The sequence below is a fragment of the Halomonas saccharevitans genome (assembly GCF_900116405.1).
Lineage (GTDB): Bacteria > Pseudomonadota > Gammaproteobacteria > Pseudomonadales > Halomonadaceae > Halomonas > Halomonas saccharevitans.
The window spans coordinates 1-56,180 of the sequence record NZ_FPAQ01000019.1 but is presented as its reverse complement, the minus strand read 5'-3'; the positions used below and the strand labels follow the sequence as shown (position 1 = coordinate 56,180).

The window sequence follows — 56,180 nt, the reverse complement described above, 5'->3', positions numbered from 1 at the left end:
CACCGAGGCGCTCTCCCAGGTCGATACGGCGACCAGTGGCCTGGAGTACCCGGTGGACTACGCCCGTCTGCGCGAGGTCGTGGAAGTGCCCCGTGGCATGCCTACCCCCCTGGAAGTCAACGAGCCGGAACCGGTGCCCGAGACGCTCTATGACCGCCTGGAGCTGATTGCCACCGAGCCCAGCCTGAACGACGAGGCGACACAAGAGAGCTGACCTCAGCGGCCAGCAAGAACGTCCGGCAGGCGAGGTCCTGTCGGACGCCCACCGAAGAAGAGGCCTTGACCCCAGACGCCCCAGCGCCTCTCTGCGTCATCGCCCAAGGGTCGACCAGCCCCCCCCTGACAGCTCTTCCCCCTGACCTGCCGATCACTCTGCGAGCCGATGCGCTCGTGTCTCACGAAGGCGTATCTGGCCGATGGCCGCCCCACAACGACAAGGGCCTCGCCGTGATGGCGAGGCCCTTGCCTGATGGTTCCGCTACCGCCCTACCGGGCGGTGAAGAACGATCACTTGCGCATGGAACGCTCAAACATGCGGTTCATCTCTTCACGGTTCTGCTGAGACATCTGCAGAGCCGCCTGAGCGTCGCGCTGAGCCTGGTTAGCAGTGTTCTGCGCCTGGGTAGCGATGCTGCGAGCTTCTGCAGCGTCAGCCTGTGCAGACTCGGCGGTCATGCGAACTTCTTCCAGGGCGCCGGAGGACGCACAGCCGGCCAGCACGGCCAGAGAGGCAGCTGCGGCGGTCATCTTCAGGGTAGTCTTCAGAGTCATGGTGTTCTCCTTGAGTCTTCCTTGGTACTGCGTTGATGTTGCCTGAGAATCAGGCTTCCTGCAGATGCAGGACTTCGCACAGCAACATATGCTGCGAAGCACGGGGAGTCAAACGCTGTTCTAAAGTACGTCACGGAAATGCGTCACGGCGCTTATCCCTAGCCTAGAACGCCCCTTGCGCATGTAAAGACTAGCGGATCACGACGCGTGTGCCAATGTCGATCAATGACGACAGGCGCTCGACCTGTGGATCCGTCACCGCCACGCAGCCATCGGTCCAGTGGAAGCGCTGGTGGATCGCGGGATCTCCCTCGCCGAGGCCGTGAACCCCGATGAACCCGCCCAGGACCGTATCCTGGGGCGGATAACCGTGACGACGGTAGTAGGAAAAGTAGTCGTCGTAATCCTGCTGGCTATAGACGCCGGCATTCAATGCCATGCGGGCATGAGTCGGGGTGGGATAGTCCAGGCCAATGAAGATGTGAAACTTGCTCTGCCGGTTGAAGCGATTGACGCGGAACTCGCCCAGCGGCGTGGCCCGATCGCCTCGCTGACGCTGCGGCTTTGCCCCTCCTCGGCCCAGGGAGATCGGCTCGAAGCGCTCCAGGAGCCGATTCCCGTCGTAGACCTTGAGGCTCGCCTCGGCGTCTTCGACCAGCACCCAGCGCTCACCATCGTGGCGGGGCACGATGGCCCGGGCGAGTAGATCATCCATCAGGCTGGCGGACGCGGGGGTGCCGAGCAGCAGCAGCGGCGACCCCAGCGCCAGCAGGCCGAAGCGGCGGCGAGACAAGTGAGTCATCGGGAGCATCTCTGGGTCATTAGGGAAATGAAGAGCATCGATACATTCGGCGTTATACCGCATTGCAGCGGTGCTGTCAGGCGCGGCCGGCGAGGCCCCGAGCAAGCTGTCGCAGAATGGCGCCAGCGGCGCCCGGCACGCATGCCCACGCCGCCAGTAGCGGGGCCCAGAGAACCGGAGCCCTCTCACGCTTGGCCGTAGCCGAAAAGCGACAGAGCTCGTGATGTGGCAACCGCCATCAAGCGGCTCCACGAGGGCACAAGCGGCTTTTCAGTAGTCCTCGAGTCGCTGCATGTCGCGGGCCAGGCGTCGCACCTCGGCCTCATGGCCGCTGGCGAGCGCAGCGAAGAACTCACGCTCCGCCTCGATCGAGGCCTGCTCGATGCGGTGCGCATAGAGGTCCTGCAGGGTGCGATGCATGGTCAGGGCCGTGGCCAGTACATCCTGAACGCTGTCGCAGGCCATGCACTCGGTAAGGCGATCGAGGGTGGGCGCATGGGGAAAATCGGCGGGATCGTCGAACCAGGTCTCAAGGACCTTGCGATGGTCACCGCCCTCATCGAGATAGCGAGTCAGCTCGGTCTGCATCTTGCGCTCATGCTCAGCCAGATACTCCAGGGCCATGCGTACCCGATCGCTGACGTCGCCGGCAGCAAGCCGGTCATAACGCTCGGCCAGCCCCCGATGATAGTCGGCCGCCCAGGCGACCAGCTCCTTGACCCGATGAAAGCGCATGAGAGGCTCCTCCCGGTAATGCCCCGACGCGGGCGAATGGATCCTGCTTCAAGCCTAGCCAAGCCGCCGGCATTACGCTTGATGCAGATCATCCGATATGCGCGCAGCGCCATCGGGGACAGGCGCTGCCATCTCGGAGCGCCGGAACGCCGGGTCGTCGAGCCGCGGGATCAGCCGTAGAGACCCTGGCTGCGCAGGTAGTCGTCGTAGCCGCCGCTGAAGTCGGTGATCCCGGTGCCGCTCATGTCGAGGATACGGGTCGCCAGCGATGAGACGAACTCACGGTCGTGGCTGACGAAAATCAGCGTGCCCGGATAGTTCTCGAGCGCCAGGTTGAGCGCCTCGATGGACTCCATGTCGAGGTGGTTGGTCGGCTCGTCCATCAGCAGCACGTTGGGCTTGGTCAGGGCCAGCTTGCCGAACAGCATGCGCCCCTGCTCGCCGCCGGAGATCACCTTGACCGACTTGGCGATGTCGTCGCTGGAGAACAGCATCCGTCCCAGGGCGCCGCGAACCTCCTGCTCCCCGCCGGTGGTCCACTGCGCCATCCACTCGAACAGATTGGCATCATTGGCGAAGTCGTCGGCGTGGTCCTGGGCGAAGACGCCGACCTCGGCGCTGTCGGTCCAGCGCACCGCGCCGGCATCGGGGTGCAGCTCACCCGCCAGGGTCCTGAGCAGGGTGGTCTTGCCGATGCCGTTGGGGCCGATGATAGCGATGCGCTCGCCGGCCTCCACGGTCATGGAGAGGCGCTCGAAGAGCGGCGCATCGGCGTCGAAGCCCTTGGTGATCGCCTCGACGTTGACGGCATTGCGGTGGATCTTCTTGCCCTGCTCGAAGCGAATGAAGGGGCTGACACGGCTGGAAGGCTTGATGTCCTCGAGCTTGATCTTGTCAATCTGGCGCGCACGCGAGGTGGCCTGCTTGGCCTTGGAGGCGTTGGCCGAGAAGCGGCTGACGAAGGCCTGCAGCTCGGCGATCTGTGCCTTCTTCTTGGCGTTGTCGGCGTGCTGTCGCTCGCGGGCCGCCGTGGCGGCCGTCATGTAGTCGTCGTAGGTGCCGGGGAACAGCGTGATCTCGCCGTAGTCCAGGTCGGCCATGTGCGTGCAGACGCTGTTCAGGAAGTGGCGGTCGTGGGAGATGATGATCATGGTGCTGTCCCGGGCGGTCAGCATACCCTCCAGCCAGCGGATCGTATTGATGTCCAGGTGGTTGGTCGGCTCGTCGAGCAGCAGCACGTCGGGATCGGCGAACAGCGCCTGGGCCAGCAGCACGCGCAGCTTCCAGCCTGGGGCGATCTCGCTCATGGGGCCCGTGTGCTGGTGCAGGGGAATACCCAGGCCCAGCAGCAGCTCGCCGGCGCGGGACTCGGCGGTATAGCCGTCGAGCTCGGCGAAGCGCACTTCCAGGTCGGCCACGGCCATGCCGTCGTCCTCGCTCATCTCCGGCAGCGAGTAGATGCGCTCGCGTTCGGCCGCGACCTGCCACAGCTCGTCGTTGCCCATGATCACGGTGTCGATGACCCGCTCGTCCTCGAAGGCGAACTGATCCTGGCGCAGCTTGCCGAGCCGGGCGCCGGATTCGACCATCACCTGACCTGAAGACGGTTCCAGATCTCCGCCGAGGATCTTCATGAAGGTGGACTTGCCGCAGCCGTTGGCGCCGATCAGGCCGTAGCGGTGGCCGTTACCGAACTTGATGGAGACATTCTCGAACAGCGGCCGGGCGCCGAACTGCATGGTGATATTGGCGGTGGAGATCAATGAAGGGTCCAGGTCTGTGCGTGAAGGGGGCGAGATTGTACCGGTTATCGCCGCCGCTCACATCCTGATCGCGCTCGTTTACAGCAGAAGCCCGCCCTCGATGGGCACGAAGCGGGTGGCCGCGCGAATCAGCGAATCGGCACTTAGCCTCTCCACGCCAACAACCTCCACCGTCACGCCATGGCGCTCGCGCATCCGCTCGACCAGCAGGTCGAAGTCGCCGTCGCCGGAGGCCAGCACGACCCGATCGACGCGCGGCGCGGCCTCCATGGCGTCCAGGGCGATGCCCACGTCCCAGTCACCCTTGGCGGAGCCGTCGCTGCGCTGGATATAGGGCTTGAGCTGCACCGCGAAGCCGATGCCGCGCAGGATGTCCTGGAACTGGCGCTGCTTGGGATCGCCGCGATCGATCGCGTAGGCGTTGGCCACCACCACCTCTCGATCGGCGGCGAAGCGACGCCAGAAGGCGTGGTAGTTGAAGTGCCGACCGAAGGCCTGGCGGGTGGTGTAGTAGACGTTCTGCACGTCGACCAGCAGCGCCACGCGCTCCTTAGAGGCTGGCGGCGCGGCTACCACTCTTCGCTGGTCTCGCGCAGCGCGGCGGTCTCGCGTTTGGCCTCGCGCACGCAGTCGCTGAGCTCCTCGTTCAGGGAGGCGGCACCACCCACGGCGATCAGCCCGGGGTTGCTGGGCCTGCGCCGAGCCACGCCGTCGCTGCCGTGCAGCGCCTCGAATCGAGCGAGCAGCCCGGAGAGCCAGCTATCGGGCCGAGCGGCCAGCTCCCGCAGGCGATGCAGCTCGGCGATGCCGGCCCCCTCGGGGCCGAGCAATTCGCGCCAGTCGTGGCGCTCGAGGTGCGCATGCTCGGTGACCTCGCGCAGCAGCGACTCCAGCGCCAGCTCGAGCAGAGCGAGGCCGCCCTCCTCCGCCGCCATGCGGCGCGCCTCGGCGTGCTCGTCATCGCCTGCGGGCATGTCGAGCAGCAGCTCGGCCTGGTAGAGCAACTGATTGGTGCGGGCTCGCGGGGTCACTTGCGCTTGTCCTCCACGTGCCATTTGCCGCCCTGGAAGGTGGCCTTCCAACCGGTGGCCTTGCCGTCATCGTCGGTCATCACGAACTGCTCCTTCGCCTTGCGCGAGAAGCGAATCTGCGCCGGGCGGCCGTCCGGATCCGCGTCGGGCGCCTCGAGCAGGTAGCGATACTTCTCGGGCAGCTCCTCGGCGTGAGCCTTGAGCTCGATGACCAGCGGCGGTCGGGTCTCGCGGTTCTTGGGGAACTTGCTGGCCGCCAGGAACAGCCCGCTGGCACCGTCGCGCAACACGTAGTGATCCTCGACCTTCTGGCAGGCGAGTTCCGGCATGGGAATGGGATCCATCTTGGGCGGCGCCACCTCGCCGCTTCTGAGCAGCTTGCGGGTGTTCTTGCACTCGCTATTGGTACAGCCGAAGTACTTGCCGAAGCGTCCGGTCTTGAGCTGCATCTCGCTGCCGCACTTGTCGCATTCGATGGTCGGCCCGTCATAGCCCTTGATGCGGAACTTTCCCTGCTCGATGTCGTAGCCGTCGCAGTCCGGGCTGTTGCCGCAAATGTGCAACTTGCGCGTCTCGTCGATCAGGTAGCTATCCATGGCGGTGCCGCACTTCGGGCAGCGGTGCTTGGCGCGCAGCGCGTCGGTCTCGGCGTCCTCGCCGGCATCGGCCGCCACCGCCTCGTCGCCCGGCAGCAGGTCGATGGTGGTCTTGCAGCGCTCCTTGGGCGGCAGATTATAGCCCGAGCAGCCAAGGAAGACCCCGGTAGAGGCGGTGCGGATCTGCATCTTGCGCCCGCAGCTCGGGCAGTCGATGTCGGTGGGCACCGGCTGGTTGGGGCGCATGCCCTCCTCGCTCTCGGCCACGGCGAGCTCCTTGTGGAACTCGGCATAGAAGGCATCGAGCAGCTCTTGCCAGTTGCGCTCGCCCTCGGCCACCTCGTCGAGGCTGTCCTCCATGCGGGCGGTGAAGGAGTAATCCATCAGGTCGGGGAACGACTCCTTGAGCCGCTCGGTGACGATATCGCCGAGCTTCTCGGCATAGAAGCGCCGGTTCTCCAGCTTGACGTAACCGCGGTCCTGGATGGTGGAGATGATCGCGGCATAGGTTGAGGGCCGGCCGATGCCCTTCTTCTCCAGCTCCTTGACCAGGCTGGCCTCGGTATAGCGGGCCGGCGGCTTGGTGAAGTGCTGCTGGGGGTCGAGATGCTCGAGGGTCATGGGCGTTCCCTCGGCGAGGTCCGGCAGGGACTGGTCCTCGTCCTTGCGACCCATCGGCTTCATCACCCGGGTGTAGCCGTCGAACTTCAGCACTCGGCCCTTGGCGCGCAGCTCGAAGCCCTCGACCTCCACGGTCAGGGTGCTGGAGAGGTACTCGGCGGGCGTCATCTGACAGGCCACGAACTGGCGCCAGATCAGCTCATAGAGCCGCTCGGCGTCGCGTTCCATGCCGGCTAGATCGGTGGCCCGACGGGTAACCTCGGAAGGCCGGATCGCCTCGTGAGCCTCCTGGGCGCCCTCCTTGCTGGAGTAGCGGTTGGGCGCCTCGGGCAGATAGCGCGCGCCGAACTCCTCATTGATGAACTCGCGCACGCCCTCTACCGCGTCCCGAGAGAGGTTGGTGGAGTCGGTCCGCATGTAGGTGATGTAGCCAGCCTCGTAGAGGCGCTGAGCCAGGGTCATGGTCTTCTTGACCGAGAAGCCCAGCCGGCCGCTAGCGGCCTGCTGCAGCGTCGATGTGATGAAGGGCGCGTTGGGCTTGGACCGGGTGGGCTTGTCTTCGCGGGCGGTGATCGCAAGGCTCGCCTTGCGCAGCGCCGCGATACGCTCGAGGGTCTCGGCCTCAGAGGTGGGCCGGAAGGCCTTGCCGTCCTGGCGCACCAGCTCGAAGCGCACCGGCGTCGCGTCGTCGCCGTCGACGCGAGGGACCAGGTCGGCGTGAACGTCCCAGAACTCCTCGGGAATGAAGGCGTGGATCTCGCGTTCGCGCTCGGCGATCAGCCTCGTCGCGACCGACTGCACCCGCCCGGCGGAGAGGCCGCGGGCGATCTTGGCCCACAGCAGAGGCGAGAGCATGAAGCCCACCACCCGATCGAGGAAGCGACGCGCCTGTTGGGCCTCGACGCGCGGGATGTTCAGCTCACCGGGGTCCTGGAATGCCTCCTGGATGGCGTTCTTGGTGATCTCATTGAACACCACGCGCCGATAGCGGGTTTCGTCGCCGCCGATGGTCTCGCGCAGGTGCCAGGCGATGGCCTCCCCCTCGCGGTCCAGGTCGGTGGCGAGATAGACCGCATCGGCCTTCTCGGCGAGCTTCTGAAGCTCGGCCACCACCTTCTCCTTGCCCGGCAGGATCTCGTAGTGCGCCTTCCAGCCGTGTTCGGGGTCGAGGCCCATGCGCCGGATCAGCTGGTCGTGGGCCTTGCGCTTGCGATGCTCCGCCTTCTCCTCCGGCGACATCTTGCGAGTTGCCGCCGCCTGCCGAGCGCGCTCCTTGGGGTCCGACGCCGTCTTGCCCGAGCCGCTGGTCGGCAGGTCACGGATGTGCCCCACGCTCGACTTTACGATGTAGTCGTTGCCGAGATACTTGTTGATCGTCTTCGCCTTGGCCGGCGACTCGACGATGACCAGTGACTTGCCCATAGTGCTCCACTGTGCTGATGGCGCCAGCGTGACGGCTCGCGCCAGACGGTATCGACCCGTCCTCTGCGACGGGTGAAAAATGCGCTTACCCTACCCCAGCGATCGGCTTCACGCCAGTCGCCCCCGGCGGGCGGCTCCTTGAACCTAGACCGCCGAGTCACGAGACGACAAGCCCGGAACGTCAGGGTGCCAACGACAACGCCCCCGCCGAGAGGCGGGGGCGTGCGTTTCACGTCACTGGCACGCGGGGCTTAGCCAGCGACGCCGTTCGCGTCTCGGCGGTCGCTCCTGCCGAGCACTTCTAGCCGATCACTTCTTGCCAGAGTTGCGTGACGTGCGGCGACGCGGCGCCGAGCGACTCGTCGGCTTGCGCTTGACGCCGACGTTGGCGTTGGCGTTGGCCGGGTCAGCGACCTTAGGGGCCGACTCCGCTGCATCGACGTCCTGTGCATCAACGCCTCGTGATTCGACCTCCTTTGCTCCGACGGCCTGCGCCTCGACATCCTGTGCCTCGGCTGGCTTTCTCTCGGCACTGTGCGCCTCGGCCGCTGCGCTAGCCGCGGCGACGGGCATCGTCTCCATCAGACGCTCCACCTCGCGGCGGGCGAGCTCACCGGCCGCGGCCTCACGGGCAATGCTGGCCTCGGCGTCGCGCCGCGCCGCCTGCTCTTCCTCGGGGGCGTGATCGATGGCCTGATGAAACAGCGCCTTGATGCGCTCGAACCGCTCTGCCGCATGCTCGCTGAGCTCGCCGCTGGCGGCCAGCACGTGCTCGATATGCGCGAGATGGGCGTCGATCTGCTGGGCCGTCTGCCCCTTGAGCAGGGTCGGAATCGCCTCCAGTGCCGCCTCATGATCCTGCTGGAGCGTAAAAAACTGCTCGCGCACCAGGTGCTTGAAGTCGGCCAGCTCAGAGCCGGGCTCGAGCTCGGCCCGCGAGGCGCGCAGCCGCTTGAAGTTGCGCTCGTCGGTGGCCGGAGCCCCCCCCAGCACGTGGATCACCGAGCGCATGACCGCCTCGTGGCTGCCGCCTTCGGTGATGGCGCGATGGACTTCCTCGCGGCGGCGCTCGATGAAGCGGCGATGCTCCGGCTCGGCGCCCGGGCGACGGCGGTGCACGTGGGCGTCACCGCCCAGCCCCACCATGGCCTGCAGGATCGGCTGGCCGTAAACATCCAGGAAGAAGCGCTCGCTGGCGCTGTCGCGCAGGTCGCGCCAGGCATTCAGGCTGCGCGTGACCTGGTCGGAGACGATGCCCTCAACGGCCCGGAAGACATTGTCCTCGTGCACCGGGTGGCGATCGGCACGCACCTGATCGGCGAGCACCGGCACGGCATTCATCAGCGGGTTGCGATCGGAGAGCAGGCGATAGCCCAGGCGGTTGGGATGCATGCGCCGCATCCACTTGGCCGACTCCGGCGTGGCCACCGCCTGCACCCAGGGCTGCACGAAGAGCCGATAGAAGCCCAGATTGATCTCGGAGACGCGCGCCACGGTGGCGAAGCGAGTGTCGTCCTCGGGGCGGTGCTGGACCTCACGATCGAGCTCATCGATGGTGCGCGGCGTGAACTCGAGCAGGTAGTCACGCTCGATCAGCTCGGCATCCTCACGCTCGGCGGCGGACGAGACCGTGGTCTCGTAGAGGCCGGGCGGCAGCACATCGATATAGTCCATGTTGGCGGTGAACTCGGTATGCTCCTTGCGGGACACGCTGCCGGACACGAAGATGCCCAGGTGCCCGGTGGTGTCATGCACGCAGTAGACGATGGTCTGCTCGTTGGCGATCACGTCATCGACCCCTTCGTAGAGGTCGCGCACCCAGCCGAGTGCCTGGGGCGGCGGCGTGATGTCGTCGCCGCGCGAGCAGAACACCACCACCGGCGAGCGCACGTTGCGCAGGTCGATGCGCCGCCCGTCAGAGGTTACCAGCTGGGCGGTGGAGAGGCGGTTGCCGACGAAGAGGTTATCGACGATGTACTGGATCTCGTCGCCGCCGAGTACCACGTGGCCGCCCCACCAGCGCTCGAACTCGAGGTAGCGTTCGGCCTCGGTGTCGACGTGGGCGTAGAGCCGGTACTGCTTGCTCCACCAGGTATTGGCCGGATTGAGGCGCTCGAAGTTCTGCACCAGCCAGGCGCCGTCGAAGAGCCCGGCTCCCAGGTCGCTGAACAGCGACGTCATCCAGCTGCCCCCGCTCAGGCCGCCGGTGTAGCGCATCGGAGCGCCGCCCCGCTCGCCGCCCCAGTAGGAGAGCGGCGAGCCGGCGATCAGCAGCGGACCGAACAGCTCGGGCTCCAGGGCCGCGGCCATCATGATCTGCCAGCCGGCCTGGCAGTTGCCGACCACCATGGGCTTCTCGGAGGTATCGGGATGGCGCGAGATGATGTGACGCAGGAACTCGACCTCGGCCTCGACCACGTCCTCGACGGTCTGCCCAGGCACGGGGTAAGGCAGAAAGCCGATGAAATAGCAGGGGTGCCCGGCGCGCAGGGCGACGCCGATCTCGCTGTCAGGCTTGAAGCCGCCGATGCCCGGACCGTGGCCTGCGCGGGGGTCTACCACCACGAAGGGTCGCATCTGCAGATCGGTCTCCACGCCCTCGGGCGGCTGGATGCGCAGCAGCTCGTAGTTGACCGGACGAGCCAGCTCGCGACCGTCCATCAGCACCTCGGCGTCGAAGCCCAGCACGTTGGGCTTGGTCTTCTCGATGTGCTCGAGGTACTGGTTGCCCCGCTGGCGCATGACGTCCATGAAGAGCACGCTGCGCTCCATCGTGTCGCGCCAATAGTCGCAGGCCGCGCGTCCGAAACCGAACGGATCCATGAAGGGCAGCGCGTCGGCTGCCGGAGTCGGTATCAGGGGGTTCATTATCAGCTCCAGGGTTGCTCGGTGCTCAAGCCACATCCTCAGGAGGCTCGTGGCACCGATGCATGAAAACGGGCTTTGCTGCAATGCAATATAGCGCATGAAGCCAGTCGCTGCGAGGGGCTCGTGGTTGAACAGGGTCACACCCGGGGCATTCGTCGGACCAGCTTCCGGCATGGCCGGCGGCGATCGAGCGGTGCTAGCATGGCGCCAGACTCCCAGAGACCCACGGCATGGCGCCGGCGGACAGACCGACATGACCACACCCAAGCTGCTCAACCGCCTGACCTTTCGCCAGCTTCAGGTGTTTCGTGCCGTCTATGACCAGCACTCCTATTCTCGTGCGGCCGAGGCGCTGGGGCTGACCCAGCCTGCCGTGAGCGCCCAGATCCGCCAGCTCGAGCAGGCGCTGGGCCAGCCGCTGTTCAAGTATGCCGGTCGCACCCTGCACCTGCTGCCCGCCGCCGACGCGCTGGCCGCCTCGACCCGTTCGATCTTCGGGCAGGTCTCGCGCCTGCAGATGACGCTCTCCGACATGGCCGGGACGCTGAACGGCGAGCTAAACCTCGCCGCGGTCTCCACCGCCCAGTACGTGGTGCCTCACCTGCTGGCTCGCTTTCGTGCCCACTATCCCGACATCGTCGTGCGTCTGCGCGTCTGCAGCCGGCGCCAGGCGCTGGAGCGACTCGCCGAGCGCCGCGACGACCTGGTGATCATGGCCCGGGTCCCCGAGGGCGACGAGCTGACCTTCATGCCGATCCTCGACAGCGAGCTGATCCCCGTGGTCTGGCCGGGACATCCCCTGCTCGATGCCGAGTGCCCCACCCTGGAGGACTTCGCGCGCCACTACGTGCTGATGCGCGAGCCCGGCTCCGGAGTGCGGAGCGCCTTCGAGGAGCTGGCCGCCGAGCAGGACGTGTGGCTGCCCCACGCCATCGAGCTGGGCTCCAACGAGGCGGTCAAGCAGGGCGTGATGGAGCAGCTGGGGGTGGCCGTACTGCCCCGCCTGGCCGTGCGCCTGGAGATCGAGGCGGGATTGCTCTCGCCTCTCGCCCTGCCCGGCTTCCCGCTGCGCCACTCCTGGTGCACGGTACATCCCCGCGATCACTTCCCGACCCCGGTCACCGAACTGTTCCTGCGCTTCGTGCGCGAACACCTCGCCGAGCTCCACGAGCACTTCGCCACGCCTCCGACCCCGCTGCCGAGCCACGGTGTCGACTGCCTGCCGATGACCACCTATTGAGCGCCCGCGCTTGATCGCCACCCCTTGACCCGCCTCTCGCGGGCGTCACCGCACGGCCCACCCGCTGTCCAGAAAGGTGACGGCTGTGGTAGGTTATGGGCCTTTAATCCCCGTATCATTCGACGTGCCAGGCTGACTGGAAACGCCGATCGACGCGCTCCCAAGCGCCGTTCCGGTGAGACAGCCGGCGAGCAGAGAGGCTCACGACTATGAGCGACACCCCCTCCCCACGCGTCTCCAGCGGCGAAAAGTATCGCAACGACCATGGCACGGCCGCCATCAAGGACGGCATGAAGATGCGTCGTGAAGTCGAAGACGGCGGCGTCAGCGGACGCAAGCCAAGCTGGCTGCGCGCGCAGATCCCCGGCGGCGAACGCTTCGAGGCGGTCAAGAAGAACGTGGCCACCCACCGGCTCAGCACCGTGTGCGCCGAGTCGCACTGCCCCAACCAGGGAGAGTGCTGGAGCAACGGCACCGCAACCATCATGCTGATGGGCTCGGTGTGCACCCGCGCCTGCCGCTTCTGCGCCGTGGATACCGGCAACCCCAAGGGCTGGCTGGATGCCGAGGAGCCGCAGAACACCGCCCAGTCGGTGGAGCTGATGGGGCTGCGCTACATCGTGCTGACCTCGGTGGATCGTGACGACCTTCCCGACGGCGGCGCGACCCACTATGCCGACTGCATCCGGGCCATCAAGGCGCGCACCCCCGAGGTGGTCGTCGAGGCGCTGACGCCCGACTTCGACGCCGAGCCCTCGGCGATCGAGCGGGTGGTCGACTCGGGGCTCGAGGTCTTCGCCCAGAACGTCGAGACCGTCGAGCGACTGACCTCGCGGGTGCGCGATCCGCGCGCCGGCTACCGCAAGACCCTCGACGTGCTGGCCCATGCCAAGCGCCATCGCCCCGGCGTCATCACCAAGACCAGCCTGATGCTGGGCCTGGGCGAGACCGAGGAAGAGATACTGGCGACCTTCGATGACCTGCGCGAGATCGGCGTCGACATCGTGACCCTGGGCCAGTACCTGCGCCCCACCCGCAACCACCTGCCGGTGGAGCGCTGGGTCACGCCTGAGGAGTTCGATCGCTACCGCGAGCTGGGCCTGGAGAAGGGCTTCATGGAGGTACCGTCCGGCCCGCTGGTGCGCTCGAGCTATCGCGCCGACCGGGTGTTCGAGAAGAACAACCTCGGCCTGGCCGCCCCCGCTGAGGTGCCGGGCCAGGCGCCGGACCCGAACCGCATCGATGCCGTCAACGTCGGCTGAGCGCCGAGCGCTGGCGAACAACATGATGCCTCTGCCAATTCGGGTATCAACGCAAAGCCCCGCTGAATCAGGGCTATCGCAGATAGTTTGACAGCTCGGTGGCTCGTGGCTGACCTGGCGACTAGCCTGCGAGCGGGGCCGGCCTTCCGGAGGCGCTGTGAACCCCTCCCCGGGCGCTACCGACGCCATCCTTGGCGTCGGACCTCCTCTTCGGCTTGTCCCCAGCGCCTCTTGATTCCGGTTACTGCGATATCCCTGCCCGCTGGATACTTGATGCAGCGGGGCTTGTTCTATCTCCGCACCTGCTGCCCGTCACGGGTCAGCCTGGCGGCTCGGCGCCTGGCTGCTTGGCGCTGATAACTCACGCCCCAGCTCCCGCGCCAGGCACTCGGCCAGGCGCTCGCCTGCCGCCTCGACGTCGGGACAGTCGTCGACCAGGTCGGTCAGTCGCGTCATGGCCATGCCGGCATAGCCGCAGGGGTTGATCCGCGAGAAGGGCGAGAGATCGCCGTCGACGTTGAGCGCCACCCCGTGGAAGCTCGCCCCACGGCGAATCCTGAGACCCAGGGAGGCGATCTTGGCCTCCCCCACGTAGACGCCGGGGGCATCGGGCCGGGCATGGGCCGTCACGCCGTGCTCGGCCAGCAGCACGATCACCGCCTGCTCCAGGGCGCTGACCAGCTCACGCACGCCCAGGCGAGCGCGTCGCACGTCAAGCAGCGGATAGAGCACCACCTGGCCGGGGCCATGGTAGGTCACCTGGCCGCCACGATCGGTGGCGACCACCGGGATGTCACCCGGCATCAGCAGGTGCTCGGGCTTGCCGGCCTGCCCCTGAGTGAACACCGGGTCATGCTCCACCAGCCAGAACTGGTCCGGGGTCTCGCCGTCGCGCTCGTCAGTCAGGGTGCGCATGGCCTGCCAGACCGGGCCATAGGGCCTTCGACCCAGGCGGTGCAGCGCGATCGGCGCCGTGCTGTCGGGTGCCATCACACCACCATGTGCACGCGGCCAGTGGCCTTCAGCTCATCGAAGAGGGCCTTGATCTGCACCTCGCCCGTGGCGCGCAGGGTCAGGCGCACCGACTGGAAACGGCCGTTGCGGCTCGGCACCACCTGGATGCCGGCGGCGTCGAAGCTCGGGTCATGACGGTTGACGATCTGACAGACCGTCGCGGCGAAGTCGTCGGCGGCATCGCCGACGACCTTGATGGGATAGTCGCAGGGGAAGGTGATCTTCGGCGACGTATCGCCCGCCCGGGGGACGGGCTTGCGAAGGTCGCGTAGGGAGTTGTCACTCATGATCGCGTCCGGATGGAGGGTATGCCCCTATTCTACGCAACGCGGCGGCGGCGACCAACCGGACCCGTCGTCACCACGCTCTCCCCGGGGTCGGCTGCCTCAGACGCCAGACAGCAACACGGGCCGGCCCGAGGGGCCGACCCTTGGCTCATCGCCGCGGCGACGAGGACGTCAACGGGCGATACCCGCCCGCAGGCTTACTCGAACCAGCCGCGAGTCAGGTTGGTGAAGAAGCGCTGCACCTGATCGATCAGGCGTTTGAAGAAGCCGCCCTCCTCGATGCTCTCGAGGGCGACCAGCGGCCGCTCGCCGACCACTTCCTCGCCCTGACGCACCTCCATGGTGCCCACCCGGTCGCCGGCGGCGATCGGCGCGGTCAGGTCGGCCTGGATGTCGAGCTTGGCGGTGAGCTCCCCATCACGCGCGCGCGGCACGGTCATGACCACGCTGCTGTCGACGCCGACGCGCAGCTCGTTCTTGTCGCCGCCCCAGACCCGCGGCGTGTTGAGCACGGCCCCGGCGTCGTAGAGGTTGAGGGTCTCGAAGTAGCGAAAGCCGTAGCTCAAGAGCTTCTGGGACTCCTGGGCTCGCGCGTCGCTCGAGGCCGTGCCCATCACCACCGAGATGAGGCGCATGTCGTCGCGCTCGGCGGAGGCGACCAGGCAGTAGCCCGCTTCCTCGGTCCAGCCGGTCTTCAGGCCGTCGACGCTGGCGTCGCGCCACAGCAGACGATTGCGGTTGGCCTGCTCGATGCCGCCGTAGGTGAACTCCTTCTGGCGATACATCCGGTAGTGATCCGGATAGTCGTTGATGATGTGCTGGGAGAGCAGGGCCAGATCGTGGGCCGAGGAGAAGTGATTCTCGTGGGGCAGGCCCGTGGGGTTGACGAAGTTGGTGTCGTGCATGCCCAGGCGCGTCGCGTGCTGGTTCATCAGATCGGCGAAGGGACGCTCGCCGCCGGCCAGGTACTCGGCCATGGCCACGCTGGCGTCGTTACCGGAGACGATGACGATGCCGTGCAGCAGCTCACTGACCGGCACCTGCTCGCCGACCTCGATGAACATCTTCGACCCGCCCGTGCGCCAGGCCTTCTCGCTGATCGGCACCAGCCCGTCCGGGCTGATGTTGCCCTGGTTGAGTTCACGCTCGACCAGGTAGGCGGTCATCAGCTTGGTCAGGCTGGCCGGCGGCAGGCGCTCGCGGGAATTGTGCTCGGCCAGCACCCGGCCGCTGTCGGCATCCATCAGGATCCACGAGCTCGCCGCCAGCTGAGGGGGCGAGGGGATCATGGTTTGCGGCTGGGGCACCGCCTGGGCCGCGGCCTGTGACGCAACCAGCAGCAGGCTGACCAGCAGCATCGGCAGCAGCCGGTGGCGGCGAAGAAATAACGTGAATCTCATGGCAAGGGTTCTCATCGGGTGCATCACAGGGTTATACGCTAGGGAGACGCCGACTCAGTCGGCATCGTCGACGATGAAGGCCTGGGCGAAGCCGGCCCGGCGCAACTGTTCACGAACCGGATCCAGCTGACCCGCGGGATCCAGCGGGCCGACCTGAACGCGGTGAAGGCCCTCGGCGCTGGCTACGCGCACGGGCCCGGCGATTTCCGCCTCGAGCTTGGCCTGCAGCGCCAGAGCCCCGTCTTCAGAGCCCAGGGCAGCCACCTGCAGGAAGACGCCCTCCGCCGGCTCGTCGCGAACGGCCTGGGGCGCATCGCTGTCGCCCGCCGCGGCGGGCGACGCCGCCTCGGTCACGGTGGGATCAGGCTCGGGCTCACCACCGCGCCTGGCGAGCCAGCGCTCCACGTCGATGGCCTCGACCCTTACCCGGCCGGTGCCCTGCTCGAGGATGCCCAGCCGGGCGGCCGCGGCGTAGGAGAGGTCGATCTCACGCTCGCTGTGGAACGGGCCACGATCGTTGACACGAACGATCGTCGAGCGCCCGTTATCGAGGCTGGTGACTCGCACGAAGCTCGGCAGCGGCAGGGAGCGATGAGCGGCGCTCATCTTGTACATGTCGTAGATCTCGCCATTGGAGGTGGCGTAGCCGTGGAACTTCTCGCCGTACCAGGAGGCGCGCCCCTCGCGACGGTAGCCGCTGGCATCCGCCATTACCTCGTAGCGCTTGCCCCATACCTCGTAGGGGGATTTATTGCCGCCCCGGGAACGCGGCTCGCGCTGCGGCACGGCATCGGGCACCTGGGCCACGTCGGGCGGATCCTCGGGATAGGCGTCTCCGGTGAGCGCGTAGCGTTCGCCACCCTGGGAGGACGCCGAGGCCGAGGCGTCAGACCCGGCCGACTGGACGGGAGCGGGCCTCGGGCCGGCACAGCCGACCAGCAGCGACGCCAGACTCAGGATCACCAAGAAGCGTCTCATGAGGTCTCCTCGGGCAGGGTGTCGGCGGCTTCGAGCCAGCCGGCCTTGCGACCGCGCGCCTCGGCGATCGCCTCGGCGAGTTCCGTCACCGCCATGGCATAGAGGTGGCTATGGTTATAGCGAGTGATCACGTAGAAGTTCTGCTCGCCGAGCACGTAGCGCCAGGTGCCCTCCCCGGCCTCCAGCGCCACCGGCAGCAGGCGATGATCGTCGGCCAGCGCGCCCGGCATCTCGAGGCCCGATGCGGCGAGCCTGGCCGCGGGTACCGCCGGCGGTCGCGCGGCGCGATTGAACTCGATGCCCTCGGGCGGCGCAGCGGGCCCCTCGACCGCATGATAGATCGGGGCGTCCGCGCGCCAGCCGTGCTCGGCGAAGTAGTTGCCCACGCTGCCGATGGCATCCACCGGGTTGGTCCAGAGATCGCGCAGGCCGTCATCGTCGAAATCCACCGCATAGGCGCGGTAGCTCGTGGGGATGAACTGCGGATAGCCCATGGCTCCGGCGTAGGAGCCGGTCAGGCTGCCGGGGGCACGCTGCTGCTCGAAGGCGATCTCCAGGAAGGCGGCCAACTCGCCGCGGAAGAATCGCCCACGGCTCGGATGATGGAAGGCCAACGTCGACAGCGAGTCCAGCACGCGATGGCGACCCGTGATCTCGCCGTAGCGGGTCTCGACGCCGAGGATCGCGGCGATGACCTCCGGCGGCACACCGAAGTCGGCCTCGGCCCTCGCAAAGGCATCCGGGTGGGCCGCGATGAAGGCCGCCCCGTTGGCGATGCGCGCCTCGTCGAGGAAGATGGCGCGATACTCGGGCCAGGTCAGTCGATGCTCGGCGGCGCCGCTCATGGCATCGAGCACCGACTGGCGGTACTCGGCCGCTTGCATGGCGGCCTCGAGCCAGTCGCGGTCGATGCCGCGCTCGGCGAGCTCCGCCACCAGCCGGCGCGCCTCGCCGTGTCGCTGAGGATCGAAGTCGGCCGCCGTCGAGCCGGCGGCACTCAGGGCCAGCAGCCCTCCCGCCAGCCAGGCCATCCAGCGTTTTCCCTGTGGTGACGACACCGTCATTGCGGCTCTCCCTGAGTCGTGTCGGCCGCCTAGCGCGGCAGCAGTCGGCGGTGGGCGTTAACGGCCATGAGAATACCGAAACCGGCCATCAAGGTCACGCTGGAGGTGCCGCCGTAGCTGACCAGCGGCAGGGGCACGCCGACCACCGGCAGGATGCCGCTGACCATGCCCACGTTGACGAAGACGTAGATGAAGAAGGTCAGGATGATGCTCCCCGCCACCAGCCGGCCGAAGGTCTCCTGGGCGGCCCCGGCGAGCCACAGCCCGCGTCCGACGATCAGCAGGTAGAGCATCAGGAAGGCCAGCATCCCGACGAGGCCGAACTCCTCGCCCAGCACCGCCACGATGAAGTCGGTATGGCGCTCGGGAAGGAACTCCAGCTGCGACTGAGTGCCCTGCAGCCAGCCCTTGCCCCAGAAGCCGCCGCTGCCGATGGCGGTGGTCGACTGGATGATGTTCCAGCCCGCACCCAGCGGGTCGCTCTCCGGATCGAGGAAGGTCAGCACGCGCTGGCGCTGATAGTCATGGAGGTTGATCCACAAAAGCGGCAGCGCCGCCGCCGCCAGCGCGCCGCAAAATAAGATGAAGCGCCAGGAGAGCCCGGCCAGCACCACCACCAGTATCCCCGCCGTCGCCACCAGCAAGGAGGTGCCGAGATCGGGCTGCCGGGCGATCAGCGCCACCGGAAGGCCGATGATCACCGCGCACACGGCAAGGTCGCGCCAGCGCGGCGGGAGCACCTGACGGCTCAGCCAGGCGGCTACCATCATCGGCATGGCGAGCTTCATCAGCTCCGAGGGCTGGAAGCGGATCACGCCGGGAATCACCAGCCAACGCTGGGCCCCCATGCCCATGTCGCCGATCAGCTCCACGGCCACCAGCATGCCAAGCCCCGCCACGTAGACCAGCGGCGTCCAGCGCAGCAGGGTCGTCGTGGAGAGCTGGGCGAGCCCGACCATCACCACCAGGGCGACGCCGATTCGTTTCGCCTGGGCGGTGACCACCGAGAAGTGCTGACCGCTGGCGCTGTAGAGCACCACCAGACCGGCCAGCATCAGCACCAGCAGCATGCCGAGCAGCCAGGGGTCGAGGTGAATGCGCTCCCATAGGCTGCGGCGCCGCGCGATGCCGCTCAGCGAGGGTTTCACGGGGTGGCTGCGCAGGCCACGCGTCAGTTCGTTCCAGATCATCGCTCAGTCTCCCGCCACGCGATCGTCTTCGCGCTCCAGGGCCTCGCGCACCTCGTCGCTGTCCGGGGCCTCGTCATCGAGCAGCCAGGCATCGGTCATCGCCTTGGCCAAATGCGCGGCGTGGGTGCTGCCGCCGCCGGCATTCTCGACGATCACCGCCACGGCGATCTCGGGCTCCTCCACCGGCGCGAAGGCCATGAACAGGGCATGGTCGCGCAGCCGCTCCTTGAGCTCGTCGGCATTGTATTTCTCGTTCTGGCCCAGGGAGAAGACCTGGGCGGTGCCGGACTTGCCGGCCATCCGGTACTCGAGATCGCCACCGATTCGCCGCGCCGTGCCCTCGCGCCCCGAGACGACCTTCTCCATGCCCGAGTAGACGCTGTCCCACCACGTTTCGTTGCCAAGCTCGATGTCCGCGGGGGTACCCGGCAGGTCGACCGGCACCTCCTGCTCGCCGATGCGTTGGGCCAGGCGCGGCTTGACCCACTCGCCACGGTTGGCCAGCACCGCCGTGGCGGTGGCGAGCTGCAGCGGCGTCACCTGCAGGTAGCCCTGGCCGATGCCTACCGAGAGGGTCTCGCCGGGATACCAGGGCTGATTGAAGCGCCCGCGTTTCCAGGTGCGCGACGGCATCAGGGCGTCGCTCTGCCCCTGAACGTCGTGGGCGACCCGCTGGCCGAAGCCGAAGGCGGTCATGTTCTCGTGGATGCGATCGATCCCGAGCTCATGGGCCAGCGAATAGAAATAGGTGTTGTTGGAGACGGCCAGGGCACGCTCCAGATCGACTCGGCCGTGGCCCCAGCGCAGCCAGTTGCGGTAGCGCCGCGAGTCGTTGGGCAGCTGGAAATAGCCGGGATCGTAGATCACCTCTCCAGGCGTGATCGCGCCCTCCTTGAGGCCGGTAATGGCCATGAACGGCTTGATCGTCGAGCCCGGCGGATAGTGGCCGCGAATGGCGCGATTGTAGAGTGGCAGGTCAAGGTTCTCCTGCAGCGCCCGGTAGGAGGCGACGTCGATGCCGGTGACGAACTGGTTGCTGTCGAAGCCCGGCACCGAGGCCAGGGCGAGAATCTCGCCGGTGGTCGGCGCGATGGCGACGATCGAGCCGCGGCGCCCGTCGAGCAGCTCCACGGCGAGCCTCTGCAGCTCGCTGTCCAGAGTCAGCGTCAGGTCGCGCCCCGGCACCGGGTCGGTGTGGCCAAGCTCGCGCAGCACCCGTCCGCGCGCATTGGTCTCGACCTTGCGCAGCCCCGCCTCGCCGTGCAGCTCGTCCTCGTAGAAGCGCTCCACCCCGCTCTTGCCGATGAAGTGGGTGCCGGCATAATTGCCCGAGTCCAACCCCGCCAGTTCCTCGGCATTGATTCGGCCCACGTAGCCCAGGGCATGCACCATGGTCTCGGCATCGGGATAGTAGCGCAGCAGCTGGGCCTCGACCTCGACGCCGGGCAGGCGGTGACGGTTGACCGCCAGGCGGGCGATCTGCGCCTCGTCGAGGTCGCTCATCAACAGCGCCGGCTGGAAGGGCCGCTGGCGCTGGCGCGAGCGGACCCGAAAGGCCTCGGCCTCCTCCTCGGGCAGCTCCAGCAGCTCGACCAGCAGGGCCAGGGTGGCATCCAGGTCATCGACCCGCTCGCGCACCAGGGTCAGGTTGTAGGTTGGCCGATTCTCGGCCAGCAGCGCGCCGTTGCGATCGTAGATCAGGCCGCGGGTGGGCGGCAGAGGCTCCACCCGCACCCGGTTCTTCTCGGAGCGCGTGCTGTAGACCTCGTGCTGCACCACCTGCAGGTAGAACAGCCGCCCGCCCAGCAGCCCCGTCAGGATCAGCACCACCAGCACGGCCAACAGCGAGCGCATGCGGAACACGCGCAGCTCCTGTTCCGGGTTCTTCAGGGTATCGCGACGGCGACGCATGCTAGGTAATGACCTCGGGATGATGAAGCAAAGAGCCTTCAGCGGTAATCACGAAGAGCCTTCAGCGGTGCTCATAAAAAAGCACCTTCAGCGGTGCCGGCGAGGCACGCCGTCAGCGGTGATAGGGGTGGCCGACCAGCAGGGTCCAGGCGCGATAGAGCTGCTCGGCGAGCAGGATGCGCACCAGCGGGTGAGGCAAGGTCAACGGGGAGAGCGACCAGCGCTGATCAGCGCTGGCCGAGAGCGATGGCTCCAGGCCGTCGGGCCCGCCCACCAGCAGCGCCACGTCGCGTCCCTCGAGGCGCCAGGCGTCGGCTTCGCGGGCCAGCTGCTCGGTGCTCCAGGCCTTACCACCCACCTCGAGGGCCACGAGATGCTCGCTGCCCCTGAGGCGAGCGCGGATGCGCTCGGCCTCTGATGCCATGGCGCGCGCCACGTCGGCATTCTTGCCGCGCTGCCCCGGGGCGATCTCCTCTACTTCCAGGGCGAAATCGCGGGGCAGACGCTTGCGGTACTCTTCGACGCCGCGATTCACCCAGTCGGGCATCTTGGTGCCCACCGCCAGCAGGCGGACCTTCATGAACCCTGCTCGACCCTGGACTCGGCATCGCTCGGCAGATCGGCCCACAGCCGCTCGAGGTCATAGAGCTGGCGCGTTTCGGGAAGCATCACGTGAACCACCAGCTGGCCGAGGTCGACCAGCACCCAGTCGGAGCCGTTTTCGCCCTCGACGCCCAGCGGCGCCAGGCCCTCGTCCTTGGCCGCCTGCAACACCGTCGAGGCCAGCGCCGACACGTGGCGGGTGGAGGTGCCGGTGGCCAGCACCATGCGGTCGGTCACGCTGGTCAGTCGCGCAACATCCAGGACGGCGATGTCCTGGGCCTTGAGGTCCTCCAGTGCGTCGATCACCAGAGTCTTGAGTGCGTCGATATGCATAGCCCTTCGTATCTGCCCTTGGTCAACGAGAAATCGTCACCCTATTGTACCGACTCGACGCGCCGGTGGGCAGCATTCAACTCGCCAGCAATGACGCACGCCATCAAGCGTGCCGATAAAGTCCCCGCGAGAGAATGCGCGCCTCCACCGACTCGGGCAGCAGATAACGAACGCTGCGCCCGGTGGCCAGGCGGCGGCGCACCTCGGTAGCCGAAATAGCCATGCGCGAGGGCAGCCGCAGGCGCAGCAGCTTGCCGGCCGGGTGTGCCATCAGGGCCTCGCCCTGCTCGACCTCGCGCCCGGCCAGCAATTCACGAAGCGCCGCCGGCAGCGCCGCCTCGTGATCCGGGCGATCGATCACCACCACGTGGGCCAGGGCGAAGAGCCGCTCGGGATCGCGCCAGTCGGCCAGGCGTAGGAAGGCATCATGTCCCAGCGCCATGACCAGCCGCGCCTTGTCGCCGACTTCGCCACGCAGCGATGCCAGGGTATCGGCGCTGTAGGAGGGGCCGTCGCGCTCGAGCTCTCGTGGGTCGGCCACCAGCCCCGGCGTATCGGCGATCCCCAGGCGCAGCAGCGCCAGGCGCTCGTCGGGCGAGACCCGCGGCTCGCCGCGCAGCGGCGGCATGGCCGCGGGAATCATGTGCACCCGATCCAGCGCCAGCGCCTCGCGAAGCTCCACGGCGCTGCGCAGATGGCCCAGATGGACCGGGTCGAAGGTGCCCCCCAGCATGGCCAGCCGAGGGGGCGCCGGCGACTCTGGGGAGCGGACCGGCAGGCCCGTCTCGCTCACTGGCGCACCTGGCCGTCGCCGAGCACCACGTACTTGCGGGTGGTCAGCCCCTCGAGCCCCACGGGGCCCCGGGCATGCAGCCGGTCGGTGGAGATGCCGATCTCCGCGCCCAGCCCGTACTCGAAACCGTCGGCGAAGCGGGTGGAGGCGTTGACGATCACCGAGCTGGAGTCCACCTCGGCCAGGAAGCGCCGCGCCAGGGTGTAGTTCTCGGTGACGATGGCATCGGTATGCCGCGAGCTGTAACGCTCGATGTGATCCATCGCGGCATCGATGCCTTCCACCACGCGAATCGCCAGCACCGGCGCCAGGTACTCCGCCTGCCAGTCCGCCTCGCTGGCGGGGGCGATGTCGCCGAGGATCGCCCGGGTGCGCTCGCAGCCGCGCAGCTCGACCCGATGCTCGGCGTAGACGGCGGCCAGCTTCGGCAGCAGGGTCTCGGCCACCGGCGCATCGACCAGCAGGGTCTCCATGGTGTTGCAGGTGCCATAGCGCTGGGTCTTGGCGTTGACCGCGATGGCCAGCGCCTTGTCGAGGTCCGCACTGGCGTCGACATAGACGTGGCAGACGCCGTCGAGGTGCTTGATCACCGGCACTCTGGCCTCGCGGGTGATGCGCTCGATCAGCGACTTGCCGCCGCGCGGAATGATCACGTCGACGTATTCGGGCATGCTGATCAGCCGGCCCACCGCGGCGCGGTCGGTGGTGGCCACCACCTGCACGGCGCCCTCAGGCAGGCCGGCCTGGGCGAGACCGGCACGAATGCAGGCGGCGATGGCGGCATTGGACTCGCGGGCCTCGGAGCCCCCGCGCAGGATGGCCGCGTTACCCGACTTCAGGCACAGGCTCGCCGCCTCCATGGTCACGTTGGGGCGCGACTCGTAGATGATGCCGATGACGCCCAGGGGAACGCGCATCTGGCCGACCTGGATGCCGCTGGGCCGCGAGCGCAGCCCGTCGATCTCGCCGACCGGGTCCGGCAGCGCGGCCACCTGGGAGAGCCCTTCGATCATCGCATCCAGGCGCGCATCATCCAACGCCAGGCGATCGAGCAGGGCCTCGTCAAGGCCGCTCTCGCGGCCCCGGGCCAGGTCACGGGTGTTGGCCGCCAGCACCTCGCCGCGGGCCTGTTCGAGGCCCTCGGCCATGGCCAGCAGGGCGGCATTCTTGGCCGCCGTGTCGACCCGACGCATGCGGGTCACCGCTTCGCGGGCGCCCTGTCCGAGGCGCTCCATATAGGTGTCGACGTCCCCGATCTCCGGGGTGGCGGTCTCGAGATCCGAGCGAGAGGCTTGAGCTGTCATGCCGATGCGTGTCTCCTGGGGGCCGGCGCCGCCGCGACACGGGCAGGGCCGGGGTTATACTGTGCCGAAAACCGGGAAGGGATTCATACTAATCCACCATGCAGACCAAGTACAAAAGCGTCCTGCTGCGCGGCAACCTGCTGATCGCGGCGGTGCTGATGGCGCTACTGGCCACCCGCACGCAGCCCCTGATCGACACCCTGCTGATGTGGCTGGCCGCGGCCTGGCTGGGTCTTACCGCGCTGCTGCTGACCTTCGACCATCGCCGCCCCGCCACACTGCCCTGGCAGCTGCTGCCAAGCCTGCTGCTGGCGGCGCTGCTGTGGGGAGAGCCTGGCCGCCATGTCACCTGGCTGTGGGCCTGGGCCATGCTGCTGATGCTACCCCAGCCCCGCTGGGTGCTGCTGCTGGGCAGCCTGCTGGCACTCGCCACCTGGTGGCCCCTCAAAGACCTGCTGGGCCTCGAGCAGTGGGTGCTGAGCGGCCTGCTCCTCGCCGCCCTGATGCTGCTGGGCCTGTCCCGGGCCCTGGATCTGCGCGCGCGACGTCAGAACGCCCTGCGCCGCGCCCGTCTGGTGCCGGGACTGCCGCTGTGGCCCGGCAACCGGCTACTCGGTGACCTGATCCTCGAACGCAAGCGCAGCCTGCGCGAGGGCGTGCACGCCGAGCTGCTGCTGCTGCACACGCCCCGCCACCGCTGCTGGCCGCTGGCGCAGCGCCTGTGCCGTTTGACCTACCGTTTCGAGCGCTGCTACCGGCTCGATCCAACGACCCTGGCGGCACTGCTGACCAGCCGCGACCCCGAACAGGCCGATACGCGTCGCGAACGCTTGTGGCACGCCCTGGAGGCGCGCGGGCCGGCCCGGGCGATCCCCCTCGCCGGCCTGCTGTCGCTGGACGACGAGCGCCACGCCCTGTCCCACCAATCAGCTGGCCTGTGGGTGATCAAGGGAGCGGATCATGCCTGATCGCTACCGCCACGCCTCTCGGCTGTTCGCCTTGTGGCACGCCGGCGGCGCGCTGCTGCTGCTGGGCATGGCCCTATGGCTCTACCTGATGGGCGAGTACGAACGCATCCCCCTGCCCGCCGCGCTCTCCCTGTTGATGGTGGTCGCCACCCTGCTGAATGCGACGCGCGCTGAACACTCGCGGCTGGCCGCCTACCTGGCGCTGATCTGCGGCTATCTGCTGATTGCCGTCGAACTGCCCCGCCAGTCCGGTTTGCCGGCACTCTGGGTGGGCCTGCCGCCGGTACTCACCCTGCTGCTGCTGCCGCTGGCCCCCGCCATGCTGCTTAACCTCGCGCTGACGCCGGTGTGGCTGGCCCTGCTCGGCAACGGCCAGCTCGATGGCCAGATGCTGCTGGGCTACCTGAGCCTGGTGGCCGTGGCGGCCCTGGTGCCCTGGGAGCAGGCACGCCAGCACGCCCTGATCCGGGCCACCGATCCGCGCGATGCCGAGTGCGCCGCCACCGGCCATGAGACCCTGCACGAGCAGCTGGCAAGCGAGGTCGAACGCGCCAAACTGCTCGGCCAGCCCCTGGGATTACTGCTGATGCATCTGCCCCAGCTGGACATGGCCGGCGAACAGTTCGGCCCAGGCGCGCGACAGGCGCTGCTGGACACTCTCTGCCAGGCGGTCTCCAGCCGCAGTCGCGATCACGACATCCTGGGCCGACATGGCCCGGCAGACTTCTGGCTGATACTGCCGGACACCAGCGAGAGCGGCGCCCTGCTGGTCCAGCACCGCCTCGGCCAGGCGCTGGAGCAGACCACCCTGATGGATACCGGCCCGCTGGAAGTGCGGCTGCGCCTGTGCCGACTGCGGGCCGGCGAGCCCTGGCCGCACTTCGAGCAGCGCCTGGAGACCTGTCGCCGTTCGCTGGCCGACGGCTGAGCGCAGGTGCGCCGATTCCCGGCCTGACCATGGAGCGTCACGTGAACATCGCCGACACCCTCTTCCAGCTGGCGCCCTCACCGGGGCTGCTGCTGCTGATCATCGCCGCCATCGCCCTGGTGGAATCCCTCGCCCTGGTGGGGCTGTTGGTCCCCGGCGTGGTGCTGATGACGGCCGCCGCCTCCCTGGCCGGCCACCAGGAGCTCGCCGTGATCACGGCCATGCTGGCGGCCTTCGTCGGCGCCGTGATCGGCGACGGCCTGAGCTTCCTGCTGGGCTATCACCAGCGCGAACGAGTCACCGCCCAGTGGCCGCTGTCGCGCCACCCGGAGTGGCTGGCCCGGGGCGCACGCTTCTTCCAGCGGCACGGTTCACTCTCGGTGCTGCTGGGACGCTTCGTGGGACCGGTGAGGCCCGTGGTGCCGCTGATCGCCGGTATGCTGCGCATGTCGCCCCGCGCCTTCCTCTGGGCCAACCTGATCTCGGCGGCGCTGTGGGCGCCGGCCTACGTGCTGCCGGGCTATCTGCTGGGACGCACCTGGCAGCGGCTGGTGGCGCTGCCCGAGGGGCTGGAGGCCTGGCTGGTCGGCCTGGGGGCGCTGGTGGTGGTGCTGGCGGTGATTTTCTCCTGGGTGCGCCACCTGATGACCCGCCAGGGCATGGCCTACCGGGGACTGATCGGCTGGTCGCGCCGCAGCGCCCTCGGCCGGCGCCTCTGGCGGTGGCTCTCGCCGCCCCACGACGTCGAGCCGCCGCTCGCCTCCTGGCTGCTGCTCCTCCTCTCGCTGACCGCCCTCTCCGCCTGGACGCTGGTGGTCATCCACCACGATGCCCCGCTGGCCATGGACACGCACCTGGAGGCACTGATGCGGGGTCTGGCGCTGCCCGGGCTCGACGCCATCGGCCAGGCGCTTGACCGGGTCGGTGACCTGCTCGGCGTGCTGGCCCTGGTCCTGCCCTGGGGCATCTGGCTCATGTGGCGGCGCCACTGGGCGGCCTTCTGGCACATCGCCGGTGGGCTTGTGGTCATCGCGCTGCTCAACGTCCTGGGCAAGGCGGCGATCGGGCGCATCCGCCCCATGACGCCGGAGCATCTCGCCGACTCCTTCTCCTACCCCAGCGGCCACACCTCCACCGCGGTGGTGCTGTTCGGCATGGCCGCGGCCTTCGTCAGCCGTGAACTATCGCCCGGCCGGCGCACCCTGGCCTACTGGGCGGCCATCGCCGCCATCCTGCCCATGGCGCTGTCGCGTCTGGTGATCGGGGTACACTGGCTGAGCGATTTGATCGGCGGTGCGCTGCTCGGCCTGGTGGTCTGCGCCCTGGTGCAGCTCGCCTGGCAGCGCCACCCGCGGGCGCCGCTGCACCCCTGCCCCTGGCAGCGGCTGGGGATCGCCTCGCTGATACTGGTCGCCGCCCGCATCGCCTGGCTGCCGCCGTTTTAGCCCCGCCTCGCCTCAGCCCAGCGCCAGCCACAGGCCTACGCCGACCATCAGGGTGCCGGCGCCGCGATTGAGCAGGCGCACGTTGTCGCCGTTGCCGAGCAGCCGACGCAGGGTGCGTCCGCCGGTGGCATAGAGCAGCAGGCAGAGGAACTCGATGGCGAGTATCACCGCGATCAGCGCCGCAAGCTGGGGCGTCAGGGGCCGGCTGGCATCCAGGAAGGGCGGCAGCAGGGCCACGAAGAAGGCCCAGCCCTTGGGATTGGCCACCGCCGTGACCAGCCCCTGCAGGGCCAGCTGCCCTCGGGGGGCGGGTGGCCCCGCCTCGAGCGTCTCGGGGATGGCCATTCGCCCGCGGGAGCGCCACATCATCACGCCCAGATAGCCCAGGTAGGCGCCGCCCAGCCACTTGAACACCGCGAAGAGCTCGGGCTGGCGCAGCATGAGCGCGGCCACGCCGGCGCCGGCGGCAAAGGCCACCAGGCCGACGCCCACGAGCTCACCGACCATCATCCACAGCGTGCGCTTCACGCCCTGGGTCATGCCCAGCACCATGGCCAGGGTCATGCACATGCCAGGCGTCAGCGAGACCAGCAGGAAGGTCGGCACGAATACCGACAGCACAGAGAGCGTGATCATGGAAGACGTCCTTGTGATCTTGACCCGCCCAGGGTGGCGGGTCGACATGACGCCGGCGAGAAAGGGCGCTCCCTGGCCCCAGCCGGCCTATTCTCCCCAGCGCGGCATCAGGCGGTGCTCGATGCCCAACTGGTTGAGGATGCGCGCGACGATGAAGTCAACCAGATCCTCGATGCGCTGCGGCTTATGATAGAAGCCCGGCGCAGCGGGCAGGATCACCGCGCCCATGCGGGTCAGCGACAGCATGTGCTCCAGGTGGATTGCCGAGAAGGGCGTCTCGCGGGGCACCAGTATCAGCCGGCGGCGCTCCTTCAGGGCGACGTCGGCGGCCCGCTCGATGAGGTTGTTGCTGGCGCCGGTGGCCACCGACGAGAGCGTGCCGGTGGAGCAGGGACAGATCACCATGGCCGAGGGCGCCCCGGAGCCGGAGGCCACCGGGGCCATCCAGTCCTCGCGGCCGAAGCAGCGAATCTGGCCCGCCGCGGCGCCGGTGCGCTCGGTCAACGCCTCGGCGAGCCGCTCCGGCCGCGCCGGCAGCTCCTCGTCGGTCTCGGTGGCGACCACCAGGTGGGCGGCCTTGGAGATCATCACCCAGACGCGATGCTCGGCCGCCACCAGCGCCTCGATCAGGCGCAGGCCGTACTGGGCCCCCGAGGCCCCGGTCAGCGCCACCGTGACGGGCTCGCGCAGCTCGGTCGCCTCGCTGCGCCCGCGTGGTTCAATCGGCATGAGCGACCTCCAGGGCGGCCAGCAGCTTCTCGTGGATGCCGCCGAAGCCGCCGTTGGACATCACCACGATGCGATCCAGCGGCCGCGCCTCGGCCACCAGGGCCTCGACCAGGGCGTCGAGGTCCTGGCACAGACGAGCCGGCACAGGGCTCGCCTCGAGCACCGGCGCAAGCGACCAGTCGAGCCCCGGCGGCTGAAACCAGAAGGCGGCATCGGCGGCGGCCACGCTCGACGCCAGGCGGTCGCGCAGCGTGCCCAGCCGCATGGTGTTGGAGCGCGGCTCGATCACCGCCAGCAGCCGGCCGCGCGGGGTCGCGGCGCGCAGGCCCTCCAGGGTGGCGGCGATCGCCGTGGGGTGATGGGCGAAGTCGTCGATCACCTCGATGCCGGCCACCTCCCCGCGCAGCTCCTGTCGCCGGCGGGGCGTGGCGAAGCGCGACAGCGCGGCGGCGCCGCGCACCAGGTCGACCCCGCAGGCGTTCGCGGCCGCCAGCGCCGCCAGGGCGTTGCGGGCGTTGTAGGCGCCGGTCAGCGACCAGTCGACCACCGCGTCTTCGTTCACCTCCCCTGCCCCGTCGCGGGCCTCGTGGATCACCCGGAAGCGCGAGGCGTCCTCGCGCTCGAGCTCGAGGCGCCAGGGGCTCTCTGCCGCGCTGCCGAAGTGCTCCAGCGGCGTCCAGGCGCCCATCGCGATCACCCGGTCCAGCGCCGGTTCGCCATCAGCCACCAGCAGCCGACCGCGTCCGGGCACGGTGCGCACCAGGTGGTGGAACTGGCGCTCGATGGCGGCCAGGTCGGGGAAGATGTCGGCGTGATCGAACTCCAGGTTGCCCAGGATGGCGATCTCCGGGCGGTAGTGAACGAACTTGGAGCGCTTGTCGAAGAAGGCGGTGTCGTACTCGTCGGCCTCCACCACGAAGGGCGCGTCATCGGCGCCGAGGCGCGCCGAGACGCCGAAGTTGCGCGGCACCCCGCCGATCAAGAACCCCGGCGACTGGCCGGCGGACTCCAGCAGCCAGGCCAGCAGGCTCGCCGTGGTAGTCTTGCCATGGGTGCCGGCCACGGCGATGACCCGCCGCCCCGGCAGCACCCGTTCGGCCAGCCACTCGGGGCCGGAGACGTAGGGCAGCCCCAGGTCGAGTACCGCCTCGACCTCGGGGTTGCCCCGCGAGAGGGCGTTGCCGATCACCACTCGGTCGGGGCGCGGCATGAGGTTGTCGGCCGAGTAGCCGTCGCACAGGACGATGCCCGCCTCCTCGAGCTGGGTGCTCATGGGCGGATAGACGTTGGCATCCGAACCGCTGACGGTCAGGCCCCTCTCGCGGGCGAGCAGCGCAAGGCTGCCCATGAAGGTGCCGCAGATGCCGAGGATGTGAAGGTGCATGCAGTCTCCGGAAGTCTTGCCGCCGCTGGCCGCGGCGCGGTCTGCGCGAGACTAGCATGGCGCCGTTGGGGCGCTCCAGTAAGCGCCCCGGGCGGATGCAGTGACAGCCGCTTTCGGCTAGACTCTGCGGCTTTCGCACTCCTCGACGCATCAGGAACAGGTAAGCCCCATGGCCCAGCACAACGCCTTCTACGCCCAGTCCGGCGGCGTAACCGCCGTGATCAACGCCAGCGCCTGCGGCGTGATCGAAGCCTGCCGCCGCCATCCGGACCAGATCGGTAAGGTCTACGCCGGCCACAACGGCATCATCGGCGCCCTCACCGAGGACCTGATCGACGTCAGCCAGGAGAGCGACGAGGCCATCGCGGCCCTGCGCCACACGCCCGGTGGCGCCTTTGGCTCCTGCCGCTACAAGCTCAAGGACATCGAGACGCACCGCGCCCAGTACGAGCGGCTGATCGAGGTCTTCAAGGCGCACGACATCCGCTACTTCTTCTACAACGGCGGCGGTGACAGCGCCGACACCTGCCTGAAGGTATCGCAGCTCTCCGAGAAGCTCGGCTACCCGCTCACCGCGATCCACGTGCCCAAGACCGTGGACAACGACCTGCCGATCACCGACAACTCGCCGGGCTTCGGCAGCGTGGCCAAGTACATCGCCACCTCGACCCTGGAGGCCTCGCTGGACATCGCCTCCATGTGCGCCACCTCTACCAAGGTCTTCGTGCTGGAAGTGATGGGTCGCCACGCCGGCTGGATCGCCGCCGCCGGGGCTCTGGCCGGCGAGGGCGAGGGCGAGCCGCCGCACCTTGTGATCTTCCCCGAGGTGGCCTTCGACCGCGCCGCGGTCATGGCCCGGGTCGATGCCTGCGTCAAGGAGTACGGCTACTGCGTGATCGTGGTCTCCGAGGGCGCGCGCTACGAGGACGGCACCTTCCTCGCCGACTCCGGCAACACCGACGCCTTCGGCCATCGCCAGCTGGGCGGCGTGGCGCCGACGCTGGCCGGCATGGTCAAGCAGGACCTGGGCTACAAGTACCACTGGGCAGTGGCCGACTACCTGCAGCGCGCCGCGCGTCATCTCGCCTCAAAGACCGACGTCGACCAAGCCTACGCGGTGGGCGACAAGGCCGTGGAGCTGGCCGTGGCGGGCAAGAACTCCATGATGCCGGCCATCAAGCGGGTCAGCGAGACGCCCTACGAGTGGTGCATCGAGGCCGCTCCGCTGGCTGAGGTGGCCAACCGTGAGAAGTTCATGCCGGGCGAGTTCATTCGCGAGGACGGCTTCGGCATCACCGCGGCCTGCCGCCGATACCTCTCACCGCTGATCCAGGGCGAGGACTTTCCGCCCTTCGAGAACGGCCTGCCCAAGGTCGCGCACCTGAAGCTGGCCAAGGCCGAGCGCAAGCTGCCCGACTTCACGATCTAGGCGGCACCGAGCGGGATAGCAACGAAAGAAAGCCTCCAGAAGACACGTCTTCTGGAGGCTTTTTCTTGGCTGCTTGGCTGCTGAGAGGGCCTATCGCAACAGCCAGGAGAGCACCAGCAGCAGCAGCAGGATGCCCGCCACGCCCTGCCAGAAGCTCGCCCGCTCGCCGGTGCCTCGCCTGCTGCTATCGGCCTCTCGGGTCAGACGCAGGGCGCGACGAAACTCCGACATGCGCCGGAAGCGCAGCGGGCGCTGGGGATCCAGGGCCCGGCGCAGGGCATCGTCCAGCGCGACCGACACCTCGGGATTGAGCGTACGAGCACTGCGGTAGGCGAGCTGCTCGAGATCGGTGTGGCTGCGCAGCCGGTTGGGCGCCAAGGCGTAGGGCAGCTCGCCGGTCAGCAGCCAGTAGACGGTCGAGGCCAGTGAGTATTGGTCGCTGCGACGCCCGACCTGATCGTCCAGGGCATACTCCGGGGCGCTGTGCTCGGTGAGCCCGAGCTGGCGCACCAGGCCCCGCGAGCGGCGGTGACCGTCCACGTCGCGCAGGTGGCAGGCGCTGAAGTCCGCCAGCACCACCTGGCCGTGCCGGTCGATGAGCACGTTGTCGGGGTGGATGCGCTGGTGCAGCAGGTCGCGGTGGTGCAGCGCCTGCACCGCCTTGCCCAGCTGATTGGCGATATCCAGGCGCTGCTCGAGGCTCGCCTGGGGATGCTGGCGGGCCCATTCGGTCAGCGTGCTGCCCTGCACGTGGGCCATCAGGTAGTAGAGGAAGCGCCGCGGGCGCGAGGACTCCATGATCCGCACCACGAAGGGGGATTTCACGCGCTCCACCACCCACTGCTGCAGCAGGAAATGCTCGAGGTAGGCGTTGCGGCTGGAGAGCTCGGGGCTCGGCGCCTTCATCACCATCTCGCGCCCACTGTGCACGTCGCGCACGTGATAGACCCGCGACTGGGCGGTGCGCGACAGTACCGACAGCACCTCGAGGCCGTCCAGGCGCTCCCCGGGAGCCAGCTCCGGGGGAATCGGCAGATCGCCGTAGACCCGGCCGGGCTGATCCTCCGAGGCGTCGGGCAGGGCATCGATACGCACCAGCTGGAAGCAGAACTGATCGCTGCCGTAGCCGCGCTCCTGGGCCCGCTCTCGGGCCGCGCTGGCCAGCCGCTCGCAGGCGGCATCCAGGTCGCTGGCATCCTCGCGAATCAGCCGCACGTAGTCCGAGGGCATCAGGGTGCCCCGCACCGCCTGGGTGGTGAACAGGAAGATATCGCCCTGCTTGAGGGGCAGACTGGCGTAATCGACCTCCAGGCCGCTGTCCATGCCCATGGCGCGCGAGGGATAGCGATAGCCACCCAGGTCGGTGACGTGATCCCTGGAGAGCTGCTCGAACTCGGCGCCGCGCAGGCGGAACACCAGGGTATCGCCCATGTGGAAGAGATGCGCGTCACGCCCGCGAAAGACCATGGCGGAGAGCGAGGAGACGTAGCTGCCGTCCGAGATCCGCCGGTTCTGGCTGAAGCACCAGGTGTTCAGCGCCCGCAGCACCCGGGTCGCCGAGGCCTTGACGTCCCAGTGATCCGGCGTGGAGAAGTAGTCGGCCAGAAAGCCCTTGACGCTGAGATCGCCGGCCTGCTTGGCGAGGTTGTTGCGCGAGGTGGAGTCGCTGATCAGGGCGCAGGCGCCCTTGGCCGAGAGCAGCGGGGGCTCGGGCAGTCGCACCGACATCGAGCTGCGATGCCGACGCCGATCAGGCGCCACGAAGGCCTGGCCGTAGCTCAGCGACAGGTGCTGGGGGGTCAAGGCGTTCTCCTCGCAAACGACGCGCTTCGCCGGCCGATGGCCGACACCTTCCATCGGAGACCCATGATACACCCTGCTTCCACGCCTGGCCCATCGGCGGATGAAGCAGCATGCCACCTATGGCCGATTGGTAATCACCGCCTTGGCTTCGTATAATTCGGCGGATTTTTTCCACCATTCCGATTCGCCCCGCATTAGCAGTATTGCCAACCCAAGGAAGCGACGATGAACTTCGACAACATCCCCGCCGGCAAGGATCTCCCCAACGACATCTACGTGGCGATCGAGATCCCGGCCAACCACGCGCCGATCAAGTACGAGATCGACAAGGACATGGGTGCCCTGCTGGTCGACCGCTTCATGGCCACCCCGATGTTCTACCCGGCCAACTACGGCTTCATCCCGCACACCCTGGCCGACGACGGCGATGCCCTGGATGCCCTGGTGGTCACCCCCTACCCGGTTCAGCCCGGCGCCGTGATCCGCGCGCGCCCGGTGGGCATCCTCAACATGACCGACGAGGCTGGCGAGGACGCCAAGCTGGTCTGCGTGCCCCACCCCAAGCTCTCCAGCCTCTATGACGACGTTCAGGAAGTGACCGACCTGCCCGAGCTGCTGCGCCAGCAGATCGCCCACTTCTTCGAGAACTACAAGGATCTCGAGAAGGGCAAGTGGGTCAAGGTGGAGTCCTGGGAAGGGTCCGAGGCCGCCTGCAAGGCCATCGAGAAGGCCGTAGCCGCCCACGACAAGGCCTGATCGCTAGAGCGCATCACGCATGGTGGCGCCTACGCGCCGCCGCCAAACGAGACGGGCCGCCCAGTGGGCGGCCCGTCTCGTTGCTGCATGTTGGCGATCACGCCGATGCTTGCGATACCCTACTCCTGCGGTTTCGCGCCGGACTCACTGTCATCGCCGGCCTTGGCAGCCGCCTCGTCGCTGTCGGCCGCGCCCTCCGACGCTGACGCCTCGGGCGCTTCCTCGGGCTCGGCTTCGACAGCGTCTTCCCCGGCAGACTCGGTCTCCGCCTGCTCGGTTGCATCAACGTCGCCTTCATCGACCGCATTATCGGCCCCGGCATCGCCAGCGGTTGCCGCCTCCGAGGACGCCTCAGCGTCGCCGGCGGCCGGAGTCGCCGCCGCCAACTGATCGGACAGCGCCCGCGACAGGTCGCGGGCCCGGATCATGTGGTTGGCCATCACCAGCGAGTGGTTGGCGAAGAGGCCGAAGCCCGAGCCGTTGAGCACCAGCGGGCTCCACAGCCGCCGCTGGCTGAGTTCGAGCTCGGCCACCAGCGCCTCCCAGTGCGAGGTCAGGCCGGCCGCGGCCAGCACATCGGCCTGATCGCGCTGCACCGCCCGCAGCAGATGGATCAGCGCCCAGGCCTGACCGCGAGCCTCGAAGAAGACGTCGTCGACCCGGTACCAGGCGGTCCGCGCCGGCAGGGCCTCGGCGTCGATGTCCAGGTCGCGAAGCTCCGCACGCGGGCCGATGCTGGCCGACAGTCGAAGCCCCAGGTCGTCGAGCGAGCGGGTGACCGTCTCGAGCCAGGCGGCGAGCCCCTGGCCCCGGGCGCCGAAGGCGGCTTCGCCGTCCCGGTCGAGGGCCTGCAGGTAGCCGTCGAGGGCCTCGAGGGCCTGGGTCAGGCGCCGCTCGGTGGAGGGGTAGAGCCAGTCACCGCTGTCGCCCGCCAGCCGCTCGCGAACGTCCTCGAGCGCCGGCATGGCGGCCTGCTCCATGGCCGGCAGCGCCACCGAGAGCCGACGCGCCTGGGTGAGCACCCCGAACTCCCAGGCGGGCATGTTGTCGAGCCACACCCCGGGCGGGGCGATATCATTGCGCAGGTAGCCCCCAGGCTTCTCGAGCAGGGTCTCGACCAGCGTCATCAGGCTGGCGGTGGTCACCGCGCCCCGGGAAGCGGGGGTCTGGGCGGTCGTGCCGCGCTGATCGATCACCGCCTGCTCCACGTCGAAGACCGCCGGCGCGCGACTCCACCAGATGCCGAGTCCCACGCACACCGCCAGGTAGAGCACCAGCAGCGTCAGCAGTGGCTTGTAGATCCAGCCATAGGCCGGCCGCTCCAGTTCCTCGGTCCGCTTGCGGCGCCTGGCGGCACCCTTTTGCGTCAACGCCATGTTCGGGTTTCCTTGATGAAGAGAGCTTCCGGCGACGCGACAATACGGCGCAGCCTCGACGAGAGGATGCCATCAACACCCTCCTGATACTGCGATATCCTAGCAGGCCGGCGGCCTTGTCGCCGATGGGGAACCCGGACCATAGCCCGGAGTCAAACCGCGCCAAACGACCACCGCTCACTGCCACCAAGGAAGACCCGTGCCGATCGTCCTGCGACTCGCCCTGCTGATCACCCTGCTACTGCCGCTGGGAGCCCAGGCCCAATGGTTCTCCCAGAACGACGACGATGCGCAGTTCCTGCCCGTGCATGAAGCCTTTCAGCCAAGCGCCTGGCATGACGGCGAGAGGCTCTTCGTCGGCGTCGAGAATGCCGACGGCTACTACCTCTACCGCCACCAGTTCGACGTCGCGACCGCGACCGAGGGCCTGACGCTCGGGGAGCCCGATCTGCCCCCGGGCGAGGCCAAGAGCGACGAGTTCCTCGGCGACGTCAACGTCTTCTACGACAGCGTGGTCTTTGAAAGCGCGCTTTCGCCCGGCCACCAGGGCCCGCTGGACCTGACCCTGACCTTCCAGGGCTGCGCCGATGCGGGCCTGTGCTACCCGCCGGAGCGGGTCGAGCTCACCGCTCGGGAGGGCGAGGCGCCGGCCTCTCTCGCCGGCTGGATGCCCGCGGCGCAGGATCCCCAGCGTAGTGCGGTCGCCGACGCGCCGGGTGCCGCCACCGATCCTGCTGCCACGGCCTCTGCCGACGGGCCTTCTGCGGGCAGTGCCGAGGGCACGTCGATCGCCGCCCCGACGAGCGAGGACGGCCAATTTCGCTCGCTGATGGCAGAGGCCAGCCTGCCGCTGATCCTCGGGCTCTTCTTTCTCGCCGGCCTGGGGCTGACCTTCACGCCCTGCGTGCTGCCCATGGTGCCGATCCTCTCCTCGATCATCGTCGGCCAGCAGCCGACGCGCCCGAGGGCCTTCGCCCTCTCGGCGAGCTACGTGGGCGGCATGGCGCTGACCTACGCCGCCGTGGGCGTGCTGATGGGGCTGTTCGGCGCCGGCCTGAACCTCCAGGCGCGCCTGCAGTCGGCACCGGTGCTGATCACCTTCGCCCTGCTCTTCACGCTGTTTGCCCTGGCCATGTTCGGAGCCTTCAACCTGCGCCTGTCGTCGTCTCTGTCCGGCCGCATCGATGCCTGGCAGGCTCGCGCCCAGCAGAGCGGTCCCGCCGGCCTGGCACTGGCCGGCGCGCTGTCGGTGCTGGTGGTCTCGCCCTGCGTCTCGGCGCCGCTGGCCGGCGCCCTGGTCTTCATTTCCACCACCGGCGATGCGCTGATGGGCGGCGCTGCGCTGCTCGCTCTGGCGCTGGGCATGGGCGTGCCGCTGCTGCTGGTCGGCACCTTCGGCACTACCCTGCTGCCGCGCTCCGGCGCCTGGATGAGTGGCGTCAAGGCCGCCTTCGGCATCCTGCTACTGGGGGTGGCCATCTGGCTCGTCGAGCGCCTGCTGCCGGGCAGCGTTGCCCTGCTGCTGTGGGCGGGCCTCGCCATCGGCAGCGCCCTCTCCCTGGGCGCGCTCACCGTCAACCAGACCCAGGGCTGGCCGCGGGTGCGCCAGGCCGGCGGCCTGATGCTGCTGATCTGGGGCATCGCCCTGGTGATCGGCGCCTCCCGCGGCGGCGATGATCCGCTGCGCCCGCTGGCCGTCACCGCGGCGAGCTCGGGCGCCACCACGGCGGGGGCGCCTGCCCCCGCGCAACACATCACCACCGTTGAGGACCTCGAGACGCTGCGTACTACACTGGCGCAGAGCGACGAGCCGGCTTTCGTCAACTTTACCGCCGACTGGTGCATCTCCTGCAAGGTCATGGAGCGCAGCGTCTATCCGGCGCCCGAGGTGGCGGGTCCGCTGAGTCAGTTCCAGCGCATCAACGTCGACGTGACCGCAAGCGACGCCGCCAGCCGCGAGGTGCTCGAGCACTTCGAGCTGTTCGGCCCGCCCAGCCTGCTGTTCTTCAATGACGGTGAGGAACTGCGCGATGCCAGGGTCCAGGGCGAGGTCGATGCCCCCCAGCTCGCCAGCCACCTCGAGGGCGTGCTGGACTGGCTGGCGACACGACGGGGCTGAGCCCGCGGCGCGTGGGAGATCGCACTCGAACAGCGTTCCCCTACGGCTGGACATCCCGGCCGATTTTCGGCAGACTCCGCCTCCACTGCTCCTTCATGGTCAATAGAGGCCGCAAGACACGCTATCTTGCCGGGATCTATTGCAAGTTGGCCGGGGTTGACAGCACCCCGGATCATCACCCCAACCCCACCGGTCGAGAAACGTCATGGATATCCGCAAGGTCAAGAAGCTGATCGAACTGCTCGAAGAGTCCAACATCAGCGAGATCGAGATCCAGGAAGGGGAAGAGTCGGTTCGCATCAGCCGCCACCCCAACGGCACGAGCTGGCAGCAGCCCGCGCCCCAGCCCTACGCGGCCGCGCCACAGCAGGCGCCGCAGGCACCGGCGGCTCCCGCCGAGCCCGCCGCCGCCGCCGAGCCGTCCTATCAGGGCCAGAGCGTCAACTCGCCGATGGTCGGCACCTTCTATCGCTCACCGGCACCGGGCTCCAAGTCCTTCGTGGAAGTCGGCCAGAGCGTCAAGAAAGGCGAGACCATCTGCATCGTCGAGGCGATGAAGATGATGAACCAGATCGAGGCCGATCGCGACGGCGTGATCGAGGCGATCCTGGTCGAGGACGGCGAGCCGGTCGAGTTCGACCAGCCGATGCTCGTCATCGCCTGATCGCCCCCGTCTTCATCACTCATCAACTGGCGGATTCATCATGCTGGACAAGGTTCTGATCGCCAATCGCGGCGAGATCGCCCTGCGCATCCTGCGCGCCTGCAAGGAGCTGGGCATCAAGACGGTGGCGGTCCACTCCACTGCCGACCGTGAACTGATGCACGTACGCCTGGCCGACGAGGCCGTGTGCATCGGCCCGGCCTCCTCGGCGCAGTCCTACCTGAACATTCCGGCGCTGATCAGCGCCGCGGAAGTCACCGACTCCAGCGCCATCCACCCGGGCTACGGCTTCCTCTCCGAGAACGCCAACTTCGCCGAGCAGGTCGAGCGCTCCGGCTTCACCTTCATCGGTCCGCGCGCCGAGACCATTCGCCTGATGGGCGACAAGGTCAGCGCCATCGAATCGATGAAGAAGGCCGGCGTGCCCACGGTGCCCGGCTCCGACGGCCCCCTGGGCGACGACGAAAGCGAGACCCTCGCCGTGGCCCGGCGCATCGGCTATCCGGTGATCATCAAGGCCGCCGCCGGCGGCGGCGGGCGCGGCATGCGCGTGGTGCACACCGAGGCGCACCTGCTCTCGGCGGTCAACGTCACCCGCACCGAGGCCCACTCGGCCTTCGGCGACGGCACCGTCTACATGGAGAAGTTCCTGGAGAACCCGCGCCACGTGGAGATCCAGGTGCTGGCCGACGGCCAGGGCAACGCCATCCACCTCTATGACCGCGACTGCTCGCTGCAGCGTCGCCATCAGAAGGTGATCGAGGAGGCCCCGGCGCCGGGCATCGACGAGACCGCCCGCGCCAAGGTGCTCGAGGCATGCCGCGAGGCCTGCATCACCATCGGCTACCGCGGCGCCGGCACCTTCGAGTTCCTCTACGAGAACGGCGAATTCTTCTTCATCGAGATGAACACCCGGGTCCAGGTCGAGCACCCCGTCACCGAGATGGTCACCGGCGTGGACATCGTGCGCGAGCAGCTGCGCATCGCCTCGGGCCTGCCGCTCTCGGTCAGCCAGGACCAGGTGGAGCTGAGCGGTCACGCCTTCGAGTGCCGGATCAACGCCGAGGACGCCCGCACCTTCATGCCCTCGCCCGGCCGGGTCACCCTCTATCACCCGCCCGGCGGGCTCGGTGTGCGCATGGACTCCCACGTCTATACGGGCTATTCGGTGCCGCCCCACTACGACTCGCTGATCGGCAAGCTGATCACCTGGGGCGTGGACCGCGAGACGGCGCTGATCCGCATGCGCAACGCCCTTGACGAGCTGCTGGTGGAAGGCATCAAGACCAACACCGACCTGCACAAGGATCTGGTGCGCGATACTCACTTCCAGCAGGGTGGCGTGAACATCCACTATCTGGAGAAGAAGCTGGGCCTCTGAGCCCGTCTCCTCCTGCAAGCGGGGCGGCCATGGCCGCCCCGCTTGCGTTGCCCACTCCCTTTCCCCGCCCCTTCCCGCACCGACCGGAGATCGCCCATGCCCTGGATGCAACTCAAGGCCCGTATCGCCCCCGAGCAGGCCGAGACCCTCGAGGAGCTGCTGCTGGCCGAAGGCGCCACCGCCATCACGCTTCAGGACGCCTTCGACGAGCCGGTCTTCGAGCCGGAGCGCGGCACCACCCCCCTCTGGGACGAGACCGTGCTCACCGGGCTCTATGACGATCTCGAAGGCATGGATGCGATGCTCGACCGTGTGCGCGAGGCCTGGGCCGCTGAGTTCCCCGACGAGCCCTGCCCAGAGGTCGAGGTCGAACTGCTGGCCGACCGCGACTGGGAGCGCGAGTGGATGGCGGACTTCCATCCCCTGCAGATGGGCGAGCGGCTGTGGATCGTGCCGAGCTGGCACGCGCCGCCCGAGCCCGGCGCCGTCAACCTGCACCTCGACCCCGGACTTGCCTTCGGCACCGGCACCCATCCCACCACGGCGCTGTGCCTGGAGTGGCTGGACGGCCTGGCGGTGGCCGGAGAGCTGACCGATCTGGGCGTGCTCGACGTGGGCTGCGGTTCGGGGATCCTCGCGATCGCCGCGCTCAGGCTCGGTGCTCGGGAGGCCACGGGCACCGATATCGATCCCCAGGCGCTTTCGGCCAGCCGCGACAACGCCGAGCGCAACGGCATGGCCCAGTCGGCGTTCCGGCTCTGCTACCCCGAGCAGCTCGAGGCGGGCGAGTTCCCGCTGGTCATCGCCAATATCCTCGCCGGCCCACTAGTGGAACTCGCCGACGAGATCGCCGGCCGCGTCGCCCCGGGCGGCCGCCTGGCGCTCTCGGGCATCCTCGAGGCTCAGGCCGAGGACGTGCTCGAGGCCTACCGCGCCCGTGGGCTGATCATGGACGAGCCGACGGTGCGCGAGGGCTGGGTGCGGCTGACCGGGCGGCGTTCCGTCGGGCGGCGTTCCGTTGGTCGACGCCCCGCGGCCAACGCCTGATCCCGAAGCCCGCGCCTGGCGGTTCAACAACGCCCGGCGTGGGCGTATGATATGCACCCCTTGTCGCCGACGACCCCCGATCATGCACGACGCTCGCCCCCTGCCCCGCATCGGTCACCATCAACTGCCCAACCGGGTAGTGCTGGCCCCCATGGCCGGGGTCACCGATCGTCCCTTCCGCGCGCTTTGCCGGCGCCTGGGTGCCGGCCTGGTGGTGGGCGAGATGGTCACCTCGGATCCCACCCTGTGGCATACCCGCAAGTCGCGGCTGCGCATGGATCACCGCGGTGAGCCGGGGCCGCGCAGCGTACAGATCGCCGGCGGCGACGCCGAGATGCTCGCCGAGGCGGCCCGGCTGAACGCCGCCATGGGTGCCGAGATCATCGACATCAACATGGGCTGCCCGGCCAAGAAGGTCTGCAACAAGGCCGCCGGCTCGGCGCTGCTGCGCGACGAGGCGCTGGTGGCCGAGATCGTCCAGGCGGTGGTCGCCGCGGTCGAGGTGCCGGTGACGCTGAAGATCCGCACCGGCTGGTGTGCCGAGAGCAACAACGGCGAGCGGGTGGCACGCATCGCCGAGGACGCCGGCATCCAGGCCCTGGCCGTGCACGGCCGCCATCGACAGCAGCGCTATGCCGGCACCGCCGAGTACGACACCATCGCCGCCATCAAGGCCGCGGTGGGCATTCCGGTGTTCGCCAACGGCGATATCGACGGCCCCGAGAAGGCGCGCCGGATCCTCGACTATACTGGGGCGGATGCGGTGATGGTCGGGCGCGGCGCCCAGGGCAACCCCTGGATCTTTCGCGAGATCGACCACTATCTGCGCCATGGCGAGCCGCTGGCTCCCCCGCAGGACGAGGAGCGCGCCGCGGTGCTGCGCGACCACCTCACGGCCCTGCACGACTTCTACGGCGATCACATGGGCGTGCGCATCGCGCGCAAGCATCTCGGCTGGTACCTGGCCGGCGATGCGCGTTTCGACGACGAAGGGCGACGAGCCTTGCGAGCCACCTTCAACGGCCTCGAGAGCCCCCGCGCCCAGCACCGCTTCATTGACGAACTCTTTCGCCACGACCCCGCCGCGACGCCGCATCGCGTGGCCCGGGCCGTGGCATCCGACGGAACCCGTGCCGCATGATGAGCAGCCACCCCCTTGATCAGAACCTCGCGCAGTCCGAGTTCGAGTCCCAGACCTCCCGCGAGCTTGCCGAACTGAGCGACACCGTTCACCCGGGCCCCCAGGACGACCGCCCCCTGCGCGAGGCCGTCGAGGCCTCCCTGGCGCGCTACTTCGATCATCTCGACGGCTCCAGCGTCACCGACCTCTACGCCATGGTGATGGCCGAGGTCGAGGCGCCGCTGCTGGCCTCGGTGCTCGAGCACACCCAGGGCAACCAGACGCGTGCCGCCGAGATGCTCGGCCTCAACCGCGGCACGCTGCGCAAGAAGCTCAAGCAGTACGGCCTGATCTGAACGGTCCATCCGGAGAGCCTGCGCGGCTCCCCTCGCGTTTTCGCGCCCCATCGCAACCCGTGTCAGCCTGACCATCGACAGAGAGTGACTCCCATGGCCCAAGCCTCCTCCACCGCGGTCCGCCGCGCCCTGATCAGCGTCTCCGACAAGACCGGCATCGTCGACTTCGCCCGCGGCCTCAGCGAGCACGGCATCGCGCTGCTCTCCACCGGCGGCACCTTCCGCCTGCTCAAGAAGCACGGCATCGAGGTCACCGAGGTGTCCGAGCACACCGGGTTCCCCGAGATCATGGATGGCCGTGTCAAGACGCTGCACCCGACGATCCACGGCGGCATCCTCGGCCGTCGCGGCCAGGACGATGGCGTGATGGAAGAGCACGGCATCGACCCCATCGACATGGTGGTGGTCAACCTCTACCCCTTCGCCCAGACCGTCGCCAAGCCGGACTGCACCCTCACGGATGCCATCGAGAACATCGACATCGGTGGCCCGACCATGGTGCGCGCCTGCGCCAAGAACCACGCCCATACCAGCATCGTGGTGGATGCCGGCGACTACGCTCGAGTGCTCGCCGAAATCGCCTCTGGCGAAGGCGCGGTGAGTGATGCCACCCGCTTCGACCTGGCCGTGAAGGCCTTCGAACATACCGCCGGCTACGACGCCGCCATCGCCGACTACCTCGGCCAGCGGGTTCCCGGCGGCGAGGACGGCTTCCCGCGCACCTATAACCTGCAGTTCGAGAAGAAGCAGGGCATGCGCTACGGCGAGAACCCGCACCAGAAGGCGGCTTTCTACGTCGAGGCGGGCGCCCGGGAGGCGAGCGTGGCCACCGCCACCCAGCTCAACGGCAAGGCGCTCTCGTTCAACAACGTCGCCGACACCGATGCCGCCTTCGAGTGCGTCAAGGGCTTCACCGACACCGCCTGCGTGATCGTCAAGCACGCCAACCCCTGCGGCGTGGCGGTGGGTGCCACCGCCCGCGAGGCCTACGACAAGGCCTTCGCCACCGACCCGACCAGCGCCTTCGGCGGCATCATCGCCTTCAACGTGGCGCTTACCGCCGAGACCGCGCGGGCCATCGTCGAGCGCCAGTTCGTCGAGGTGATCATCGCCCCCGGGGTCGAGGACGAGGCGGCGCGCATCGTCGCCGAGAAGAAGAACGTGCGCCTGCTCGACGTCGGCGAGCACTGGCCCGGCGAGCGCGAGCACGCCCACGACATCAAGCGCGTCACCGGCGGCCTGCTGGTCCAGGATCGCGACCTCGGCATGGTCGGCCGCGACGAACTCACCGTGGTCAGCGAGCGTGTACCCAGCGAGCAGGAGATGCGCGACCTGGCCTTCGCCTGGAAGGTGGCCAAGTACGTCAAGTCCAACGCCATCGTCTATGCCAAGGACGGCCAGACCATCGGCGTGGGCGCCGGCCAGATGAGTCGCGTCTATTCGGCCAAGATCGCCGGCATCAAGGCCGCCGACGAGGGGCTCTCGGTGCCCGGCTCGGTGATGGCCTCCGACGCCTTCTTCCCCTTCCGTGACGGCATCGATGCCGCCGCCGCCGCCGGCATCGCCGCGGTGATCCAGCCCGGCGGCTCCATGCGCGATCAGGAGGTGATCGACGCGGCCAACGAGGCCGGCATCGCCATGGTCTTCACCGGCATGCGCCACTTCCGCCACTAAACGGAGGGGAAAACGCTGGAACTCGGCCATGCGTCGTTGAAAATCGTCTAGTGCGCTAGCCCGGTTGAAATGCTCATTTGCAACAGCAAACTCCGCTTTCGCGCCGATTTTCGCCTAGCCTGACCATCGCCCAGCCGTTTTCTTAGGTTCCGTATTAAAGAAACACCCCGCCGAGCGCGCTCGGCGGGGTGTTCTTCTTTCAGCTTTCAGGCGCGAAGCGCCGCTCTTCAAGCTTGCAGCTCCGGGCGAAGCCCGGTCAGCCGAGATCGAAGCAGAGGTACTTGGTCTCGAGGAACTCGTCGAGGCCCTGGTGGCCGCCCTCGCGGCCGAGCCCCGAGGCCTTGACCCCGCCGAAGGGCGCGGCGGCGTTGGAGATCAGGCCGGTGTTGATGCCCACCATGCCGTACTCCAGGGCGTCGGCGACCCGCCAGACCCGGCCCAGGTCACGCGAATAGAAGTAGGAGGCCAGGCCGTATTCGGTGTCGTTGGCCATTTGGACGGCTTCCTGCTCGTCATCGAAGGGGAACACCGCCGCCAGCGGGCCGAAGGTTTCCTCGTGGGCGACCTTCATCTTGTCGTGGGCGAAGCTGATCAGGGTCGGCGAGAAGAAGTTGCCGCCCAGCGGATGCGGATGGCCGCCCAGCAGCAGCTCGGCGCCCTGATCCACGGCGTCGTGGACGTGCTCGCTGACCTTGGCCACCGCCTTGTCGTCGATCAGCGGGCCGATGTTGACGCCGTCACCGGTGCCGTGACCCACCTTGAGCTCGCTGTTCATGGCCACCGCCAACTTCTCGCAGAAGGCGTTGACCACGCTGGACTGGACCAAGAAGCGGTTGGTACAGACGCAGGTCTGGCCGGCGTTGCGGAACTTGGCGGCCATGGCGCCCTCCACCGCGGCGTCCAGGTCGGCATCCTCGAAGACGATGAAGGGGGCATTGCCGCCCAGCTCCAGTGAGATCTTCTGGATGTGCTGGGAGGCCTGGGCCATCAGCCCGCGACCGACCTCGGTGGAGCCGGTGAAGGTGATCTTGCGCACCAGCGACGATTCGGTCATGGCCGCGGCGATCTCCGAGGCGCGCCCGGGCACCACGTTGAACACACCGCGCGGCACGCCCGCCCGCTCGGCAAGCTTGGCCAGGGCGGTGGCGGAGAACGGCGTCTGGCTGGCCGGCTTGACGACGATGGTGCAGCCCGCGGCCAGTGCCGCGCCGGCCTTGCGGGTGATCATCGCCGCGGGGAAGTTCCAGGGCGTGATGGCCCCCACCACGCCGATCGGCTGCTTGGTGACCACGATCCGCTGGTTGGCCTTGGCGGCCGGCACGGTATCGCCATAGACGCGCCGCGCCTCCTCGGCGAACCAGCGCAGGAAGCTCGCCGCGTAGGCGATCTCGCCCGCCGACTCCTTGAGCGGCTTACCCTGCTCGTAGGTCATGATCATGGCCAGGTCGTCCTGATGCTCCATCATCAGGTCGTGCCACTTCATCAGGATATCGGCACGCTCCAGGGCGGTGAGCGCCTTCCAGGCCGGCAGGGCGGCGTCCGCCGCGTCGATGGCCCGCTCGGTTTCCGCACGCCCCAGGCGCGGCACGTTGCCCATCGACTCGCCGGTGGCCGGGTTGAGCACGTCGATCTGCTCACCGCTGTCGGCGGCGACCCAGCTGCCGTCGATATAGGCGAAGGGGCAATAGAGCTGCGTTTCCTTGAGGGCTTGCATGGTCGTCTCCTGCCGCGATCGCGGCCTCTTGTCGGTTTTCCCCCATGCTAAGCGCAAAGACCCCGGTGCACCAAGCACCGGGGTCTTTTGCCAATCAACGCGGGCTCACTGCGGGCGGCGAGACTCCCGGGAATCGGACAGGGTAATCGACACCGAATCGGAGAAGCGCAGCGCGTGAGGCTTGTCGATCTCCACCTGGGCGGTCAGCACCTGCTGGTGGCCCATGATCAGGTCCAGCACCTCCCGGGTCATGCGCTCGAGCAGCAGGAAGCGACGATCCTCGACCAGGGCGATCACCTCCTTGGTGATGGTCCGATAGTTCAGGGCCTGCTCGATGTGGTTGAATTCGACGGCCTTGTCGGCGCGATAGCGAATCACCGCATTGATCACCACGTCCTGGCGGTTCTTTATCTCGTCATCCTTGATGCCGATGTGCGTGCGCAGGCGCAGGTTCTTGATGCGGATCGTGGCCATGTCGTGGTCGAAGTGCTGATCGTCCAGGGCGTGAATCGGCATATCGAGGCTCCTTGCGGGGAAATCAGCGGCCGTTGACCAGGGTGAGGAATTCCTGGCGGGTGCTCTGCTTCTCGCGGAAGGCGCCGAGCATCACTGAGGAGGTCATGCTGGAGTTCTGCTTCTCCACCCCGCGCATCATCATGCACAGGTGGCGCGCCTCGATCACCACCGCCACGCCCCGGGCCTCGGTCACCTGCTGAACCGCCTCGGCGATCTGGCGGGTCAGGTTCTCCTGGATCTGCATGCGCCGGGCGTACATATCGACGATGCGGGCAAACTTGGAGAGCCCCAGCACCTTGCCGCTGGGCAGGTAGGCGATGTGGCACTTGCCGATGAACGGCAGCAGGTGGTGCTCGCACATGGAGTAGAGCTCGATGTCCTTGACCAGCACCATCTCGTCGGTCTCCGACTCGAACACCGCGCCGTTGATGATCTCCTCGAGCGACTGGCTGTAGCCGCGGTTGAGGAACTGCATCGCCTTGGCGGCGCGCTTGGGCGTATCCCGCAGGCCCTCTCGGTCGGGGTTCTCGCCCAGTTCGTGGATGATGTGGCGGTAATGGTTGGCGAGTTCTTCGGTCATGGTCAGGCCCCGTGGCAGAGTCGGTGTCCGGCGTGTCGATGGTGGATAGCCCGGCCATCATGGTTGTATCGTGTACAGAAGATATACAACATCCAAATCTTGTACAACAAAAGAATCCAGAAAACCACATTCTAGCGCATGACGACCATCGACGCAGGGGAGCGTCGGGCCGGCCAGTGACATCGTGTCGCGCCTCCCCCCATCCCCGAGGGCTGCCGGGTCTGCCGGCCTGTGATAGGCTTATGCCTGCTTCATGCTGCGCCCAAATCACCCTCGAGAGCCCGACATGATCAAGACCCCTGCCTCTCTGCTGATGGCCGCTGCCCTAACGGTGCCGAGCCTGGCCATGAGCGACACCCTCGAACTGCCAATAGATGCGACCCTCGACGTCCAGGTCATCGAGACCCTGACGCTTACCGCCCAGGAACCAGCGCACGACGACCTGATCATTCACCCGGTCGCTGGCGGCAGTGCCTCCCACTCCCTGCCGGAATACTGCGTGGTGGTCGGCAACGCCCGTCTCGACGGTGAGCGCATCCGCCTGACCACCCAGGCCCTGACCTGCATCGAGACCGACGGCAGCGAGAGCGAGATCTACAGCGGCGAACTTTCCGCCGCCGCCTATGGCGCCGACGGCGATTTCGGCATCCCCGCCTGCCAGGGTGGCGAATGCCGCCTGACCCCGCAGCAGACCTTCCAGCTGCGCCTGGCCAGCGACCTGGCCATCGAGCAGCAGGATAATCCGGCGGCCGAGATCAACGCCCAGCGCCGCCAGGGCGAGGGCACTGCCAACCCGACGCCCGCCGAAACCGGTCCCGCTGACGACTGAGCGTCGCCTCTTTCGTAACGTGCTTTCGTACCGTGCTTTCGCGACGTGCTTGCTCGACTCGCTCCCGCGATATGCTGAAGGACGCACCCCGCGGGGTGCGTCCTGCATTAACGCCCTTCTTTCCTTCTCTCCTTCTCTCCTTCGTCCATCTTCCTCTCGGGCCAGCACGCCCTCAGGCCAGCCAGCGCGGCGCCGCTTCGAGCACCTGGCGCTGCTGTTCCAGCAGGCGCAGATGGCCATCCCAGTAGCCGGCATCGGCAAGCCAGGGAAAGGCCAGCGGGAAGGCCGGGTCCTCCCAGCGATCCACCAGCCAGGCGCTGTGGCGCAGCAGGCGCAGGGTGCGCAGCGGCTCCACCAGGGCGAGCTCGCCACGCTCGAAGTCGCGGTGCTGCTCGTAGCCCTCGAGCACCTCGGAAAGCTGCATCTGACGCTCGCCCTCCTCCTGGGCGGTGAACAGCATCCACAGATCCTGGATGGCGGGCGCCATCAGGCAGTCGTCGAAATCGACCAGGGCGAAGTGCTCATCGCGACCAAGCACGTTGCCGATATGACAGTCGCCCTGCACGCGGATCATCTGGCCGAGATCCTGGGCATGGGCGGCGAGCCGTGCATGCAGCGCGTCGCAGAGGCGCCGGTAGGCCGGACGTTGGCGGCGATCCAGCCAGCGGCTCGCCAGCACCTTGTCGCGGGCCTCCAGCACCATGCCGTCGAGATCAAGCGAGCGACGATGCGCGAAGCGCCCCCGCTCGCCCACCGCATGGACCGCGCCGATCAGCTCGCCGAGGGCGAACAGGTGAGTCGGGTTCTCCAGCTCCGGCGCCTGGCCCGGCAGGTGCGGGAAGAGCGTGAAGCGAAAGCCCTCGGCGCGATGCAGGCTCTCGCCCGCCGCGTCTCGCCAGGGGGCGGCCACGGCCACCTTGGCCTCGGCGAGTTCGGCCAGTAAGGCGTGCTCTTCGCGGATCTGGGCATCCGTCCAGCGCTCGGGGCGATAGAACTTCACCACCCAGCGGCGGCGCTCGTCGTCGTGCACCAGGAAGACCCGGTTCTCGTAGCTGTTCAGGGTGAAGGGCTCCCCGGGCAGCCAGAAACCGAGCGACTCCACCGCCGCCACGACCCTGGCGGGCGAGAGATCGGCGAAGGGATGGGGTCTGGTCTCCATGGAAGGCTCCGGCAGGGGTAAAGGGAAACACTTTACCAGAGCCCGGATCAGCGGTCGTGGAGGGGCGTGCGCGCCACCGCCCAGGCCTCCACCTCGCGAGCGCCGGCACGGCGACAGGCCACGGCCAGCGCCTCCAGGGTCGCCCCCGTGGTGACGACGTCGTCGACCAGCGCCACCCGCCCGGGCAGCGTCGCCGGCACAACAAAGGCCGCGCGCAGATTCTTGCGCCGCTCGCCGCGGTCCAGGCCGCGCTGGCTGGGCGTGTCCCGCAGGCGCTGGGCGCTTACCAGCGGGCAGCCGAGCCGTAAAGCAAGGCGCCGGGAGAGCCACAGCGCCTGGTCGAAGCCGCGTCCCCGCGCGCGGCGCGGATGCAGCGGCACCGCCACCAGCGCCTCGGGCCAGGCCCTGGCATCCGCCGAGAGCCGCGTCATCAGCAGCTCGAGCAGCAGACTCCCGGCCCGCGGCGAGGCGTCAAACTTGAAGCGCTGCACCAGGCCGGCCACCTCATTGGTGTAGCGCAGCGGCACCCTGGCCCGGTCGAACGTTGGGGGACGACGCAGGCAGCGCCCGCAGCGCAGCCCCGCCTGGGCCGGGGGCTGCGGCTCACCGCAGCCATCACAGGCCGGCAGGTTCCAGGGCAGCTCCGCGAAGCAGGCCGCGCACCATGGCGCCTCTCCCGGTAACGCCGCCAGGCAGAACGCGCAGCGACCGGGCAGGGCCCGGCGCAGCCAGCCGTCAACTCCACTCACTCCGCCGGTTGACATGCCCGCCGCAGGCCGTAGGCTATCCGTCAACCTCGATATCCACGACCAGTTGACCATAAGCGAGCCCGCCATGCCTGCTGCGCCCCAAGAATCCCGCCCCGACTCCCTGACCCTAGCCACACGAAGCGAGGTCCGCCACGACTGGTCGCTCGAGGAGATCGAGGCGCTGTTCGCCCTGCCCTTCAACGACCTGCTGTTTCGCGCCCAGCAGGTGCATCGTGCCCACTTCGAGGCCAACGCCGTGCAGGTCTCCACCCTGCTCTCCATCAAGACCGGCGCCTGCCCCGAGGACTGCAAGTACTGCCCGCAGTCGGGCCACTACAACACCGGGCTCGGCAAGGAGAAGCTGCTCGAGATCGAGAAGGTCGTCGAGCAGGCGCGCGCCGCACGCGAGGCCGGCGCCAGCCGCTTCTGCATGGGCGCAGCCTGGAAGAGCCCGCGGGAGCGCGACCTCGAGGTGGTGCTGGAGATGGTGCGCCGGGTCAAGGAGCTGGGGCTCGAGACCTGCATGACGCTCGGCATGGTCGACACCGACCAGGCGGGCCGGCTGGCCGAGGCCGGCCTGGACTACTACAACCATAACCTCGACACCTCGCCGGACTACTACGGCGAGATCATCACCACGCGCACCTATGCCGATCGCCTGGAGACCCTGGGCAACGTGCGCGAGGCGGGGATGAAGGTCTGCTCGGGGGGCATCCTCGGCATGGGCGAGGCGCCCCGCGATCGCGCCGCCCTGCTACAGCAGCTGGTCAAGCTCGAGCCGCATCCCGAGTCAGTGCCGATCAACATGCTGGTCAAGGTGCCCGGCACGCCGCTGGAAAACGTCGAAGACCTCGACCCCATCGAGTACATCCGCGCCATCGCCGTGGCCCGACTCCTGATGCCGAAGAGCCACGTGCGTCTCTCCGCCGGCCGCGAGCAGATGGACGATTCCACCCAGGCGCTGGCCTTCTTGGCCGGGGCCAACTCGATCTTCTACGGCGACACCCTGCTGACCACCGGCAACCCCCAGGTGAAGAAGGACCGCGCGCTCTTCGACCGGCTGGGCCTGCACCCCGAGCGCCGTGAAACCTGCACCGACGAGGCGGGCCAGCAGGCCGCCCTGACGGCCGCTCTGGAAGCCAATGCAGTGCGTCAGGCCGCGGCGGCGCAGGAGAGCGCGGCCGGCCGGCTCGCCTACGACGCCGCCCAAGCCTGACCCGCATGTCGGCTGTGAACCCTATGTCGGATGCCTGGACCAGCCACCTCAGCGCGCGGGCCGCCGCGCAGCGTGACGGCGGCCGCTGGCGTGCGCGCCGCACCCACCACCCCCGCGGGCCGCTTCGCGACTTCGCCGGAAACGACTACCTGGGCCTGGCGCGGGATCCGCGCCTCGCCGAGGCGCAGGCCGAGGGCGCGCGCCGTGATGGCGCCGGGGCCGGAGCCTCGCACCTGGTCAGCGGTCACCTGGCGGTTCACGAGGCGCTCGAGCAGCGCCTGGCCGAGCTGACCGGGCGCCCGGCGGCGCTGCTCTTCTCCACCGGCTACATGGCCAACCTTGGCACCTTGCAGGCGCTCTGCGACGGCGAGACCCGGCTCTACCAGGACCGCCTGAACCACGCCTCGCTGCTCGACGGCGGCCGACTCTCGGGGGCCCGTTCGCGGCGCTTCCATCACAGTGACCTGGACGATCTCGAGCGGCTGCTCGCCCGTGCGCCGGCCGACGGGCGCCGCCTGGTGGTCAGCGACGGGGTGTTCAGCATGGACGGCGACGTGGCCGACGTCGCCGGGCTCGCCGAGACCTGCGCCCTCCACGACGCCTGGCTGATGATCGACGACGCCCACGGGCTTGGCGTGCTGGGCGAGCACGGCGACGGCTGCGCGGGCCGGGCTGTTGGTCCCGAGCGCGTGCCGGTGCTGGTCGGCACCCTGGGCAAGGCGCTGGGCTCCGCCGGCGCCTTCGTGGCCGGCAGCCAGGCGCTGATCGATCACCTGATCCAGTTCGCCCGCCCCTACGTCTACACCACTGCCCAGCCGCCCGGGGTGGCCGCCGCCACCCTCGAAGCGCTGAACCTGCTCGAGGCCGAACCCGAGCGGCGCACGCGCCTGGCCGAGTGGATCGCGCGCTTTCGCGCCGAGGCCGCCCGGGTCGGGCTCGCGCTATCGCCCTCCACCACGCCCATCCAGCCCCTGGTGCTGGGCGACAGCGAGCGCGTGATGCGCTGGGCGGCCCGGCTGCGCGAACGCGGGATCATGGTCGGCGCCATCCGCGAGCCCACCGTGCCCCGCGGCGAGGCGCGGCTGCGCATCACCCTGAGCGCGGCCCATACCAACGAGGATATTGAGGCGCTGCTCGAGGCCCTGGCCGCGCTGCACGCCGAGGAGGTGTCGGCATGACCCGGCTCGTGATGCTCTCCGGCTGGGGCTGCGATGCGCGCATCTGGCGACCGCTGGCGGCGCACTGGCCCAATCGGCGCGAGGCCGGCTTAAAGGTCTCGACTCCCGACTGGCCCGGCTACGCGACCCGCCCCGCCCTGGACGACCCCGAGGACCTCGCCGGGCTAGCCGAGGCGATGGCCGCCGACCTGCCGGAAGACGCCGTCTGGGTGGGCTGGTCGCTGGGCGGCCTGCTCGCCGCGGCCCTGCTCGACCACCTGCCCGCCCCCCGCGGCCTGGTGCTGCTCGGCATGGGTGCGCATTTCTGCCACCCCGACGGCGTCTCGCACGAAGACCTCGCGACCTTTCGCACCGCCTTCCGCCGCGACCCACAGGCGACGCGAGCCCACTTCCTGCGCTGGCAGCTGCGCGGTGAGCCCTCGCCGCGGGCGGCCCATCGCCAACTGCTCGAGCTGCTCGGCCCCGCACCCGCTGCCCCGTCGGCGACCCTGGCCGCGGGGCTCGGCCAGCTGGCCCGGCTCGACCATCGCCACTCCCTGGCCGCCCCGCCCTGCCCGATCTGGCAAATCGTCGGGGAGCACGACCCCCTGCTGCCCCCGTCGGACCGCGACGCGGCCGACGTTCGCCTCGCCGACGCGGGCCACTGCCCGATGCTCAGCCAGCCACGCGCCCTGGCGGAGTGCCTGGCCGCTATCGCCGAGGAGCGAGCGCCATGATGGCTCTTCCAGAACCCCTGGCGGACGCGCCTCGCCGCGCCACGCCGCCCTTGATAGAACAGGCATCGGCCGAACAGGCCGGCTGGCGGGGACGCGTCGCTCGCGCCTTCTCCCGGGCCGCCCCGCAGTATGCCGAGCGGGCCAGCGCCCAGCGGGCCATGGCCGCGTCGCTGCTGGCGCGGCTTCCCGAGCGAGCCGGGGCGGTACTGGATCTCGGCTGCGGCCCGGGGGAGACGGCCGCCGGGCTCAAGGCGCGCTACGGTGCGGACTGCCGCGTGATCGGGCTCGACCTCGCCCCGGGGATGCTCGACGAGGCCCGCCGGACCCACGGCGACCCCGTGCGCTGGCTGTGTGGCGATGCTGCCGCCCTGCCGCTGAGTGAGGCGAGCCTGGACCTGGTGGTCTCCAACCTGGCGATCCAGTGGTGCCCGGACCTCGCGTCCGTGCTCGCCGAGGTGCGACGCGTGCTGCGCCCCGGCGGTCGCGCCCTGATCAACACCCTCGCCCCCGGCACCCTGGCCGAGGTGAACCACGCCTGGTCGCACCCCGAGCGCCCGGCCGCCCTGCTCGCCTTCCGCGACGCCGGCGAGCATCGCCGCGCGGCCCGAGCGGCGGGCTTTCGCCGCGTCGACTGCCGCGAGGTCGCCGCGCGCTTTCACTATCCCGACCTCGCCGCGGTCATGGCCTCGATCAAGGGCGTCGGGGCCCAGGTCGCGCGGCCCGGTGCCCGGCTGACGCGAGCCGACCTGGCCCAGGCGGCGCGGCGCTTTGAAGCGCTGCGCGAGCCCGAGGGGCTGCCCGTCACCTACCGCCTGCTGACCCTGGAGCTCTCGACCTGACATGCCCGCCTACTTCGTGACCGGCACCGACACCGATGCCGGCAAGACGCTCGTCACCAGCGGCCTGCTCGCCCTGGCCCGGCGCCGCGGCCTTACCACCCTGGGCCTCAAGCCCGTGGCCTCCGGCTGCGAGGAGACCGCCCAGGGGCTGCGCAACGTGGATGCCCTGGCCCTCGAGGCTCAGACCCGGCCGGCCCTGCCCTACGCGACGATCAATCCCTTCGCCTTCGCGCCCGCCATCGCCCCGCACCTGGCCGCCCGCCGAGCCGGGGCGACGCCGACGCTCGAGACGCTCGACGACCATGCTCGGGCGCCGCTCGACCTCGAACGCGACCTGACGCTGATCGAGGGGGCGGGCGGCTGGCGAGTGCCGCTCAACGACCACGAGGACCTGTCGGGGCTGGCGGTGCGCCTGGAGCTTCCGGTCATCCTCGTCGTGGGGCTGCGCCTCGGCGCCATCAGCCATGCCCGGCTCACCTGCGATGCAATCCGCGCCGACGGCCTGCGGCTGGCCGGCTGGGTGGGCAACCTCCTCGATCCTGGCTTCGCGTCGGACGATGCCCTCTACGGCGACAACCTGGCGACTCTCGACGCTACCCTCGATGCCCCCTGCCTCGGCGTGGTGCCGAGGCTCGCGGCCGAGGGACACGAAGCGCTGGCTGCAGCGGCCGCCGAGCACCTGGTGCTGCCCGATGTCGATTGACTTGCGCGAAGGCGTCCGTAGAATGTGCACGCCTGCCTATCCGTGCGGATGTGGTGGAATTGGTAGACACGCCAGGTTTAGGTCCTGGTGCCTTCGGGCGTGGGAGTTCAAGTCTCCCCATCCGCACCATCTCAGCGTCACCCAGCGTAATGCGACTCCCTCGAATCCCTTGACCCGACGTCATCGACGCCGGTCGACCTCTTTCTGTCGTACCATATGTCGCGCTCACCCGGCGCAATCGCCCTCGATCTCGTTGGCTCGGTGATGGTCATCGGCCTGCTCGCACACGCTCTCATGGATCCGCACGCGATCGCGCCCCGCCTGCTTGGCGGCATAGAGGGCCTCGTCCGCCCAGGCCATCGCCAGCGACAGGCGACGCTCGGCCGCGTCCGACGCGCCGGGAAGCAGGGCCACCCCCAGGCTGATCGAGACCGCGAGGCTGAGCCCCTCGCCATGCCCCGGCAGGCCCAGGCGGAAGGGCGTCGCCACCACGATCCGCCGCAGCCGCTCGGCCAGCGCTACCGCCGAGGCGTCGTCCCGGCCCCGCACTACGACGGCAAACTCCTCGCCGCCTAGGCGCACCAGGGCGTCCTCCTCGCGCAGCGCATCGCGCAGCCGCCGGGCCAGCAGACGCAGCAACGCATCGCCGGCGGGATGGCCGTGCGCGTCGTTGACGCGCTTGAAATGGTCGATGTCCAGCATCAGCAGGTGAAGGCGCCGCGCCTCGGCGCGCGCCTCGAGCCATCTCGCCAGGCCTCGCCGGTTGAGGGCCCCGGTCAGGGTGTCCGACTCGGCGGCGCGCCAGGCGTCCTGCTCGTCGCGCTTGCGCTGACGGATATCGATCAGGATGCCGGCGATGATCTGGGGGCGCCCGGCCTCGTCGCGGCGGATCTCCGCCAACAGATCGAACCAGTGCTCGTCGGCATCGCCGAGGGCCAGGCGCACGTCGAGCCGACACATTGCCTGGCGCTGAGACAGGGCGCGCCGCAGCTCGGCCCAGAGGCGCTGGCGGTCCTGCCGTTGCACGCGCGCCAGCAGCCGGCGCAGCGGCACTCGGGGGTAGGTGGCGGGATAGTCGAGCAGCGCCTTCAAGGCCTGGGAGCACCACACCCGCCCATTGGAGAGCACCACCTCCCAGACGCCGCAGTTCGTCACCTGATGGAAGAGCTCGAGCTGGCGGGAGCGGCTGGTCAGCTGGTGACGATAGAGAGCCGCGGCGATCAGCTCGCTGGCGGTGGTGAGCAGGTCGAGCCCCGGCCCCTGCCAGGAGATGGCGCGCTCGCAGTCGTCGATCCCCAGGGTACCCCACCATTCCCCATGAACGACGATCGGCACCGTCGCCATGGAGCGGATGTGTTGGCTCTCAAGATGGCGCCGCAGCGGACTCTCGTCCATCCGCGGCACGCAGAGGTCGTGGGCCTGGCCGGCGCGGCGCTCCTCGATCATGCGTCGATAGACGGGATCGCCCAGCGCAGAGTGGAAGAAACGGAAGCGGCGCTGCATCAGCTGGCGATAGCGAGGCGCGGCGGCCCACTCGAAGACGTAGTCCTGCACCACGGCCTCTTCCCTGAGTTCCAGCAGCTGGAAGATCCAGACGCGACTGGCCCCGGTACTACGACCAATCTCAGCGAGCAGGCGATCGACGCCATCGGCCCAGTTGGCGTCCTGCATCAGGGCTCGGCTCTCGCGGGCCAGGGCCGCCAGGGCCTGGGAGGCGCAGGGCAGCCTCACCTCGGGCGTAGCAACGTTCATGAAGGCCACGAACGGGCGGAAACCTGATGCGTCATGGCGAGCGCCGCCTGCTCAACCCGACGAAGCGTCCCTCGTCCCCCTGCGGACCGTCTTAGGCTTTGTCCGAAAACTTGAATTTGCTAATGTCACCTATGCCACAGCAGCATAGGTGACCCATGGCAGGACGCTACGAGATCTCCGACAACGGCTGGGCCATCATCGAGGACATCGTGTCACCGCCGCAGAGAACGGGGCGCCCCCGCCGCGATGACCGCCAGGTGCTGAACGGCATCTTCTGGATCCTCTGCTCGGGCGCCAAGTGGCGCGATCTGCCAGAACGCTACGGCCCGTGGAAGACCGTCTATGACCGGTTCCGCCAGTGGCGCGATGACGGCACCTTCGAGACCATCCTGGCGCGCCTCCAGCTCCGCTTGCGAGAGGATGGCT

52 protein-coding genes and 1 tRNA gene (1 of these 53 running past the window's edge) are annotated in these 56,180 nt (G+C 68.6%); 23 read left to right on the top strand and 30 right to left on the bottom strand.

All coding sequences use genetic code 11. From position 1 onward, the window contains the following. On the top strand, positions 1–214 hold the end of the coding sequence (locus BM388_RS10285; RefSeq protein WP_089849799.1) for a L,D-transpeptidase family protein. The gene continues 836 nt to the left of window position 1, outside the view; the window shows 214 of its 1,050 coding nt (coding positions 837–1,050); the start codon falls outside the window, past its left edge; its stop codon occupies positions 212–214. A gap of 293 nt (positions 215–507) precedes the next feature. Here BM388_RS10285 and BM388_RS10280 read toward each other — a convergent pair whose 3' ends face one another. From BM388_RS10280 to BM388_RS10245, 8 genes are all read right to left on the bottom strand, one after another. Then, positions 508–771, bottom strand: a complete 264-nt coding sequence (locus BM388_RS10280; RefSeq protein WP_089849795.1) for an Lpp/OprI family alanine-zipper lipoprotein — start codon at positions 769–771, stop codon at positions 508–510. Between the two features lie 190 nt (positions 772–961). Further along, positions 962–1,573, bottom strand: a complete 612-nt coding sequence (locus BM388_RS10275) for a L,D-transpeptidase family protein (protein WP_089849842.1) — start codon at positions 1,571–1,573, stop codon at positions 962–964. 270 nt (positions 1,574–1,843) lie between these two features. Next, positions 1,844–2,308: a hypothetical protein gene (locus BM388_RS10270; protein WP_089849793.1), complete on the bottom strand. Its 465-nt coding sequence runs from the start codon at positions 2,306–2,308 to the stop codon at positions 1,844–1,846. 170 nt (positions 2,309–2,478) lie between these two features. Further along, entirely contained in the window at positions 2,479–4,071 is a 1,593-nt protein-coding gene (locus BM388_RS10265) for an ABC-F family ATPase (protein ID WP_089849790.1), read from the bottom strand. Between the two features lie 78 nt (positions 4,072–4,149). Further along, positions 4,150–4,614, bottom strand: a complete 465-nt coding sequence (locus BM388_RS10260; protein ID WP_245781525.1) for a LabA-like NYN domain-containing protein — start codon at positions 4,612–4,614, stop codon at positions 4,150–4,152. A gap of 26 nt (positions 4,615–4,640) precedes the next feature. Then, positions 4,641–5,102 (bottom strand): DUF6586 family protein, encoded by a 462-nt coding sequence (locus tag BM388_RS10255; RefSeq protein WP_089849785.1) that lies wholly within the window; start codon positions 5,100–5,102, stop codon positions 4,641–4,643. After that, positions 5,099–7,741, bottom strand: a complete 2,643-nt coding sequence (topA, locus tag BM388_RS10250) for a type I DNA topoisomerase (RefSeq protein ID WP_089849782.1) — start codon at positions 7,739–7,741, stop codon at positions 5,099–5,101. Before topA ends, BM388_RS10255 begins: the two co-directional genes overlap by 4 nt. Positions 7,742–8,050: 309 nt before the next feature. Continuing rightward, positions 8,051–10,609 carry a DUF3141 domain-containing protein gene (locus BM388_RS10245; RefSeq protein ID WP_089849779.1) on the bottom strand — a complete coding sequence of 853 codons (2,559 nt, stop codon included), beginning with the start codon at positions 10,607–10,609 and terminating at the stop codon, positions 8,051–8,053. A 253-nt stretch (positions 10,610–10,862) separates the two neighbouring features. Between BM388_RS10245 and BM388_RS10240 the strand changes: the two genes are divergently transcribed. Both BM388_RS10240 and lipA read left to right on the top strand, forming a co-directional pair. After that, a complete protein-coding gene (locus tag BM388_RS10240; RefSeq protein WP_089849777.1) occupies positions 10,863–11,849 on the top strand; it encodes a LysR family transcriptional regulator in 987 nt (328 codons plus the stop codon). A 209-nt stretch (positions 11,850–12,058) separates the two neighbouring features. Then, on the top strand, positions 12,059–13,111 hold the full coding sequence (gene lipA / locus BM388_RS10235; RefSeq protein WP_089849775.1) for a lipoyl synthase: 1,053 nt from the start codon (positions 12,059–12,061) through the stop codon (positions 13,109–13,111). A 312-nt stretch (positions 13,112–13,423) separates the two neighbouring features. Here the strand turns inward: lipA and lipB are convergent, their stop codons facing one another. The 11 genes from lipB to BM388_RS10180 form a co-directional block, all read right to left on the bottom strand. Beyond that, entirely contained in the window at positions 13,424–14,101 is a 678-nt protein-coding gene (gene lipB, locus BM388_RS10230; RefSeq protein WP_089849773.1) for a lipoyl(octanoyl) transferase LipB, read from the bottom strand. After that, positions 14,101–14,412, bottom strand: coding sequence for an HP0495 family protein (locus BM388_RS10225; protein WP_089849770.1), 312 nt, complete (start codon positions 14,410–14,412; stop codon positions 14,101–14,103). Before BM388_RS10225 ends, lipB begins: the two co-directional genes overlap by 1 nt. A 197-nt stretch (positions 14,413–14,609) precedes the next feature. After that, the gene (locus BM388_RS10220) at positions 14,610–15,770 is read right to left on the bottom strand and encodes a D-alanyl-D-alanine carboxypeptidase family protein (RefSeq protein WP_089849838.1); all 1,161 of its coding nucleotides are present in this window, start codon (positions 15,768–15,770) and stop codon (positions 14,610–14,612) included. Between the two features lie 96 nt (positions 15,771–15,866). Next, positions 15,867–16,790, bottom strand: coding sequence for a septal ring lytic transglycosylase RlpA family protein (locus BM388_RS10215; protein WP_089849767.1), 924 nt, complete (start codon positions 16,788–16,790; stop codon positions 15,867–15,869). Next, positions 16,787–17,854, bottom strand: coding sequence for a lytic murein transglycosylase B (mltB, locus tag BM388_RS10210; RefSeq protein WP_089849765.1), 1,068 nt, complete (start codon positions 17,852–17,854; stop codon positions 16,787–16,789). Before mltB ends, BM388_RS10215 begins: the two co-directional genes overlap by 4 nt. Before the next feature lie 29 nt (positions 17,855–17,883). Continuing rightward, on the bottom strand, positions 17,884–19,044 hold the full coding sequence (rodA, locus tag BM388_RS10205; RefSeq protein WP_089849763.1) for a rod shape-determining protein RodA: 1,161 nt from the start codon (positions 19,042–19,044) through the stop codon (positions 17,884–17,886). Positions 19,045–19,047: 3 nt separating this feature from the next. Beyond that, complete coding sequence (mrdA, locus tag BM388_RS10200) at positions 19,048–20,955, bottom strand: penicillin-binding protein 2 (RefSeq protein WP_089849761.1); 1,908 nt, start codon at positions 20,953–20,955, stop codon at positions 19,048–19,050. Positions 20,956–21,067: 112 nt separating this feature from the next. Further along, positions 21,068–21,535 carry a 23S rRNA (pseudouridine(1915)-N(3))-methyltransferase RlmH gene (rlmH, locus tag BM388_RS10195; RefSeq protein ID WP_089849759.1) on the bottom strand — a complete coding sequence of 156 codons (468 nt, stop codon included), beginning with the start codon at positions 21,533–21,535 and terminating at the stop codon, positions 21,068–21,070. Continuing rightward, positions 21,532–21,891, bottom strand: a complete 360-nt coding sequence (rsfS, locus tag BM388_RS10190) for a ribosome silencing factor (RefSeq protein ID WP_089849757.1) — start codon at positions 21,889–21,891, stop codon at positions 21,532–21,534. The genes rlmH and rsfS overlap by 4 nt, the downstream gene beginning before the upstream one ends. A 103-nt stretch (positions 21,892–21,994) precedes the next feature. Further along, positions 21,995–22,624, bottom strand: coding sequence for a nicotinate-nucleotide adenylyltransferase (nadD, locus tag BM388_RS10185; protein WP_089849837.1), 630 nt, complete (start codon positions 22,622–22,624; stop codon positions 21,995–21,997). A 56-nt stretch (positions 22,625–22,680) separates the two neighbouring features. Further along, positions 22,681–23,988: a glutamate-5-semialdehyde dehydrogenase gene (locus BM388_RS10180; RefSeq protein ID WP_089849755.1), complete on the bottom strand. Its 1,308-nt coding sequence runs from the start codon at positions 23,986–23,988 to the stop codon at positions 22,681–22,683. 98 nt (positions 23,989–24,086) lie between these two features. Between BM388_RS10180 and BM388_RS10175 the strand changes: the two genes are divergently transcribed. The 3 genes from BM388_RS10175 to BM388_RS10165 are packed head-to-tail and all read left to right on the top strand — an operon-like array spanning position 24,087 to position 27,329. Continuing rightward, positions 24,087–24,956 (top strand): hypothetical protein, encoded by an 870-nt coding sequence (locus tag BM388_RS10175; RefSeq protein WP_089849753.1) that lies wholly within the window; start codon positions 24,087–24,089, stop codon positions 24,954–24,956. After that, positions 24,949–25,884 (top strand): GGDEF domain-containing protein, encoded by a 936-nt coding sequence (locus BM388_RS10170; protein ID WP_089849750.1) that lies wholly within the window; start codon positions 24,949–24,951, stop codon positions 25,882–25,884. The genes BM388_RS10175 and BM388_RS10170 overlap by 8 nt, the downstream gene beginning before the upstream one ends. A 41-nt stretch (positions 25,885–25,925) precedes the next feature. After that, positions 25,926–27,329: a bifunctional DedA family/phosphatase PAP2 family protein gene (locus BM388_RS10165; RefSeq protein ID WP_089849747.1), complete on the top strand. Its 1,404-nt coding sequence runs from the start codon at positions 25,926–25,928 to the stop codon at positions 27,327–27,329. A gap of 12 nt (positions 27,330–27,341) precedes the next feature. Here the strand turns inward: BM388_RS10165 and BM388_RS10160 are convergent, their stop codons facing one another. From BM388_RS10160 to mpl, 3 genes are all read right to left on the bottom strand, one after another. Then, positions 27,342–27,965 carry a LysE family translocator gene (locus BM388_RS10160; protein ID WP_175535073.1) on the bottom strand — a complete coding sequence of 208 codons (624 nt, stop codon included), beginning with the start codon at positions 27,963–27,965 and terminating at the stop codon, positions 27,342–27,344. Positions 27,966–28,052: 87 nt separating this feature from the next. Continuing rightward, positions 28,053–28,694, bottom strand: coding sequence for a flavin prenyltransferase UbiX (locus BM388_RS10155; protein WP_089849743.1), 642 nt, complete (start codon positions 28,692–28,694; stop codon positions 28,053–28,055). Next, on the bottom strand, positions 28,684–30,078 hold the full coding sequence (gene mpl / locus BM388_RS10150; RefSeq protein WP_089849740.1) for a UDP-N-acetylmuramate:L-alanyl-gamma-D-glutamyl-meso-diaminopimelate ligase: 1,395 nt from the start codon (positions 30,076–30,078) through the stop codon (positions 28,684–28,686). Before mpl ends, BM388_RS10155 begins: the two co-directional genes overlap by 11 nt. Positions 30,079–30,247: 169 nt before the next feature. On the opposite strand from mpl, the gene BM388_RS10145 reads away from it, so the two are divergent. Further along, positions 30,248–31,507, top strand: coding sequence for a 6-phosphofructokinase (locus tag BM388_RS10145; protein ID WP_089849737.1), 1,260 nt, complete (start codon positions 30,248–30,250; stop codon positions 31,505–31,507). A gap of 90 nt (positions 31,508–31,597) precedes the next feature. Here BM388_RS10145 and BM388_RS10140 read toward each other — a convergent pair whose 3' ends face one another. Continuing rightward, the gene (locus BM388_RS10140; protein ID WP_425431925.1) at positions 31,598–33,235 is read right to left on the bottom strand and encodes a bifunctional protein-serine/threonine kinase/phosphatase; all 1,638 of its coding nucleotides are present in this window, start codon (positions 33,233–33,235) and stop codon (positions 31,598–31,600) included. A 300-nt stretch (positions 33,236–33,535) separates the two neighbouring features. Here BM388_RS10140 and ppa point away from each other — a divergent pair, with 300 nt between their 5' ends. Further along, positions 33,536–34,066 (top strand): inorganic diphosphatase, encoded by a 531-nt coding sequence (ppa, locus tag BM388_RS10135; protein WP_089849731.1) that lies wholly within the window; start codon positions 33,536–33,538, stop codon positions 34,064–34,066. Positions 34,067–34,185: 119 nt separating this feature from the next. On the opposite strand, the gene BM388_RS10130 is transcribed toward ppa, so the two are convergent. Continuing rightward, positions 34,186–35,442, bottom strand: a complete 1,257-nt coding sequence (locus BM388_RS10130; protein ID WP_089849728.1) for a DUF2333 family protein — start codon at positions 35,440–35,442, stop codon at positions 34,186–34,188. Positions 35,443–35,641: 199 nt separating this feature from the next. On the opposite strand from BM388_RS10130, the gene dsbD reads away from it, so the two are divergent. The 7 genes from dsbD (at position 35,642) to purH (ending at position 43,803) form a co-directional block, all read left to right on the top strand. Next, positions 35,642–37,561 (top strand): protein-disulfide reductase DsbD, encoded by a 1,920-nt coding sequence (gene dsbD / locus BM388_RS10125; protein ID WP_089849726.1) that lies wholly within the window; start codon positions 35,642–35,644, stop codon positions 37,559–37,561. A 205-nt stretch (positions 37,562–37,766) separates the two neighbouring features. After that, complete coding sequence (accB, locus tag BM388_RS10120; protein ID WP_089849724.1) at positions 37,767–38,225, top strand: acetyl-CoA carboxylase biotin carboxyl carrier protein; 459 nt, start codon at positions 37,767–37,769, stop codon at positions 38,223–38,225. Between the two features lie 40 nt (positions 38,226–38,265). After that, on the top strand, positions 38,266–39,606 hold the full coding sequence (accC, locus tag BM388_RS10115; RefSeq protein ID WP_089849722.1) for an acetyl-CoA carboxylase biotin carboxylase subunit: 1,341 nt from the start codon (positions 38,266–38,268) through the stop codon (positions 39,604–39,606). A 96-nt stretch (positions 39,607–39,702) separates the two neighbouring features. Continuing rightward, positions 39,703–40,653: a 50S ribosomal protein L11 methyltransferase gene (gene prmA, locus BM388_RS10110; RefSeq protein ID WP_089849719.1), complete on the top strand. Its 951-nt coding sequence runs from the start codon at positions 39,703–39,705 to the stop codon at positions 40,651–40,653. Between the two features lie 82 nt (positions 40,654–40,735). Then, positions 40,736–41,794, top strand: a complete 1,059-nt coding sequence (gene dusB / locus BM388_RS10105) for a tRNA dihydrouridine synthase DusB (protein ID WP_089849716.1) — start codon at positions 40,736–40,738, stop codon at positions 41,792–41,794. Further along, positions 41,791–42,129 (top strand): DNA-binding transcriptional regulator Fis, encoded by a 339-nt coding sequence (gene fis, locus BM388_RS10100; protein ID WP_089849713.1) that lies wholly within the window; start codon positions 41,791–41,793, stop codon positions 42,127–42,129. Before dusB ends, fis begins: the two co-directional genes overlap by 4 nt. 93 nt (positions 42,130–42,222) lie before the next feature. Further along, entirely contained in the window at positions 42,223–43,803 is a 1,581-nt protein-coding gene (purH, locus tag BM388_RS10095; protein ID WP_089849710.1) for a bifunctional phosphoribosylaminoimidazolecarboxamide formyltransferase/IMP cyclohydrolase, read from the top strand. 256 nt (positions 43,804–44,059) lie between these two features. Here the strand turns inward: purH and BM388_RS10090 are convergent, their stop codons facing one another. The 3 genes from BM388_RS10090 to folE form a co-directional block, all read right to left on the bottom strand. Beyond that, entirely contained in the window at positions 44,060–45,517 is a 1,458-nt protein-coding gene (locus BM388_RS10090; protein WP_089849707.1) for an NAD-dependent succinate-semialdehyde dehydrogenase, read from the bottom strand. Between the two features lie 105 nt (positions 45,518–45,622). Continuing rightward, positions 45,623–46,033 carry a dihydroneopterin triphosphate 2'-epimerase gene (gene folX, locus BM388_RS10085; RefSeq protein ID WP_175535072.1) on the bottom strand — a complete coding sequence of 137 codons (411 nt, stop codon included), beginning with the start codon at positions 46,031–46,033 and terminating at the stop codon, positions 45,623–45,625. 22 nt (positions 46,034–46,055) lie between these two features. Further along, positions 46,056–46,613, bottom strand: a complete 558-nt coding sequence (gene folE / locus BM388_RS10080) for a GTP cyclohydrolase I FolE (protein WP_089849705.1) — start codon at positions 46,611–46,613, stop codon at positions 46,056–46,058. 286 nt (positions 46,614–46,899) lie between these two features. On the opposite strand from folE, the gene BM388_RS10075 reads away from it, so the two are divergent. Further along, positions 46,900–47,442 (top strand): TraB/TrbI/VirB10 family type IV secretion system protein, encoded by a 543-nt coding sequence (locus tag BM388_RS10075; RefSeq protein WP_089849703.1) that lies wholly within the window; start codon positions 46,900–46,902, stop codon positions 47,440–47,442. A gap of 172 nt (positions 47,443–47,614) precedes the next feature. Here the strand turns inward: BM388_RS10075 and BM388_RS10070 are convergent, their stop codons facing one another. Next, positions 47,615–48,601: a serine/threonine protein kinase gene (locus BM388_RS10070; protein WP_089849701.1), complete on the bottom strand. Its 987-nt coding sequence runs from the start codon at positions 48,599–48,601 to the stop codon at positions 47,615–47,617. 47 nt (positions 48,602–48,648) lie between these two features. Then, entirely contained in the window at positions 48,649–49,350 is a 702-nt protein-coding gene (locus tag BM388_RS10065; RefSeq protein ID WP_245781523.1) for a ComFC family protein, read from the bottom strand. Between the two features lie 85 nt (positions 49,351–49,435). Between BM388_RS10065 and bioB the strand changes: the two genes are divergently transcribed. From bioB to BM388_RS10035, 6 genes are all read left to right on the top strand, one after another. Continuing rightward, positions 49,436–50,566: a biotin synthase BioB gene (bioB, locus tag BM388_RS10060; RefSeq protein WP_245781522.1), complete on the top strand. Its 1,131-nt coding sequence runs from the start codon at positions 49,436–49,438 to the stop codon at positions 50,564–50,566. Between the two features lie 23 nt (positions 50,567–50,589). After that, positions 50,590–51,744: an 8-amino-7-oxononanoate synthase gene (gene bioF, locus BM388_RS10055; protein WP_089849697.1), complete on the top strand. Its 1,155-nt coding sequence runs from the start codon at positions 50,590–50,592 to the stop codon at positions 51,742–51,744. Continuing rightward, positions 51,741–52,460: an alpha/beta fold hydrolase gene (locus tag BM388_RS10050; RefSeq protein WP_089849695.1), complete on the top strand. Its 720-nt coding sequence runs from the start codon at positions 51,741–51,743 to the stop codon at positions 52,458–52,460. The genes bioF and BM388_RS10050 overlap by 4 nt, the downstream gene beginning before the upstream one ends. Continuing rightward, positions 52,457–53,299 carry a methyltransferase domain-containing protein gene (locus BM388_RS10045; RefSeq protein WP_089849694.1) on the top strand — a complete coding sequence of 281 codons (843 nt, stop codon included), beginning with the start codon at positions 52,457–52,459 and terminating at the stop codon, positions 53,297–53,299. Before BM388_RS10050 ends, BM388_RS10045 begins: the two co-directional genes overlap by 4 nt. Position 53,300: 1 nt before the next feature. After that, positions 53,301–54,002: a dethiobiotin synthase gene (gene bioD, locus BM388_RS10040; protein WP_089849691.1), complete on the top strand. Its 702-nt coding sequence runs from the start codon at positions 53,301–53,303 to the stop codon at positions 54,000–54,002. A gap of 44 nt (positions 54,003–54,046) precedes the next feature. Then, positions 54,047–54,131, top strand: a tRNA-Leu gene (locus BM388_RS10035). Positions 54,132–54,227: 96 nt separating this feature from the next. On the opposite strand, the gene BM388_RS10030 is transcribed toward BM388_RS10035, so the two are convergent. Continuing rightward, entirely contained in the window at positions 54,228–55,754 is a 1,527-nt protein-coding gene (locus tag BM388_RS10030) for a sensor domain-containing diguanylate cyclase (RefSeq protein WP_139233923.1), read from the bottom strand. A 155-nt stretch (positions 55,755–55,909) separates the two neighbouring features. Here BM388_RS10030 and BM388_RS10025 point away from each other — a divergent pair. Continuing rightward, positions 55,910–56,180 (top strand): IS5 family transposase (locus tag BM388_RS10025; protein ID WP_139233922.1); only part of this gene is annotated, 271 nt, incomplete at its 3' end.

What these genes read in the sequence shown, in the direction of transcription:
- BM388_RS10280 (WP_089849795.1), bottom strand. Translation starts at nt 771, where the DNA reads ATGACTCTGAAGACTACCCTGAAGATGACCGCCGCAGCTGCCTCTCTG.
- BM388_RS10275 (WP_089849842.1), bottom strand. Translation starts at nt 1,573, where the DNA reads ATGACTCACTTGTCTCGCCGCCGCTTCGGCCTGCTGGCGCTGGGGTCG.
- BM388_RS10270 (WP_089849793.1), bottom strand. Translation starts at nt 2,308, where the DNA reads ATGCGCTTTCATCGGGTCAAGGAGCTGGTCGCCTGGGCGGCCGACTAT.
- topA (WP_089849782.1), bottom strand. Translation starts at nt 7,741, where the DNA reads ATGGGCAAGTCACTGGTCATCGTCGAGTCGCCGGCCAAGGCGAAGACG.
- BM388_RS10245 (WP_089849779.1), bottom strand. Translation starts at nt 10,609, where the DNA reads ATGAACCCCCTGATACCGACTCCGGCAGCCGACGCGCTGCCCTTCATG.
- BM388_RS10240 (WP_089849777.1), top strand. Translation starts at nt 10,863, where the DNA reads ATGACCACACCCAAGCTGCTCAACCGCCTGACCTTTCGCCAGCTTCAG.
- lipA (WP_089849775.1), top strand. Translation starts at nt 12,059, where the DNA reads ATGAGCGACACCCCCTCCCCACGCGTCTCCAGCGGCGAAAAGTATCGC.
- lipB (WP_089849773.1), bottom strand. Translation starts at nt 14,101, where the DNA reads ATGGCACCCGACAGCACGGCGCCGATCGCGCTGCACCGCCTGGGTCGA.
- BM388_RS10225 (WP_089849770.1), bottom strand. Translation starts at nt 14,412, where the DNA reads ATGAGTGACAACTCCCTACGCGACCTTCGCAAGCCCGTCCCCCGGGCG.
- BM388_RS10220 (WP_089849838.1), bottom strand. Translation starts at nt 15,770, where the DNA reads ATGCTGCTGGTCAGCCTGCTGCTGGTTGCGTCACAGGCCGCGGCCCAG.
- BM388_RS10215 (WP_089849767.1), bottom strand. Translation starts at nt 16,790, where the DNA reads ATGAGACGCTTCTTGGTGATCCTGAGTCTGGCGTCGCTGCTGGTCGGC.
- mltB (WP_089849765.1), bottom strand. Translation starts at nt 17,854, where the DNA reads ATGACGGTGTCGTCACCACAGGGAAAACGCTGGATGGCCTGGCTGGCG.
- rodA (WP_089849763.1), bottom strand. Translation starts at nt 19,044, where the DNA reads ATGATCTGGAACGAACTGACGCGTGGCCTGCGCAGCCACCCCGTGAAA.
- mrdA (WP_089849761.1), bottom strand. Translation starts at nt 20,955, where the DNA reads ATGCGTCGCCGTCGCGATACCCTGAAGAACCCGGAACAGGAGCTGCGC.
- rlmH (WP_089849759.1), bottom strand. Translation starts at nt 21,535, where the DNA reads ATGAAGGTCCGCCTGCTGGCGGTGGGCACCAAGATGCCCGACTGGGTG.
- rsfS (WP_089849757.1), bottom strand. Translation starts at nt 21,891, where the DNA reads ATGCATATCGACGCACTCAAGACTCTGGTGATCGACGCACTGGAGGAC.
- nadD (WP_089849837.1), bottom strand. Translation starts at nt 22,624, where the DNA reads ATGCTGGGGGGCACCTTCGACCCGGTCCATCTGGGCCATCTGCGCAGC.
- BM388_RS10180 (WP_089849755.1), bottom strand. Translation starts at nt 23,988, where the DNA reads ATGACAGCTCAAGCCTCTCGCTCGGATCTCGAGACCGCCACCCCGGAG.
- BM388_RS10175 (WP_089849753.1), top strand. Translation starts at nt 24,087, where the DNA reads ATGCAGACCAAGTACAAAAGCGTCCTGCTGCGCGGCAACCTGCTGATC.
- BM388_RS10170 (WP_089849750.1), top strand. Translation starts at nt 24,949, where the DNA reads ATGCCTGATCGCTACCGCCACGCCTCTCGGCTGTTCGCCTTGTGGCAC.
- BM388_RS10160 (WP_175535073.1), bottom strand. Translation starts at nt 27,965, where the DNA reads ATGATCACGCTCTCTGTGCTGTCGGTATTCGTGCCGACCTTCCTGCTG.
- BM388_RS10155 (WP_089849743.1), bottom strand. Translation starts at nt 28,694, where the DNA reads ATGCCGATTGAACCACGCGGGCGCAGCGAGGCGACCGAGCTGCGCGAG.
- mpl (WP_089849740.1), bottom strand. Translation starts at nt 30,078, where the DNA reads ATGCACCTTCACATCCTCGGCATCTGCGGCACCTTCATGGGCAGCCTT.
- BM388_RS10145 (WP_089849737.1), top strand. Translation starts at nt 30,248, where the DNA reads ATGGCCCAGCACAACGCCTTCTACGCCCAGTCCGGCGGCGTAACCGCC.
- BM388_RS10140 (WP_425431925.1), bottom strand. Translation starts at nt 33,235, where the DNA reads ATGTCGGTGCGACTGCCCGAGCCCCCGCTGCTCTCGGCCAAGGGCGCC.
- ppa (WP_089849731.1), top strand. Translation starts at nt 33,536, where the DNA reads ATGAACTTCGACAACATCCCCGCCGGCAAGGATCTCCCCAACGACATC.
- BM388_RS10130 (WP_089849728.1), bottom strand. Translation starts at nt 35,442, where the DNA reads ATGGCGTTGACGCAAAAGGGTGCCGCCAGGCGCCGCAAGCGGACCGAG.
- accB (WP_089849724.1), top strand. Translation starts at nt 37,767, where the DNA reads ATGGATATCCGCAAGGTCAAGAAGCTGATCGAACTGCTCGAAGAGTCC.
- accC (WP_089849722.1), top strand. Translation starts at nt 38,266, where the DNA reads ATGCTGGACAAGGTTCTGATCGCCAATCGCGGCGAGATCGCCCTGCGC.
- prmA (WP_089849719.1), top strand. Translation starts at nt 39,703, where the DNA reads ATGCCCTGGATGCAACTCAAGGCCCGTATCGCCCCCGAGCAGGCCGAG.
- dusB (WP_089849716.1), top strand. Translation starts at nt 40,736, where the DNA reads ATGCACGACGCTCGCCCCCTGCCCCGCATCGGTCACCATCAACTGCCC.
- fis (WP_089849713.1), top strand. Translation starts at nt 41,791, where the DNA reads ATGATGAGCAGCCACCCCCTTGATCAGAACCTCGCGCAGTCCGAGTTC.
- purH (WP_089849710.1), top strand. Translation starts at nt 42,223, where the DNA reads ATGGCCCAAGCCTCCTCCACCGCGGTCCGCCGCGCCCTGATCAGCGTC.
- BM388_RS10090 (WP_089849707.1), bottom strand. Translation starts at nt 45,517, where the DNA reads ATGCAAGCCCTCAAGGAAACGCAGCTCTATTGCCCCTTCGCCTATATC.
- folX (WP_175535072.1), bottom strand. Translation starts at nt 46,033, where the DNA reads ATGCCGATTCACGCCCTGGACGATCAGCACTTCGACCACGACATGGCC.
- folE (WP_089849705.1), bottom strand. Translation starts at nt 46,613, where the DNA reads ATGACCGAAGAACTCGCCAACCATTACCGCCACATCATCCACGAACTG.
- BM388_RS10075 (WP_089849703.1), top strand. Translation starts at nt 46,900, where the DNA reads ATGATCAAGACCCCTGCCTCTCTGCTGATGGCCGCTGCCCTAACGGTG.
- BM388_RS10070 (WP_089849701.1), bottom strand. Translation starts at nt 48,601, where the DNA reads ATGGAGACCAGACCCCATCCCTTCGCCGATCTCTCGCCCGCCAGGGTC.
- bioB (WP_245781522.1), top strand. Translation starts at nt 49,436, where the DNA reads ATGCCTGCTGCGCCCCAAGAATCCCGCCCCGACTCCCTGACCCTAGCC.
- bioF (WP_089849697.1), top strand. Translation starts at nt 50,590, where the DNA reads ATGTCGGATGCCTGGACCAGCCACCTCAGCGCGCGGGCCGCCGCGCAG.
- BM388_RS10050 (WP_089849695.1), top strand. Translation starts at nt 51,741, where the DNA reads ATGACCCGGCTCGTGATGCTCTCCGGCTGGGGCTGCGATGCGCGCATC.
- BM388_RS10045 (WP_089849694.1), top strand. Translation starts at nt 52,457, where the DNA reads ATGATGGCTCTTCCAGAACCCCTGGCGGACGCGCCTCGCCGCGCCACG.
- bioD (WP_089849691.1), top strand. Translation starts at nt 53,301, where the DNA reads ATGCCCGCCTACTTCGTGACCGGCACCGACACCGATGCCGGCAAGACG.
- BM388_RS10030 (WP_139233923.1), bottom strand. Translation starts at nt 55,754, where the DNA reads ATGAACGTTGCTACGCCCGAGGTGAGGCTGCCCTGCGCCTCCCAGGCC.